Annotated in this window: 55 protein-coding genes and 4 tRNA genes (2 of these 59 cut by a window edge); 26 read left to right on the forward strand and 33 right to left on the reverse strand. The window is 65.4% G+C overall.

Annotation, left to right across the window (positions count from 1 at the left end; all coding sequences use genetic code 11):
- Positions 1-441, reverse strand: partial view of a nitrobindin family protein gene (locus AC6I21_RS11060; RefSeq protein WP_346921558.1) — the 5' portion only. 198 nt of this gene lie to the left of the window's left edge; only the first 441 of its 639 coding nucleotides appear in the window; the start codon lies at positions 439-441; its stop codon lies off the left edge, out of view.
- A gap of 261 nt (positions 442-702) precedes the next feature.
- Positions 703-1,452: a hypothetical protein gene (locus AC6I21_RS11065; RefSeq protein WP_497762389.1), complete on the reverse strand. Its 750-nt coding sequence runs from the start codon at positions 1,450-1,452 to the stop codon at positions 703-705.
- Positions 1,453-1,571: 119 nt separating this feature from the next.
- Here AC6I21_RS11065 and AC6I21_RS11070 point away from each other — a divergent pair, with 119 nt between their 5' ends.
- From AC6I21_RS11070 to asd, 9 genes are all read left to right on the forward strand, one after another.
- Positions 1,572-2,234 (forward strand): winged helix family transcriptional regulator, encoded by a 663-nt coding sequence (locus tag AC6I21_RS11070; protein ID WP_138926614.1) that lies wholly within the window; start codon positions 1,572-1,574, stop codon positions 2,232-2,234.
- Positions 2,235-2,322: 88 nt separating this feature from the next.
- On the forward strand, positions 2,323-3,273 hold the full coding sequence (mshD, locus tag AC6I21_RS11075; RefSeq protein WP_497762390.1) for a mycothiol synthase: 951 nt from the start codon (positions 2,323-2,325) through the stop codon (positions 3,271-3,273).
- 98 nt (positions 3,274-3,371) lie between these two features.
- Positions 3,372-5,591 (forward strand): RNA degradosome polyphosphate kinase, encoded by a 2,220-nt coding sequence (locus AC6I21_RS11080; protein WP_138177114.1) that lies wholly within the window; start codon positions 3,372-3,374, stop codon positions 5,589-5,591.
- A 41-nt stretch (positions 5,592-5,632) separates the two neighbouring features.
- Positions 5,633-6,598, forward strand: coding sequence for an NUDIX hydrolase (locus AC6I21_RS11085; protein ID WP_138177111.1), 966 nt, complete (start codon positions 5,633-5,635; stop codon positions 6,596-6,598).
- A gap of 128 nt (positions 6,599-6,726) precedes the next feature.
- A complete protein-coding gene (locus AC6I21_RS11090) occupies positions 6,727-7,056 on the forward strand; it encodes a GNAT family N-acetyltransferase (protein WP_054821456.1) in 330 nt (109 codons plus the stop codon).
- Between the two features lie 80 nt (positions 7,057-7,136).
- Positions 7,137-7,940, forward strand: coding sequence for a thymidylate synthase (locus AC6I21_RS11095; protein ID WP_497762391.1), 804 nt, complete (start codon positions 7,137-7,139; stop codon positions 7,938-7,940).
- Entirely contained in the window at positions 7,937-8,503 is a 567-nt protein-coding gene (locus AC6I21_RS11100) for a dihydrofolate reductase (protein WP_497762392.1), read from the forward strand. The genes AC6I21_RS11095 and AC6I21_RS11100 overlap by 4 nt, the downstream gene beginning before the upstream one ends.
- Positions 8,500-8,724, forward strand: a complete 225-nt coding sequence (locus AC6I21_RS11105; protein WP_054821454.1) for an NF038396 family protein — start codon at positions 8,500-8,502, stop codon at positions 8,722-8,724. Before AC6I21_RS11100 ends, AC6I21_RS11105 begins: the two co-directional genes overlap by 4 nt.
- 94 nt (positions 8,725-8,818) lie before the next feature.
- On the forward strand, positions 8,819-9,937 hold the full coding sequence (gene asd / locus AC6I21_RS11110) for an aspartate-semialdehyde dehydrogenase (RefSeq protein WP_138926618.1): 1,119 nt from the start codon (positions 8,819-8,821) through the stop codon (positions 9,935-9,937).
- Positions 9,938-10,070: 133 nt separating this feature from the next.
- Here asd and AC6I21_RS11115 read toward each other — a convergent pair whose 3' ends face one another.
- The 7 genes from AC6I21_RS11115 to AC6I21_RS11145 form a co-directional block, all read right to left on the reverse strand.
- Positions 10,071-10,637, reverse strand: a complete 567-nt coding sequence (locus AC6I21_RS11115; RefSeq protein WP_138926619.1) for a P-loop NTPase family protein — start codon at positions 10,635-10,637, stop codon at positions 10,071-10,073.
- 63 nt (positions 10,638-10,700) lie between these two features.
- Positions 10,701-11,780, reverse strand: a complete 1,080-nt coding sequence (locus AC6I21_RS11120; protein WP_138926620.1) for a UDP-N-acetylmuramate dehydrogenase — start codon at positions 11,778-11,780, stop codon at positions 10,701-10,703.
- Between the two features lie 8 nt (positions 11,781-11,788).
- Positions 11,789-12,994 (reverse strand): MFS transporter, encoded by a 1,206-nt coding sequence (locus AC6I21_RS11125; protein ID WP_246049539.1) that lies wholly within the window; start codon positions 12,992-12,994, stop codon positions 11,789-11,791.
- Positions 12,995-12,996: 2 nt separating this feature from the next.
- Positions 12,997-13,437, reverse strand: a complete 441-nt coding sequence (locus AC6I21_RS11130) for a MaoC family dehydratase (protein ID WP_138177092.1) — start codon at positions 13,435-13,437, stop codon at positions 12,997-12,999.
- A gap of 3 nt (positions 13,438-13,440) precedes the next feature.
- Positions 13,441-13,887: an FAS1-like dehydratase domain-containing protein gene (locus AC6I21_RS11135; RefSeq protein WP_138177089.1), complete on the reverse strand. Its 447-nt coding sequence runs from the start codon at positions 13,885-13,887 to the stop codon at positions 13,441-13,443.
- A 57-nt stretch (positions 13,888-13,944) separates the two neighbouring features.
- Positions 13,945-14,199, reverse strand: a complete 255-nt coding sequence (locus AC6I21_RS11140; RefSeq protein ID WP_138177086.1) for a hypothetical protein — start codon at positions 14,197-14,199, stop codon at positions 13,945-13,947.
- 84 nt (positions 14,200-14,283) lie between these two features.
- Positions 14,284-15,228 (reverse strand): DUF2797 domain-containing protein, encoded by a 945-nt coding sequence (locus AC6I21_RS11145; protein ID WP_497762393.1) that lies wholly within the window; start codon positions 15,226-15,228, stop codon positions 14,284-14,286.
- 347 nt (positions 15,229-15,575) lie between these two features.
- Between AC6I21_RS11145 and AC6I21_RS11150 the strand changes: the two genes are divergently transcribed.
- A complete protein-coding gene (locus AC6I21_RS11150) occupies positions 15,576-16,337 on the forward strand; it encodes a GTP pyrophosphokinase (protein ID WP_138177591.1) in 762 nt (253 codons plus the stop codon).
- Between the two features lie 119 nt (positions 16,338-16,456).
- On the opposite strand, the gene AC6I21_RS11155 is transcribed toward AC6I21_RS11150, so the two are convergent.
- A tRNA-Met gene (locus AC6I21_RS11155) sits at positions 16,457-16,530 on the reverse strand.
- Positions 16,531-16,577: 47 nt separating this feature from the next.
- Positions 16,578-16,649, reverse strand: a tRNA-Thr gene (locus tag AC6I21_RS11160).
- 503 nt (positions 16,650-17,152) lie between these two features.
- Here AC6I21_RS11160 and AC6I21_RS11165 point away from each other — a divergent pair.
- Positions 17,153-17,227: transfer RNA gene (locus tag AC6I21_RS11165), tRNA-Thr, on the forward strand.
- A gap of 411 nt (positions 17,228-17,638) precedes the next feature.
- Here the strand turns inward: AC6I21_RS11165 and AC6I21_RS11170 are convergent.
- On the reverse strand, positions 17,639-19,540 hold the full coding sequence (locus AC6I21_RS11170; RefSeq protein WP_497763421.1) for a DEAD/DEAH box helicase: 1,902 nt from the start codon (positions 19,538-19,540) through the stop codon (positions 17,639-17,641).
- A gap of 303 nt (positions 19,541-19,843) precedes the next feature.
- Here AC6I21_RS11170 and AC6I21_RS11175 point away from each other — a divergent pair, with 303 nt between their 5' ends.
- A complete protein-coding gene (locus AC6I21_RS11175; RefSeq protein WP_497762394.1) occupies positions 19,844-20,248 on the forward strand; it encodes a hypothetical protein in 405 nt (134 codons plus the stop codon).
- A gap of 108 nt (positions 20,249-20,356) precedes the next feature.
- Here the strand turns inward: AC6I21_RS11175 and AC6I21_RS11180 are convergent, their stop codons facing one another.
- Complete coding sequence (locus tag AC6I21_RS11180) at positions 20,357-21,514, reverse strand: cystathionine gamma-synthase (protein ID WP_138177076.1); 1,158 nt, start codon at positions 21,512-21,514, stop codon at positions 20,357-20,359.
- Positions 21,515-21,540: 26 nt separating this feature from the next.
- A complete protein-coding gene (locus AC6I21_RS11185; RefSeq protein ID WP_396277027.1) occupies positions 21,541-22,911 on the reverse strand; it encodes a pyridoxal-phosphate dependent enzyme in 1,371 nt (456 codons plus the stop codon).
- 156 nt (positions 22,912-23,067) lie between these two features.
- Between AC6I21_RS11185 and AC6I21_RS11190 the strand changes: the two genes are divergently transcribed.
- A complete protein-coding gene (locus tag AC6I21_RS11190; protein ID WP_497762395.1) occupies positions 23,068-24,021 on the forward strand; it encodes a DNA-3-methyladenine glycosylase family protein in 954 nt (317 codons plus the stop codon).
- Positions 24,022-24,027: 6 nt separating this feature from the next.
- Here AC6I21_RS11190 and AC6I21_RS11195 read toward each other — a convergent pair whose 3' ends face one another.
- A complete protein-coding gene (locus AC6I21_RS11195) occupies positions 24,028-24,408 on the reverse strand; it encodes a thioredoxin family protein (RefSeq protein WP_138177068.1) in 381 nt (126 codons plus the stop codon).
- Positions 24,409-24,525: 117 nt separating this feature from the next.
- Positions 24,526-24,607: transfer RNA gene (locus tag AC6I21_RS11200), tRNA-Tyr, on the reverse strand.
- A gap of 180 nt (positions 24,608-24,787) precedes the next feature.
- On the opposite strand from AC6I21_RS11200, the gene AC6I21_RS11205 reads away from it, so the two are divergent.
- On the forward strand, positions 24,788-25,276 hold the full coding sequence (locus AC6I21_RS11205; RefSeq protein ID WP_054821547.1) for a YajQ family cyclic di-GMP-binding protein: 489 nt from the start codon (positions 24,788-24,790) through the stop codon (positions 25,274-25,276).
- 89 nt (positions 25,277-25,365) lie between these two features.
- On the opposite strand, the gene htpX is transcribed toward AC6I21_RS11205, so the two are convergent.
- Positions 25,366-26,241 (reverse strand): zinc metalloprotease HtpX, encoded by an 876-nt coding sequence (gene htpX, locus AC6I21_RS11210; protein ID WP_054821548.1) that lies wholly within the window; start codon positions 26,239-26,241, stop codon positions 25,366-25,368.
- Positions 26,242-26,478: 237 nt separating this feature from the next.
- Positions 26,479-27,756, reverse strand: coding sequence for an MFS transporter (locus tag AC6I21_RS11215; protein WP_425459778.1), 1,278 nt, complete (start codon positions 27,754-27,756; stop codon positions 26,479-26,481).
- 112 nt (positions 27,757-27,868) lie between these two features.
- Here AC6I21_RS11215 and AC6I21_RS11220 point away from each other — a divergent pair, with 112 nt between their 5' ends.
- The 3 genes from AC6I21_RS11220 to AC6I21_RS11230 all read left to right on the forward strand — a co-directional run bounded on the left by AC6I21_RS11220 (position 27,869) and on the right by AC6I21_RS11230 (position 30,036).
- Positions 27,869-28,300, forward strand: coding sequence for a Fur family transcriptional regulator (locus tag AC6I21_RS11220; RefSeq protein ID WP_054821600.1), 432 nt, complete (start codon positions 27,869-27,871; stop codon positions 28,298-28,300).
- Between the two features lie 176 nt (positions 28,301-28,476).
- The gene (gene rarD, locus AC6I21_RS11225; protein WP_138926626.1) at positions 28,477-29,415 is read left to right on the forward strand and encodes an EamA family transporter RarD; all 939 of its coding nucleotides are present in this window, start codon (positions 28,477-28,479) and stop codon (positions 29,413-29,415) included.
- Positions 29,416-29,496: 81 nt separating this feature from the next.
- Entirely contained in the window at positions 29,497-30,036 is a 540-nt protein-coding gene (locus AC6I21_RS11230; protein ID WP_138926627.1) for a GNAT family N-acetyltransferase, read from the forward strand.
- Between the two features lie 133 nt (positions 30,037-30,169).
- Here the strand turns inward: AC6I21_RS11230 and gabT are convergent, their stop codons facing one another.
- From gabT to AC6I21_RS11245, 3 genes are all read right to left on the reverse strand, one after another.
- A complete protein-coding gene (gene gabT / locus AC6I21_RS11235; RefSeq protein WP_138177057.1) occupies positions 30,170-31,510 on the reverse strand; it encodes a 4-aminobutyrate--2-oxoglutarate transaminase in 1,341 nt (446 codons plus the stop codon).
- A 211-nt stretch (positions 31,511-31,721) separates the two neighbouring features.
- Positions 31,722-31,868 (reverse strand): methionine/alanine import family NSS transporter small subunit, encoded by a 147-nt coding sequence (locus AC6I21_RS11240; protein WP_138177054.1) that lies wholly within the window; start codon positions 31,866-31,868, stop codon positions 31,722-31,724.
- Between the two features lie 2 nt (positions 31,869-31,870).
- The gene (locus AC6I21_RS11245) at positions 31,871-33,469 is read right to left on the reverse strand and encodes a sodium-dependent transporter (protein ID WP_138177051.1); all 1,599 of its coding nucleotides are present in this window, start codon (positions 33,467-33,469) and stop codon (positions 31,871-31,873) included.
- A gap of 113 nt (positions 33,470-33,582) precedes the next feature.
- Between AC6I21_RS11245 and AC6I21_RS11250 the strand changes: the two genes are divergently transcribed.
- Genes AC6I21_RS11250 through AC6I21_RS11260 form a run of 3 tightly spaced genes read left to right on the forward strand, consistent with a single transcriptional unit; the run spans position 33,583 to position 35,992 of the window.
- Entirely contained in the window at positions 33,583-34,986 is a 1,404-nt protein-coding gene (locus AC6I21_RS11250; protein ID WP_138177048.1) for a PucR family transcriptional regulator, read from the forward strand.
- A 53-nt stretch (positions 34,987-35,039) separates the two neighbouring features.
- A complete protein-coding gene (locus AC6I21_RS11255; RefSeq protein ID WP_138177045.1) occupies positions 35,040-35,474 on the forward strand; it encodes a hypothetical protein in 435 nt (144 codons plus the stop codon).
- On the forward strand, positions 35,474-35,992 hold the full coding sequence (locus AC6I21_RS11260) for an HIT family protein (RefSeq protein ID WP_171021225.1): 519 nt from the start codon (positions 35,474-35,476) through the stop codon (positions 35,990-35,992). The genes AC6I21_RS11255 and AC6I21_RS11260 overlap by 1 nt, the downstream gene beginning before the upstream one ends.
- A gap of 188 nt (positions 35,993-36,180) precedes the next feature.
- Here the strand turns inward: AC6I21_RS11260 and AC6I21_RS11265 are convergent, their stop codons facing one another.
- Positions 36,181-36,441, reverse strand: coding sequence for a hypothetical protein (locus AC6I21_RS11265; RefSeq protein ID WP_138177042.1), 261 nt, complete (start codon positions 36,439-36,441; stop codon positions 36,181-36,183).
- A 517-nt stretch (positions 36,442-36,958) separates the two neighbouring features.
- On the reverse strand, positions 36,959-38,056 hold the full coding sequence (locus tag AC6I21_RS11270; protein ID WP_446754386.1) for a polyprenyl synthetase family protein: 1,098 nt from the start codon (positions 38,054-38,056) through the stop codon (positions 36,959-36,961).
- A 301-nt stretch (positions 38,057-38,357) separates the two neighbouring features.
- Between AC6I21_RS11270 and AC6I21_RS11275 the strand changes: the two genes are divergently transcribed.
- From AC6I21_RS11275 to AC6I21_RS11290, 4 genes are all read left to right on the forward strand, one after another.
- On the forward strand, positions 38,358-39,701 hold the full coding sequence (locus AC6I21_RS11275; RefSeq protein WP_360028172.1) for an isochorismate synthase: 1,344 nt from the start codon (positions 38,358-38,360) through the stop codon (positions 39,699-39,701).
- A 318-nt stretch (positions 39,702-40,019) separates the two neighbouring features.
- Positions 40,020-40,808, forward strand: coding sequence for an ABC transporter substrate-binding protein (locus AC6I21_RS11280; RefSeq protein WP_343831921.1), 789 nt, complete (start codon positions 40,020-40,022; stop codon positions 40,806-40,808).
- 112 nt (positions 40,809-40,920) lie between these two features.
- Positions 40,921-41,715 carry an amino acid ABC transporter permease gene (locus AC6I21_RS11285; protein ID WP_446754387.1) on the forward strand — a complete coding sequence of 265 codons (795 nt, stop codon included), beginning with the start codon at positions 40,921-40,923 and terminating at the stop codon, positions 41,713-41,715.
- An 11-nt stretch (positions 41,716-41,726) separates the two neighbouring features.
- A complete protein-coding gene (locus AC6I21_RS11290; RefSeq protein ID WP_138926633.1) occupies positions 41,727-42,509 on the forward strand; it encodes an amino acid ABC transporter ATP-binding protein in 783 nt (260 codons plus the stop codon).
- Positions 42,510-42,597: 88 nt separating this feature from the next.
- Here the strand turns inward: AC6I21_RS11290 and menD are convergent, their stop codons facing one another.
- The 3 genes from menD to AC6I21_RS11305 all read right to left on the reverse strand — a co-directional run bounded on the left by menD (position 42,598) and on the right by AC6I21_RS11305 (position 47,661).
- Complete coding sequence (gene menD, locus AC6I21_RS11295; RefSeq protein ID WP_497762396.1) at positions 42,598-44,349, reverse strand: 2-succinyl-5-enolpyruvyl-6-hydroxy-3-cyclohexene-1-carboxylic-acid synthase; 1,752 nt, start codon at positions 44,347-44,349, stop codon at positions 42,598-42,600.
- Between the two features lie 59 nt (positions 44,350-44,408).
- Positions 44,409-46,496: a PhoX family protein gene (locus AC6I21_RS11300; protein WP_497762397.1), complete on the reverse strand. Its 2,088-nt coding sequence runs from the start codon at positions 46,494-46,496 to the stop codon at positions 44,409-44,411.
- A gap of 145 nt (positions 46,497-46,641) precedes the next feature.
- Complete coding sequence (locus tag AC6I21_RS11305; RefSeq protein ID WP_497762398.1) at positions 46,642-47,661, reverse strand: o-succinylbenzoate synthase; 1,020 nt, start codon at positions 47,659-47,661, stop codon at positions 46,642-46,644.
- A gap of 99 nt (positions 47,662-47,760) precedes the next feature.
- On the opposite strand from AC6I21_RS11305, the gene AC6I21_RS11310 reads away from it, so the two are divergent.
- Positions 47,761-48,600: a phosphatase PAP2 family protein gene (locus AC6I21_RS11310; protein WP_446754391.1), complete on the forward strand. Its 840-nt coding sequence runs from the start codon at positions 47,761-47,763 to the stop codon at positions 48,598-48,600.
- Positions 48,601-48,604: 4 nt separating this feature from the next.
- On the opposite strand, the gene AC6I21_RS11315 is transcribed toward AC6I21_RS11310, so the two are convergent.
- From AC6I21_RS11315 to pdhA, 5 genes are all read right to left on the reverse strand, one after another.
- Positions 48,605-49,792 (reverse strand): MFS transporter, encoded by a 1,188-nt coding sequence (locus AC6I21_RS11315; protein WP_360028176.1) that lies wholly within the window; start codon positions 49,790-49,792, stop codon positions 48,605-48,607.
- Between the two features lie 57 nt (positions 49,793-49,849).
- Positions 49,850-50,872, reverse strand: coding sequence for a hypothetical protein (locus tag AC6I21_RS11320; RefSeq protein ID WP_497762399.1), 1,023 nt, complete (start codon positions 50,870-50,872; stop codon positions 49,850-49,852).
- 226 nt (positions 50,873-51,098) lie between these two features.
- On the reverse strand, positions 51,099-52,508 hold the full coding sequence (locus AC6I21_RS11325) for a dihydrolipoamide acetyltransferase family protein (protein ID WP_497763422.1): 1,410 nt from the start codon (positions 52,506-52,508) through the stop codon (positions 51,099-51,101).
- Between the two features lie 4 nt (positions 52,509-52,512).
- Positions 52,513-53,595 carry an alpha-ketoacid dehydrogenase subunit beta gene (locus AC6I21_RS11330; protein WP_138926639.1) on the reverse strand — a complete coding sequence of 361 codons (1,083 nt, stop codon included), beginning with the start codon at positions 53,593-53,595 and terminating at the stop codon, positions 52,513-52,515.
- Between the two features lies 1 nt (position 53,596).
- Positions 53,597-54,760, reverse strand: a complete 1,164-nt coding sequence (gene pdhA, locus AC6I21_RS11335; RefSeq protein ID WP_138177008.1) for a pyruvate dehydrogenase (acetyl-transferring) E1 component subunit alpha — start codon at positions 54,758-54,760, stop codon at positions 53,597-53,599.
- Positions 54,761-54,986: 226 nt separating this feature from the next.
- Between pdhA and AC6I21_RS11340 the strand changes: the two genes are divergently transcribed.
- Positions 54,987-55,439: an Lrp/AsnC family transcriptional regulator gene (locus AC6I21_RS11340; protein WP_171021222.1), complete on the forward strand. Its 453-nt coding sequence runs from the start codon at positions 54,987-54,989 to the stop codon at positions 55,437-55,439.
- 152 nt (positions 55,440-55,591) lie between these two features.
- On the opposite strand, the gene AC6I21_RS11345 is transcribed toward AC6I21_RS11340, so the two are convergent.
- Complete coding sequence (locus AC6I21_RS11345; protein ID WP_138177005.1) at positions 55,592-56,377, reverse strand: enoyl-CoA hydratase/isomerase family protein; 786 nt, start codon at positions 56,375-56,377, stop codon at positions 55,592-55,594.
- Positions 56,378-56,387: 10 nt separating this feature from the next.
- On the reverse strand, positions 56,388-56,485 hold the 3' end of the coding sequence (gene paaE, locus AC6I21_RS11350; RefSeq protein ID WP_138177002.1) for a 1,2-phenylacetyl-CoA epoxidase subunit PaaE. The gene runs 1,063 nt beyond the window's last position; only the last 98 of its 1,161 coding nucleotides appear in the window; its start codon lies off the right edge, out of view; the stop codon is at positions 56,388-56,390.

The following is a 56,485-nucleotide window of genomic DNA, read 5'->3' on the forward strand; positions in this document are numbered from 1 at the left end:
GGTCGCCAGCTGAATGCGCGGGCCGTTGATGACCCCGTAGTACAGTTCGCTGAGACCGCCCGGATGGTTGATGCTGGCCTGGATCTTGAAACCGTCTTCGGTGCGCAGCTTCTCGACATCGTCGGCCGAGCGCAGCACCGGGAACGGGTCGCCGGGAGTCATGCCCGGGCCAGGGTCGGCGGCTTCCTGCTTGCGGTCCAGGGACCAGAAGCCGGACTCGACGGCCAGGGGGCGCAGCCGGGTGCCTTCGGCATCGGTGAGCCAGGATTCGCTGCGGTACTCCAGGTAGGGCAGACCGGTGTCCCGGAAGGTCACCTGCTGCCAGAAGTGCTCGTCATCTGCTTCGCCTTCGCCCAGCTTGCCCGAGCCTTCCCAGACACCGATCAGCCAGGACAGCGGAACGAGTTCCGGGGTGAGATCCGTGGGAATTTCAATAGCCATAACGGCGCTCGCTTTCCGTGGATGTAAATGAAAGAGGCGCACACCCTGCGGTGTGCGCCTTTCCTACTTCTGCCCCTTGAAAAGGCGCTTGACAACCAGTCCGGCGAAACCGGCCATGCCCAGACCGGCAACGGTCAGCAGCGCCAGGTAGAAGATCTCTAGTGCAAGGTAATTTTCGTTCATGGCTCCATCCTAGCGCGCCGCGGGCGCAGGTTACTTAATCAACGAGAGGCGAATCACGTGCCCTCCGTCATTTCCGATTCAGACCTGCCCGAGCACCTGCATGGCGTACCAGCTCAGCGACCCGGTCAACAGCAGGATCAGCGTGGATACGGCGAGCATGTCCTCCACCCGCTTCACCGCCCGGCTGGCCAGGGTGATGGCCCGCAGGCAGCCCACCAGCACTCCGGCGAGCGCACCAATCAGCAGGCAGTGGTACCAGGCCAAATCCAGCGGCAGCGCGCTGCTCGCGGCGCCGAGGGCCGCACCGGTGAGCGGGGCCAAGAAGATGACGGCGCGGTCCGGCAGCCGGGTCATGGCGCAGGCCCCGGCACCGAGCAGGGCGATGACGCTGACCAGGATGATGCCAAAGCCGCTGGGTGAGGCCCCCAACGCGGAGAGTCCAGCTCCCTGGGACACCACGGCCAGGCCGCTGATTCCGCTGACGGTGTTCGACAGCCGGCCGCTGGCCTCGGTCCCCCTGAACACCTGGGACATGAACACCAGCGGGACTCCGACCGCGATGACCAGCATGCTGGCGCCCATCCCCACCGGGCCGAGCATTCCCACGGCGAAGAAGGTGGCCAGCAGCCCGGCCAACGCCAGGATGATGCGCAGCGGCCAAGGCTGGGTGCTGCGGGTAAGGGTGGGCCAGCTGTAGGCGAAAAGCAGCTGCAGCACGGCGGTGATCGCTCCCACCGAGAGACCCGGAGTGTCCAGGGTCGCCGCCACGAGCAATGCGGCCGCGGCGAGCAGCCCGCTAATCAGTACCTTGACTCTCAAACTGTCCATCCTGGATCGTTGGCAACGCGCACATGGGGCAACTCGCGTTTATGACGTTCGGTGTTCTTTATACTGTGACACGTAAAAGAGATTTTTTCGTCAAACCACCCGGCAGGAGGTTCCAGCACATGGCGCACCTGCTGCTCTTGGGTGAAGAACGCGAAAACGCCTGTGTGCTGCCCGCGTTGGAGCTGCTCAGCCATGATATCCGACAGCTGCCGGCCACCAGCGATTCCCTGCGCCACGCCGGGCCCGCACAGGCTGTCATCCTGGATGCCACCGGGGATCTGGCTGCGGCCCGGACCGCCTGTCAGCTCGTGGCCGCGACCCTCAACCTCCCCCTGCTGGTGGTGATCCTTGAAGGCGGGTTGACGGTGATGTCCAGCGAATGGCGCGCCGATGACTTTGTGTTGCCCACCGCCTCACCGGCCGAAATTGAGGCGCGCCTGCGCATGCTGCTCAGCCGCGGGCCGTCCGCCACCGGCCCGGTAGACGCCGAACCGGTGGCTGGGCTGCGCATTGACGAGCTGAGCTACACCGCCAAGATTGATCAGCGGGTCCTGGACCTGACGTACAAGGAATTTGAGCTGCTGAAGTATCTGGCCCAGTTCCCGGGGCGGGTGTTCACCCGTGAACAGCTGCTGCATGAGGTGTGGGGTTACGACTACTACGGGGGCACCCGTACGGTGGACGTGCACGTGCGCCGCCTGCGAGCGAAGCTGGGCACCGATCATGAACAGCTGATCGGTACCGTGCGCAACGTCGGCTACCGCTTCCACGCCGAGCAGTAGGACACCGCTTCACCTCCGGCCGGTTCACTGCTGGCACATCCCGGGTGATGTTGCGTTCTGGTGGCGGCACGGGACTAGTGTGGGGTTTATGAGTACCCAGCCCAAGCTCCCCCTCAGCGTTCTGTCCTTGCCCGGCGCCGCCGATGACCGGTTGCGCCGCCAGGTCATGGACTTGGCCCGCACCGCCCAAGGCAGTGATGGCAATCCCCCGTTCAGCGAGCAAACCTTCATTGACCTGGCTGCCCAGCAGGCGGACCGCAGCCTGCTGGGCGTGTACGCGTACGCGGCCGAGGACAGCACCGAGGAACTGCTGCTGGGTGCGGCCATTGCCGTGCGCGGGGCGGAAACCGAGCCGTGGACGGTGGAACTGGTGGTGCATCCCGATTACCGCCAACGCCAGGTGGCCGGCAACCTGCTGCAGCAGCTGGGCGGTTCCCTGGATCTGTCCCAGGCCCAGGGCTGGGCGCACGGCGCACACCCTGCCGCGCAGGTGCTGGCCGAACGCCACGGGCTGCAGCGGCAGCGGGAACTGAACAAGATGCGCCGCACCCAGCAGCAGCCGCTGCCGGTGGCACAGCTGCCCGAGAACCTGCAGCTTCGCACCTTCGTCCCCGGCCAGGATGAACAGGCCTGGCTGCAGGCCAACGCGGCAGCCTTCGCCGACCACCCGGAGCAGGGCTCGCTGACCCTGGCCGACCTGCAGGCGCGCATGGCCGAGGACTGGTTTGACCCCGAAGGATTCTTCCTGGCCGTGGACCAGGACGAAGCGGTGCTGGGGTTCCATTGGACGAAGCTGCCCCAGCCCGAACCCCGCACCGCCCGGGTGGGTGAGGTGTACGTGGTGGGGGTGACCCCCGGCGCGCAGGGTCTGGGCCTGGGCCGCAGTTTGACAGCCACCGGGGTCAACCATCTGCTGGCCCGCGGGGTGGAGGCGGTCATGCTCTATGTGGATGCGGAGAATACCGCAGCGGTGAAACTCTACGAGTCCTTGGGCTTCACGGTCTGGGATGTCGATGTGATGTACGGGCCTGCGCGGTAGGATTGGCGCTAGGCAATGCGGCGCCTGACAGGGCTTGTCCCCCGGTGGTGTCCGCCATTGCATGACCGGCACCCTGAGCCAGGAAGCGAGATCAGCTGATGACCAAACCCGTGCTCCCACCAACCAGCAAACTCAAGGATGTGCCCTCATCGGAGGCCACCGTGGACCGGATCGGCTTGCCGGACATTGCCCCGGCCGCCACGCTGCCCATAGGTGGTTTCTCCGCCGAGCGCTTCCTGGACCGAGAGATCAGCTGGTTGGACTTCAACGCCCGGGTGCTGGAACTGGCCGAGGATGAGGATCTGCCGCTGCTGGAGCGGGTGAACTTCCTGTCCATCTTCACCTCGAACCTCGATGAGTTCTTCATGGTGCGGGTGGCCGGGCTCAAGCGCCGCATCGCCACCGGTCTGGCGGTGCCGGCCGCCACCGGGATGAACCCGGTGGACCAGCTGGAACTGATCCTGGCCAACGCCTACAAGCTGCAGCTGCGCCACGCGAAGGTGTTCGCCGATTCGGTGCGCCCAAAGCTGCAGGAAGAGGGCATTGCCCTGGTCGGGTGGAAGGACTTGAGCCCGAAGGAACGCGACGAGCTTTCCCAGTGGTTCATCAAGCAGGTCTTCCCGGTGCTCACCCCGCTGGCGGTGGACCCCGCCCACCCGTTCCCCTACATTTCCGGGCTGTCGCTGAACATGGCCGTTGTGGTGCGCAACCCGCAAACCCAGAAGGACCTGTTCGCTCGCCTGAAGGTGCCGGACACCATCATGCGCCTGATTTCCGTGGACGGGCTGCGCGCGGCCCACTCCTCGCACAGCCAGGCCCGGTTCATTGCCCTGGAAGATGTCATTGCCGAGCACCTGGACCAGTTGTTCCCCGGCATGGACATTGTCGAGCACCACTTCTTCCGCATCACCCGCAATGAGGACCTGGAGGTGGAAGAGGACGACGCGGAGAACCTGCTCCAGGCCCTGGAGAAGGAGCTGCTGCGCCGCCGCTTCGGCCCGCCGGTGCGCCTGGAGGTCGCCGATGACATCAACCCGCAGATCCTGGAACTGCTGGTGCGCGAACTGGGCATCGAGGACGATGAGGTGTTCAAGCTGCCCACGCCGCTGGATTTGCGGGGGCTCGGCGTCATTGCCGGGCTGGACCGCACCGAACTGCACTACCCGAAGCATGTGGGGCACACCTCCAGCCTGCTGAACGTCTCGGAAACCTCCAAGGCGGCCAACGTCTTCGCCGCGGTGCGCCGCCGCGACATCCTGCTGCACCACCCCTATGACTCGTTCTCCACCTCCGTGCAGGCCTTTTTGGAGCAGGCGGCCGCGGACCCGAAGGTCATGGCCATCAAGCAGACGCTGTACCGCACCAGCGGGGACTCGCCGATCGTGGATGCGCTGATCGACGCGGCCGAGGCCGGCAAGCAGGTGCTGGCGCTGGTGGAGATCAAGGCCCGCTTCGATGAGCAGGCCAACATCACCTGGGCGCGGAAGCTGGAGCAGGCCGGGGTGCACGTGGTGTACGGCATCGTGGGGCTCAAGACCCACTCCAAGCTGTCCCTGGTGGTGCGCCGCGAGGGCGACAAGCTGCGGCGCTACTGCCACATCGGCACCGGCAACTACCACCCGCGCACCGCCCGCTACTACGAGGACCTGGGCTTGCTCACCTGCGATGACACCGTGGGCGAGGATGTCTCCAAACTGTTCAACCAGCTCTCGGGCTACGCCCCGCGCTCCACCTACCAGCGTCTGCTGGTCGCCCCGCGCTCGCTGCGCTGGGGGCTGGTGCAGCGCATTGAGCAGGAGATCGCCAACGCGCAGGCCGGCATCGACTCCCGGGTGGTGATCAAGGTCAACTCGATGGTCGACGAGACCATCATCGACGCCCTGTACCGGGCCAGCCAGGCCGGGGTGAAGGTCGATGTGATCGTGCGCGGGATCTGTGCGCTGCGTCCCGGGGTCCCGGGGCTGAGCGAGAACATCCGGGTGCGCTCGATCCTGGGCCGGTTCCTGGAGCACAGCCGCGTGTTCATGTTCGCCAACGACGGGGACCCGGTGGTCTACATCGGTTCGGCGGACATGATGCACCGCAATCTGGACCGCCGGGTGGAGGCGCTGGTGTCACTGGCCGAACCGGAGGACATCGCCAACCTGATCGCCATCCTGGACCGCTACCTGGATGAGCAGACCTCATCCTGGCACCTGCTGGCGGACGGGGACTGGGAGCGACACCACCGTGACGCGGACGGCCAGCCGCTGCTGGATGTGCAATCATGGCTGATCGAGACCCACTCGCGCCGGCGCAACCCGGGTCGCGGAAACTAGTGGCAGCCAATCAGATCAAAGGATCGACCAACACCGTGCTCATGATTCAACGGTCCTCGGATCCCGAGGAAATCCTGCTGGGAGAATTTGACGTCATCGCCGCCGGGGCCATCCCGTGGCGTGTGCTGAACGACGAACTGCAGGTCCTGATCATTCACCGGCCCCGCTACGACGACTGGTCCTGGCCCAAGGGCAAGCTCGATGACGGGGAATCCATCCCCGAATGCGCGGTGCGCGAGGTCGGGGAGGAAGTGGGCCTGCAGGTGCAGCTGGGCATCCCGCTGGAGGCCACCGCCTACACCGTGAACCAGAAGGCCAAGGTCGTCTACTACTGGGCGGCGGCCCTGGCCAACGGGGATGAGCCCACCGTGGACGGGGACGAGGCGGACGAGGCCCGCTGGGTGGGGGCCAAGCAGGCCAAGTCCATGCTGACCAACCCCAGCGACGCGGCCCCGCTCGATGACCTGATCGAGGCGCACCTGGCCGGACGGCTGGACACCCGGGCCTTCATGCTGGTCCGCCACGCCAAGGCCAAGCCGCGGGCGAACTGGACCCGCGAGGAGGGCCAACGCCCGCTGGCCGCCACCGGCCGGCGCCAGGCCCAGGCCCTGGCCCGGCTGCTGAACTGCTGGAAGCCCCAGCACGTGGCCACCAGCCCCTGGGTGCGCTGCGTGCAGTCCATCACCCCCTATGTGACCGAGCACCAGATCAAGCCGAAGCTGGTGAACTCCATGACGGAGCATGCCGCCCAGCGCAAACCGGAAAAGACGGTCAAGTCACTGACCAAGCTGCTGGACAAGGTCCGCTCCCAGGTGCTGTGCACCCACCGCCCGGTCCTGCCGCTGATCCTGCCGCTGCTCTCCGCACGCTCCTCCCAGGCGGTGCGCAAGCTGCTGCCCACGGCCGACCCCTACCTGCAGCCCGGGGGCATGATCGTGCTGCAGCAGCCGGTGGGGGCGCATGAACGCATTGTCTCCATTGAGATCCACGCCCCGTACTCGGATTAGCGGCACACCCTGACCCGCTTCCCGCCCTGGCCTGCACGCTGGCCCGCTGCGCGGCCTTGGACTGTGTTCGCGGCGCGTACTAGGCTAGGAGAAAAGTGGGATAACTCACCATGGGAAAGAGGAGTGCCATGTCATCACAGGATTCCGCGCAACCGCTTGCAAAGATCGTCCACCAGGGATTGCGCCTGGATCACGAGCCGGGCCGGGGACGCTATTCGCTGTGGCACGGTTCGACCTATGTGGGGTTCATCGGCTACCACCGCGACGGGGACGTGGTGACCTTGCAGCACACCATTGTCAATGAGGAATTCGGCCGCCGCGGCTACGCGCGGGCGCTGGTGACCCTGGTGCTGGATCAGCTGCGCCAGGAGGGGGCGAAGATCATCTCCGAGTGCACCTACGTGGATGACTACCTCAAGCGCTACCCGGAATACCAGGACATGCTCATCCGCCAGTAGACCGGGCGCGTGAGGATGTCAGCAAGGTCGCGCCGTCCCGCGCTGTACGCGACCTTGGCGCTGCGCCTAGACTTGATCGGGTGAGCATCCCAATCCCCTATGAAGATCTGCTGCGTGAAGTGCTGGAAAACGGCACCCACAAGGAAGACCGCACCGGCACCGGCACGCTGTCCGTCTTTGGGCGCCAGATCCGCTTCGACTTGTCCGAATCCTTCCCGCTGATCACCACCAAGCGGGTGCACTTCAAGTCCGTGGCCGCCGAGCTGCTGTGGTTCCTGCGCGGGGACTCGAACATTTCCTGGCTGCAGGAGCAGGGGGTGCGCATCTGGAACGAGTGGGCCGACCAGGACGGTGAACTCGGCCCCGTGTACGGGGTGCAGTGGCGCTCCTGGCCCACCCCGGACGGCGGGCACATCGACCAGATCAGCCAGGTTGTCCAGTCGCTGAGCCAGAACCCGGATTCGCGTCGGCACATCGTCTCGGCCTGGAATGTCGCCGAGATCTCCAACATGGCGCTGCCCCCGTGCCACATGTTCTTCCAGTTCTATGTGGCGGACGGAAAACTGTCCTGCCAGCTCTATCAGCGCAGCGCCGACATGTTCCTGGGGGTGCCGTTCAACATCGCCTCCTACTCGCTGCTGACCCTGATGCTGGCCCAGCAGCTGGGCCTGCAGCCCGGCGAATTCATCTGGACCGGCGGGGATGTGCACATCTACTCAAACCACCTGGACCAGGTGCGTGAGCAGCTGGGCCGGACCCCCTACCCGTACCCGCAGCTGCGCTTCGCACGCACCCCGGACTCGATCTTCGACTACACGCTGGAGGACTTCATCGTGGACAACTACCAGCACCACCCCACCATCAAGGGCAGCGTGGCCGTATGAGCCCGACCCACCGTAGCGGCACCGAACAGCGGATGGTCGGGGCCATCTGGGCGCAAACCACCGACGGGGTCATCGGGGATGCGGGCACCATGCCCTGGCAGGTTCCCGAGGACCTGGCCCACTTCAAGCGCATCACCGAAGGACACCCGGTGATCATGGGCCGGCGGACCTGGGAGTCCTTCCCGGAAAAGTTCCGTCCCCTGCCCGGGCGCACGAACATCGTGCTCACCTCCGATGCGCCAGCCCATGACAGGCTGCGCGCCGCCGGGGCACAGCCGGCCTCCAGCCTGGAGCAGGCCCTGGAACTGGCCGAGCGCGCGGCAGGCAGTGAGGAAATCTGGATCATCGGCGGCGGCAAGGTGTACGCCGAAACGCTGCACCTGATCGACACCGCCATCATCACCGTACTGGACCTGAACCTCGACGGGGACACCCGGGCCCCTGAGCTGGGGGCGCAGTTCACGTGCAGCCTCTGCGACCCGGCCGAGGGCTGGCACACCTCCAAGACCAACACCGGGTACCGTTTCGAATCCTGGCAACGAACGAAGGACTTGACCAAGTGAAAGAATCCCTGGCCGCGCTGAAGAAGAGCCCCGAGGGCCTGTTCATCATCGGCTACATGCTTTTCCCGCTGCTGGCCCTGGTGGTGGCCGTGCTCGGCTTCTTCCTGGTGCTGGGCGGGCACCGGATTTTCGGTGTGATCCTGCTGCTGGTGCCCACGCAGCTCTTCATTTTCGGGGCCTACTGGGCGATCACCAACCGCAAGCGGCTGATGGCCGAATAACCCGCTGATCCGCCGGCGCACCCCAGGGTGCGCCGGCGTTGTTATATCCGTAACGAATCGCGGCAGGCGAAGACAAAACCCCTACCATGGATTCATGACTTCTTCTGTTGGTTTTGTTGGTTACCGTGGCATGGTCGGCTCCGTGCTGATGCAGCGCATGGTTGAGGAGGGCGACTTCGCCAACCTGGATCCGGTGTTCTTTTCCACCTCGAACCCCGGCGGCAACGCACCGGATTTTGCGTCCGGCGCAGACAAGCTCCAGGACGCCTATGACATCCAGGCCCTGGCCAAGCTGCCGATTATCGTCACCGCCCAGGGCGGGGACTACACCAACACCGTTCATCCGCAACTGCGTGCCGCCGGCTGGGACGGGCTGTGGATCGACGCGGCCAGCGCACTGCGGATGAACGACGACTCGGTGATCGTGCTGGACCCGGTCAACCGCAATGTCATTGACGCTTCCCTGGCCGCGGGCACCAAGGACTTCGTGGGCGGCAACTGCACCGTCTCCTGCATGCTGATGGGCCTGGGCGGGTTGTTCCGCAACAACCTGGTCGAGTGGGGCACGGCCATGACCTACCAGGCGGCCTCCGGCGGCGGCGCCCGGCACATGCGCGAACTGCTCACCCAGTTCGGGGACATCAACTCCTCGGTTCACGCCGAGCTGGCCGACCCGGCCAGCGCCATCCTGGAAATCGACCGCCAGGTGCTGACCACCCAGCGTGAATCCCTGGATGCGGCACAGTTCGGCGTGCCGCTGGGCGGTTCGCTGATTCCCTGGATCGACGCGGACCTGGGCAACGGCCAGTCGCGCGAGGAGTGGAAGGCCGGGGTGGAGACGAACAAGATCCTGCAGACCTCCGGGGACAGCCACATCATCATGGACGGGTTGTGCGTGCGCATCGGCGCCATGCGCTCGCACTCGCAGGCCTTGACCCTGAAGCTGAAGGAAGACCTGTCCATCAGCGAAATCGAGAACCTGCTTGACGGGGACAACCAGTGGGCCAAGGTGGTTCCCAACCAGAAGGAGGCGACCATGAGCCAGCTGACTCCGGTCGCGGCCTCCGGCACCCTGGATATCCCGGTGGGCCGCATCCGCAAGCTGGAGATGGGCCCGAAGTACATTTCCGCGTTCACCGTGGGCGACCAGCTGCTGTGGGGTGCGGCCGAGCCGCTGCGCCGCATGCTGGCGATCGCGCAGGGCCGGCTGTAGCCACCACCCTGACTAACCGGCGGCGGCCACCGAATAATAGTCTTCGGCGGCCGCCGCCGCTTTATGCCGCCCGCCCCGATCTCTTGACCCGTGTACCGCTGTACGGATCCGGGCAGGGGCCGCGCGCCGCCGGTCAGCGCAGCCGGCGCTGTTCGCGCAGCTGCTGGACCCAGCGCTCGGTCTGCCGTGGATGCTGCAGGTGCACAACATGCAGCCCCGGGAAACGGGCCTCCAGGGTCGGAATGACCGGTTTGAGCTGGTTGCGGGTGTTCCAGCCCCAGCGGATGATGTGTTCCTTGTCGGTGAAGAAGGTGTGCAGCGCAGGCTCGTAGTTCCCGTTCCACAGCTCCTCACCCCGCCGCCGGCGCCGGACTGTGCGGGCAATCAGCCGGGCCATGGTGATTGGGGTGGGGTAGTCCAGCCAAAGCAGCGTGTCGGCCCGCGCCACGATCAGCGGGCGAACCTGCCGGTACTGCAGCTCGATGACCCACCGGGGACCGGCGATGAAGTCCTTGACGTCCTGGACGAAGGCGGGCCGTGGGGTCCACTGCGGGCCATGGTGCAGGCTGTCGATTTCCACCCGAGGATAGTTCAGCAGCCCGGCGAGCTGGTCACACAGCGTGGTCTTCCCGGCACCGCTGACCCCGGCCACGGTGAGGCGCTGCGGGTGCCAGGTAATGGGGTCGTTCACTGTGTGCACGCGACCAGCTCTCCTTAGTCGATGACCGCGTCGGGGCGCGGCCTGTGGCTGTCTGCCGGGAGGCTACAGGGCCACCTGTTCGTCCAGGCTCAGCCCGATCAGCAGCGGCTCGTTGACCAGTGTGATGCCGAACTTCTCCGCAACCCCGCGGCGGATGGTGCGCGCGATGGCCAGCACGTCCTGCGCACTGGCCTCCCCCCGGTTGGTGATGGCCAGCGTGTGCTTGGTGGACAGGGCGGCCCGGCCTCCGGCCACCAGGTAGCCCGAGGTGTGCTCCAGCCCGTAGCCCTTGGAAAAGCCGGCCTGGTCGATCAGCCATGCCGCCGAGAGCTTGACCTTGCCCGGCTCGGCCACCGGGTAGTGCGGGGCGTTCTGCGGCAGGTGCTGCAGCACTTGCTCGTCCACGATGGGGTTGGTGAAGAACGAACCGGTGGAATGCGAATCCAGGTCCGCCGGGTCGTAGACCATTCCCTTGCCGCGGCGCAGTTCCAGCACGGTGCGGCGCACCTCGGCGGCCGAGGCGCGCTCCCCCACCTCCACCTCCAGGCGGCGGGCCAGTTCGGCATAGCGCACCGGGGATGATTCGGCACGGTACGGCAGCAGGAAGCTGACCCGCAGGACCACGTAGCGTGGGGAGCCGTCCACGCTGGTGCGCTTGATCAGCGAATCGCGGTAGGCGAACTGCAGCTCCGCGTTGCTCAGCGTGATGATCTTGCCCTGTTCACGGTCAAAGACTCGCACGTTTTCCAGTGTCTGGGAGACATCCGCACCGTAGGCGCCCACGTTCTGCACCGGGGTGGCCCCGCTGCTGCCCGGGATTCCGGACAGGGCCTCAAGGCCGCTGAGCCCGGCATGCAGGCTGTGGGCCACCACCGCGTCCCAGTTTTCCCCGGCGGCTACGGTCAGCCGTGCGGTGTCGGTGGAGATTTCCTGGACATTGATGCCCTTGGTGGCGATCCGGATGACCGTGCCGGCAAAGCCTTCGTCGCTGATCACCAGGTTGGATCCGCCGGCGACCAGCAGCACCGGGATGCCTTGGGCGTCGGCTTCGGCCAGGGCCTGGACCAGGTCGGCTTCGTGGTGGGCCTCCACCAGTTTCCCGGCCGGGCCGCCCACGGCGGTGGTTGTCAGGTGCTTAAGCATTCAGCGTTTCACTTTCCCTGCATCGATTGTTCACTGTCGCCGGTGTCTTTAGGATATCCGGCGGCGTTGGAGGAGAGGACCAGGGCCAGCACAACCAGCAGTGAAATGCTGCTCAAGGCCGGCAATAGCCCGATCTGGTTGGCCAGCAGGCCCAGCAACGGCGGGCCACCGAGGAACGCGCCGTAGCCGATGGTGGACACCACTGATACCCGGGCCGCGGCATGCAGCGGGTCATCCGAGGCCGCGCTCATGGCCAGCGGGAAGGTCAACGCCACACCGATCCCCCACAATCCCAGGGCGGCGAACGCCACCGGCAGCGACTGGCCGGTGCTGAACAGCAGCAGCCCAATCAGCGCCAGCACCGCGCTGACGCGGATCATCACCACCCGCCCAAAGCGCAGGATCAGGTCCCCGCCCAGCAGCCGCATCGCGGTCATCGCCGTGACGAACACGGCGTAGCCCAGGGCCCCGGTGGATTCGGTGGTGCCGTACCCGTCGGCGAGCGCCAGGGCCACCCAGTCCCCCGCGGCCCCCTCGGCCAGGGCCATGCCCAGCACCAGCACGCCCAGCAGGATCGTCTGCGGTTCGCGCCAGGCCCGGCCCAGCGAACCCTGCCCGCTGCCGTGGGCCGCCCGGCTGTTGTCCGGCCCGAAGTACCGGGAACCGAGCAGCACGATCGCTCCGATCAGCACCCCCATCACGGCATAATGCGCCGCAATGGTGATCTGCAGTGCGGCGGCCGCCGCCCCGATGCCGGCGCCGAGCACCGTGCCGATCGAGAAGAAGCCGTGCAGCATGGACATCACCACCCGGCCCAGACTGCGTTCCATGGCCGCGCCCTGCACGTTGGAGGCCACGTTCCAACTGGCAATCCCCAGCCCCTGGGTGAACAGGAAGATCCCGGTCAACCAGGGCAGGTGCCAGAGCACCGCGCTGATGCCCACCAGGGCCAGGGAGGTTCCGGCCAGCACGGCGCACAGTCGCATCACGTTCGCCGCGCCCAGCCGGGAGACCAGGTGCCCGGAGAGGCTGACGGACAGGAAGGAGCCGGCGCTCAGGCACAGCAGCAGCAGTCCCACGCTGGCGTGGTCCAGTTGCAACTCATCACGCAGCGAGGGCAGCCGCGCCACCAGGGTGGCCAGCAGCAGGCCGCTGGCCAGGAACGCGGCCATCAGGGCGTTGCGCCAGGCCACGGCCTGCGGGGCGGGCTGCAAACTCAGAGCTGCACCACGGCCTGGGACTTGACCAGCACCTTGGTGCCGTCCACGCTGACCGTCAGGTCGATGCGTGCAGTGCGGGCCTCGGCGTCCAACGCCCCGACCTTGCCCTCCACCGTGATGGCGGTGCCGGGGTGCTCGGCCGGGTTCGTGCCGGCCGGGTCCTGCACCACGACCGGCTTGGTGAAGCGGGTTTGGTAGTCAATGACCGCACTGGGGTCCCCCACCCAGGCGCTGACCACGTCCACGGCCGCGCCCATGGTGAACATGCCGTGGGCAATCACGTTGGGAAGCTCCACCTCGGTGGCGAAGCGCTCATTCCAGTGAATCGGGTTGAAGTCGCCCGAGGCACCGGCGTAGCGCACCAGGTCGGCCCGGTTCACGTGCAGCGTCGTTGCCCCGATCAGCTGTCCCTTTTCCAAGGTGTCAAAATCAATCATGGTCTACTCCTCGCCCCGCACCAGCAGGGATGAAACGGTGGTGGCCACCTTCTGCCCGTCCACGGTGGAGATCTCGGCACGGGAGGTGATCATCGCACCGGCCCCCATGCTACGCACCTGGTCCACGTGCAGCTCGGCCACCAGCTCATCCCCGGCAATGATCGGCCGGTGGTGGGTGAAACGCTGGTCGGCGTGCACGACACGGGAGAAATCAATACCGGATTCCGGGTCGGTGATCAGGCGCGCGTCGGCCCGCTGCGCGATGATAATGGCGAAGGTCGGCGGGGCCACCAGGTCCCGGTGGCCCAGTTCCTTGGCCGCCTGCAGGTCGTAGTGGGCGCGGTGGCTGGCCTTGGTGGCCGCGGCGAACTCACGGATCTTTTCGCGGCCCACCTGATAGGGCTCATCGGGCGGGTAGACGCGTCCGACCAGGTCGGGGTTGATGCTCATCAAAGCTCCTTGATTGGCGTGGGAGATTTTGGGGTCCGGATTTCAGAACGGTGCGGACTATTTTTTCTTCTTCGGGCTTTGCAGGCCGTTGGCGATGCGCCAGGCCCGCACATCGCGTGAGCGGACGACCAGTGAACCGATGTGCAGGCACATGCCCACGGCCATCATCCCGATGGCAAAGAACAGCAGGGGCCGTGAGGGCAGGTTAATGCCGACAATGGCCAGGATGATGCCTCCGCCCATGAGTGCCAACGCGGAGAACACGAATTTCTTGTAGCGCGTTGAGGCCGATTCCCAGGGAGTGTTGGTCATGACTTCCAGTCTAGTTCAGAGCCCTTGGCGGGCCGGGATTGATGTGTGAGTATCGGGCCACGAACGCCGCAAGCGTCTGCCGGTTCAGAACAGACTGGCTTGTCCCCCGTGGTCAACGAAGTGCGCCTGGCGCAGCACCAGCGCGCGGGTTTTCAGCTCTGCCAGATCCAGCAGCACCAGTTCGGTATGCTCCCCGGTGTCGATCATCAGGGTTTGGCCCAGCACCCCGTGGATGCGCAACGAGATCCCCTCACCACCCGGGACGGCGGGGTCCTTGCGGTGAATGCTGCGGGCATCCCAGGCATTCACAACCTGCTGGGCGTACGTCGGCTGGTGCCAGAGTTCATCGAGCAGCGTGATCCCATAGCGGTCAAGGCCGCGCTGTGATTCCAGCATCCGGTGAACTGCCCGGGCCGCAGCACGGTTCAGTTCCTCGAGACTGGCCAGATTGTGGTCCCAGCTCTCCAGCCCACGGATCTTGGCCTTCTGCCGCACCTGTTGGCGGATTCCGCATTGCTCGGTGACCAGGTCTTCCAGGACCCGCACGGCGGCACCGTCCGGAGCGTGGGCGACATAGCGGGCAATCACCGCTCCCTGGGTGGCCAGCCGGGACCATTTGCTTTGCTCCGAGGCGGTGCCCACCTTGGTGGTTCCGTCCGCGAAGGAGGCGATGTAGAGCAAGTGCGGTTGCTCCAGGTAACGGCGCAGACCTTCGGGGGCCTGGCCGGTCTTGTGAAAATGGTGCATGAACTTGGTCTGGTCCAGCCTGCGGCAGGTCGCGCACTGGGTCCCGGAGGCAATGACCTTGCTTTGGGTACAGACATTGTGCCGGCGGGTTCCGTCGGAGTCCATCAGCACGTGGCCCAGGCACCAGCGTTGCACGCCAACTTCCAGGGCCATGGTGCGGCCGAGCTCCAGCGGTTCATTGATCCATTCGGTGCCCTTGCGTAGGCGCAGCACGGGCGCCGGATCATGCCGGGAAAAGCTGATCCCGTGGCACAGTCGGAGACTGTCGCGTTCCAGTGCCATTGCTTCCTTCCACACGTTTGGACCCACTCCACGGTAGGCGATGCGCCCTGCATCCTGCCAGCGGACAACCACCGAGCTGAGCGGAATCAGTGCAACCAGACCATACGGTCCCGGCCCGGTTGGGGGCCGGGAAGCACATTGGATCCCGCCGAGTTTCTAATAGGATTCCAAGACGCGGACTATAGTCTGCCAGACAGGACGTATGCTTCCTACGGGTCCACGAATACCGTGACACCAGCGACCCGCCCTTCTCACTCGTGAGGTGACTACCGATTAAGCCAGGAAAAGATATCGCCACGACGGAAACCTCCCAGGTTCCGTCCGGTCTGAACCCCACCCCGGGCCTGATGCTGGACTTCGCGCAGTCGCTGCGCCAGAAGCTGCCCCGGTTCATGATGGAGTACCGTTTCGGCGTCGATGAGATGTTGACCAAGGTGTCGATTCTGCGTGAGGAATTCATCCACCTGCACCAGTACAACCCGATTGAGCACGTGACGTCCCGGGTCAAAAGCCCTGAGGGGATCTTGGAGAAGGTGGTCCGCCGCGGTTGCGCGCCGACCCTGGAGGAGATTCGCCGCAACATCACCGATATTGCGGGCATCAGGATCACCTGCAGTTTCCTGAAGGACACCTATCACGTGCTGGATATGATCACCTCGCAGCACGATGTGCGGGTCTTGGCGATCAAGGACTACATCAAGAACCCGAAGCCGAATGGCTACAAGAGCCTGCACGCGATTGTCGAGCTGCCGGTCTACCTCTCCGAGGGGCCGGTTCCGGTCATCGTTGAGGTGCAGATCCGCACCATTGCCCAGGATTTCTGGGCCAGCCTTGAACACAAGATCTTCTACAAGTACGAGGGAGAGGTTCCCGAGCACCTGCTCGATAACCTGACCGCCGCCGCCAACGCGGCCGAACACCTCGACCGCCACATGGAACACCTCTATGACGAGGTGCACGGAGAGGCAGCCGGTCCGGCGGCCGGCACCCCCGACCCCTCGGCAGACCAGCGGTTGTGGGAGCAACTGTGGCAGCTCGCCCAGCAAAATGACCTGATCCAGGGAACCACCCGGGATCTGCGCACGGATGCTGGAGACGCCGCGGGCTAACCGGCGAACACCTTGATGACGGGCCGGGCAAAGAATATTGGCGCGGCCCGTCACCGATGTAGATCCCAAAGCCCCGGATACGCAAAATGCCCCGGCAATCCGGGGCATTTTCCTTGGGGTAGCGGTGGCGGGACTCGATCCCGCGACCTCACGATTATGAGTCGTGCGCTCTAACCAGCTGAGCTACACCGCCACAAGTGAGAAGTCATCCAGTAGAAGCCAAGAAGACTTCCCACTCAGAGCCCCCTGCCGGAATCGATCCGGCGACCTCGTTCTTACCAAGAACGCGCTCTACCACTGAGCTAAGGGGGCAACGAGTAAATACTCTACACGGATTCGGCCTCAAATAAAAATTCACCGCCGGCACCCAGACAAGTCCGGATCCATCCACAAAAGGCCAAGTCAAAGATGGGTTAGGAAGCAGCTATTCAAGGCCGGAAAGTGCAGATGGCACAACAACCAGTACAGTGACGCTACTCACGACTCGGCTGACGTCGGCGGTGGAAACGCCGCAGCCCCCACTCGTTGCCTAGCGAAACTCTCCGCGCATTCACCCTGCCCCTTTTGGGAAGTAAACAGTCCCACCGGATCTCACCAGCGCGGCTCGCGTCGCGAAAGGGCTCTACTCCGGGACGGGCCCGCACCTTGTCATCTACGGCCCTGAATCGGCCGCGACCGCAGGCCCTGCTTCCATCACCGAGGGGCCGCTGGAAGGGCCCCTAAATCCCGACAATGAGTAGGGGAATCGTGATCCATCGCACTTCGGGCGACGAATTTTGAAATGCCTCGCAGAATGTGTAAAGTATTTACCTGTTGCCCCCTTAGCTCAGTGGTAGAGCGCGTTCTTGGTAAGAACGAGGTCGCCGGATCGATTCCGGCAGGGGGCTCCAGTCAAGAGGATGGTTCGTATTCACGAACCATCCTCTTTTGCATTTCCCCACGGACCTGCAGTCCCGCAATTTCCCAACCGTGTTCGCCCCACCGATGCCGCGGACGGCACTGCCCCGCTTCCAGGACGCCGCACCGGGCCCCTGCATGCCCTGCAGCATCCCGGCCAATCATCCGCGTTGCCGTTGCTCCGGCACCCCGTCAAAAGCCCTGCAAAGACCCGTGGAAGGCCTTTCAGGAGTGGGCAGCCGGCAGGATCCACGCCTTCCGCGGCTGGCGGTTCACGCGCGTTGCAGGACACCGCCCGCCGGTGCGCGGTTCGCTGGGGACCAGCGGCTCCGGTTAAACGCGAAGGCCGGTTCCGCACCCTCGACAGAGGTGTGGAACCGGCCTTCTTGGAGCCTCAGTGAGTATTAGTACTCGCGGCGACCACCACGGGCGGCGCTGTCGTTGAAACGGCCCTTGCTGCGCCCGCCGAAGCGCTTCTCGCCACCGCGACGCTCGTCGCGGCCGCCGTCACGGAAACCACCATTGCGCTTGCGGTCCTTGAAGCTGCCGCGGTCCGAACGGAAACCACCACGACGGTCGTCATCGCGGTCGCGACGGCCACGGGGGCCCCGATCCAGTTCCAGATTGATCGGCTCGCCGCCGATGCGGGTCTTGGACAGGGCACGCCACTGGTCCTTGGACAGTTCGGCCGGCAGCTCAACCAGGGTGTGGTCCGCGCGGATGTCAATGCCACCAATCTGCGAGGAGTTGAATCCACCCTCGTTGGCCAGGGCACCGACAATGGACCCGGGCTGCACGCGGTTGCGGCGTCCCACTGCCAGGCGGTACATGGCGTTGCCCTCGGCAGCGCCCTTGCGCTGCGGACGCTGGCCCGGCTCACGGCCTTCCCGGTTCATGCGTGCCTGCTTGGACGGCGGGATCACCGGTTCCTCCATCAGCAGCGGGCGTCCACCCTGGGCCATCAGCGCCAGCGCGGCGGCGATTTCCAGGTGATCCAGCTCTTCATGCTCGGTGGCGAACTTCTCCACGATCTCGCGGAAGGCGCTCAGGTCCTGACCAACGATGGTCTGGTCGATCCGGTCGGTGAACTTCTGGATGCGGCGGTTGTTCACCGATTCCACGGTGGGCAGCTGCATCATGGACACCGGCTGGCGGGTGGCCTTCTCGATGGCGCGCAGCAGGTACTTCTCGCGTGGGGTCATGAACAGGATCGCGTCCCCCGAGCGGCCGGCACGGCCGGTGCGGCCAATGCGGTGCACGTAGGACTCGGTGTCATGCGGGATGTCGTAGTTGATCACGTGGCTGATGCGCTCCACGTCCAGGCCGCGGGCGGCCACGTCGGTGGCCACCAGGATGTCAATCTTGCCCGCGCGCAGGTTCTCCACGGTGCGCTCACGCTGCTGCTGCGGGATGTCACCGTTGATGGCGGCGGCGGTGAAGCCGCGGGCCTTGAGCTTGTCGGCCAGGTCCTCGGTGGCCATCTTGGTGCGCACGAAGGTGATAACTCCGTCGAAGTCCTCGGATTCCAGGATCCGGGTCATCGCGTCCAGCTTGTGCGCCCCCATCACCTGCAGGTAGCGCTGGGTGATGTTGGTGCCGGTGGTCTGCTTGGACTTGACCGACACTTCCTCGGGGTTGCGCAGGTACTCGGAGGCGATCCGGCGGATGGCACGCGGCATGGTGGCGGAGAACAGGGCCACCTGCTTGTCTTCCGGGGTGGCTTCCAGGATCTTGTCGACCTCTTCTGCGAAGCCCATGCGCAGCATTTCGTCGGCCTCGTCCAGCACCATGTACTGCAGGTTCGACAGGTCCAGCGAACCCTTGTTGATGTGGTCGATGACGCGGCCCGGGGTGCCGACCACGACCTGGGCGCCACGGCGCAGGCCAGCCAGCTGCGGGCCGTAGGGGGCACCGCCGTACACGGGCAGCACGGTGAAGTCATCCAGGTGCTTGGCGTAGGAGGTGAAGGCCTCGGCAACCTGCAGGGCCAGTTCACGGGTCGGTGCCAGCACCAGGATCTGCGGGGTGCGGGACGGCCCGTTCAGGTCAGCGACCTCGGCCATGCGCGAAAGCGCGGGCAGCGCGAACGCGGCGGTCTTGCCGGTACCGGTCTGGGCCAGGCCCACGACATCGCGGCCCTCAAGCAGCAGCGGGATGGTGGCGGCCTGAATCGGAGAGGGCTTTTCGTAGCCCAGGTCGACCACGGAAGCCAGCACGCGGGCGTCCAGGCCCAGCTCGCTGAACAGCACGGTCGGCTCGTCGCTGCCGTTTTCGTTGGTGAAGTTCTCGGTGGAGTTGACGGACATGTCAGTAGACACGAACAGATACCTCATTCGTTAGGGGAAGGCCTACGCGTCCCCAAAAAAACGACGAATAGGCTACACAGTCAAAAACAACTCACGCTCATCAAGCGTTCCCCTATGACATAAATATCCGCACACACTTTGCGGATTCACAACACGAGAAAGGCTCCGGCCTCAAAAATTGGGCAAGATGCGAGGGATGCCCGATGTTCGCGAACAATCCATTCTATCGGCATCGGCCGCGCAAAGACAGGGTCGAGGTGGTGTGAGATCAGGCACCGCGCCCCCTGCACTAAGCTGGCTGGTGTGAAAAGCAACGGTTCCAAGCCCGCGTCCGCCGCGGCGCAGATGCCTTCCGCCCTGCGCATTGCCCGGCTGTGCTGGGTGCTGACCGCCGCGCTGTTCCTGGGTTTTGCCGCGAGCGTGTTCGTCACCGCCGCGCGCTCGACCGAACCGTCCACCGGTCCGTGGCTGCTGGCCAGCATCCTGGGCGCCGCCGGGGTGCTGGTGCTGTGGTTGGCCCTGCGGCTGTGGCGTTCGGACCGGGTGGCCCGCACCCAGCTGACCTGGCTGGGGCTGATTGCCGCGCTGCCGATGCTGCTGCGCTTTGGACGCTATTCCCTGCTCGCGGCAATGGTGCTGCTGGCGGTGGCCCTAATGTGGACCCCGGCCGGGATCAGGTACTTCCGCGCCCTCTCCCCCCGAACTTGACGGCGCTAAGCATCCGCCCGTCATTCCCCGCTTAAACCTCCCGTCCCCGCACAGCTTGACGCTGCGCGGGGACGGGTGTGTGATTCGGGCGCTGCCCGCCGTGGCCGGTTACAGCTTGGCGAAGGCCTGCTCCAGGTCGTTGATCAAGTCCTCGGCGTCCTCGATGCCCACCGACAGGCGGACCAGGTTCTCCGGGACCTCCAGCTCGGTGCCCTTCACCGAGGCGTGGGTCATCTCCGAGGGGTAGTTCATCAGCGACTCGATCCCGCCCAGGGATTCGGCCAGCTGGAACAGCCGGGTGCTCTCGGCCACCGTGCGGGCGGCCTGAGCGCCCCCGGCGAACTGCACCGAGACCATGCCACCGAAGTCGCGCATCTGCTTCTTGGCAATGTCATGTCCCGGATGGTCCTCGAAGCCCGGGTAGAGCACGCGCTCGACTTCCCTGCGTCCGCGCAGCCAGGCCGCAACCTGGGCGGCGTTCTCCGAGTGCGCGCGCATGCGCACGCCCAGGGTCTTCAACCCGCGGGTGGTCAGGTAGGCGTCCAGCGGTCCGGAGACCGCGCCCACGGCGAACTGGATGAACCCGATCTTCTCGGCCAGTTCATCGTCGTTGACGATCACCGCACCGCCAACCACATCCGAGTGCCCACCGATGTACTTGGTGGTCGAGTGCACCACGATGTCCGCGCCCAGCGCCAACGGCTGCTGCAGGAATGGGCTGGCGAAGGTGTTGTCCACCACCAGCAGTGCGCCGTGGGCGTGGGTGACCTCGGCGACCGCCTGAATGTCCACGATCTTCATCATCGGGTTCGATGGGGTTTCCAGCCACACCATCTTGGCCTGGTGCTGGTCGATGGCGGCCGCCAGGGCCTGAGGGTCGCTCATGTCCAGGGCGGTGTTGGACACGCCCCAGGGGCCCAGCACCCGGTCGATCAGCCGGTAGGAGCCGCCGTACGCGTCGTTGCCCAGCACAATGTGGTCCCCCGGGCGCAGCAGCGCACGAATCAGAGAATCCTCGCCGGCCAGCCCGGAGCTGAACGAAAACGCGTGCCGGCCTCCCTCGGCGGCGGCCAGCTGCTCCTGCAGGGCGTCGCGGGTGGGGTTGGTGCCGCGCCCGTAGTCGTAGCCGCCGCGCAGCTTGCCGATGGCTTCGGGGGCGTAGGTGGTGGAGAAGTGGATCGGCGGGACCACTGCACCGGTGCGCGGCTCAAACTCTTGGCCGGCGTGGACAAAGCGGGTGTTGAAACCCTGGGCATTCTGGCTCATCGATACCATCCTTTGCGTCGGGAAGTTTAGTTGATCAGGTGGTCAAGCAGTTCGTCATGGGTCAGCGGACACAACACCTCGCCGTCGCGGGTGACCAGCACCGCGCGGTGCTGCTGCAGCAGCGCCTGGGCATGCTCCAGGCTCTGCCCGGCGCCCAGCAGGGGCAGAGCCTCGGTCTGCAGGTCCCCTACCGGGGTGCGTGCCGGGGTTCCGGCCAACAGGGCTTCGGCCACCAGTTCGGCACTCAGCACCCCGCGCACCTCGCCAATGCGGGCCGGCAGGGTGCCGGTGGCGACCACCAGGGCCGAGGCGGGGCTGGCCTTCAGCGCGGCCGCGGCCTGGGCCAGCGTGGTCTGCGGGGACAACACCTGCAGACCGGTGGGGTCAATGTCCTTGATGACCTGCTCCACCAGGGCGGGTTCGCCCGATTCGGAGCTGAATCCCTGGGCCTGCATCCAGGTGTCGTTGAAAATCTTGGCCAGGTAGCCGCGTCCGCCATCCGGGGCGATCACCACGACCACGTCGTCCTCGCCCAAGTCCTGGGCCACGCGCAGCGCCGCGGCCACGGCCATCCCGGAGGAGCCGCCCAGCAGCAGGCCTTCCTCACGGGCCAGGCGCCGGGTCATCTCGAAGGCCTGGGCGTCGGTGACCGCCTCGACGCGGTCGGGCACCTGCGGGTCGTAGTTGCCCGGCCACATGTCCTCCCCCACGCCTTCCACGAAGTAGGGCCGTCCGGTGCCGCCGGAGTAGACCGATCCGTCGGGGTCCGCGGCGATGACCTGTACCGGCCCGCTGGCCCGGTCGGCGGAAACCTGTTTCAGGTAGCGTCCGGTGCCGGTGATGGTTCCACCGGTGCCGGCACCGATCACCACGTGGGTGAGCTTGCCGTCGGTGTCATTCCAGATTTCCGGTCCGGTGGTCTCAAAGTGGCTCTCCGGGGCGCCGGGGTTGGAGAACTGGTCGGGCTTGTAGGCGCCGTCAATTTCGCGCACCAGCCGGTCCGAGACCCCGTAATAGGAATCGGGCGAATCGGGGGCGACCGCGGTGGCGGTCACCACGACCTCGGCACCGTAGGCACGCAACACGTCCCGTTTTTCCTCGCCCACCTTGTCCGGTGTGACGAAAATGGTGTCATAGCCCTTCAGCTGCCCCACCATCGCCAGCCCCACACCGGTGTTGCCGCTGGTCGGCTCCACAATGGTGCCTCCGGGACGCAGGGCCCCGCTCTGCTCGGCACGCTCCACCATCTTCAGGGCGATGCGGTCCTTGATGGACCCGCCGGGGTTAAGATATTCGAGCTTGACCAATACAGTGGCCTTGATGCCGTCAGTCACCCGGTTGAGTTTGACCAGGGGCGTGTTTCCGATCAGATCCAAGACTGTGGACGCATACTTCATGTCAAGCACTTTACCGCCGCAGGTCATCTAAGTCGCCGCGCTGCGTAGCTTTGCGTCATTGAATTGACAGGCATCGTCCACCCGGGGACGCAAAGGGAGAGCATTGCAGAATTCAGGGAGGGAACCGAAAGCTTGTCGCAGCAACCATTACCGAAAGTGGCGCAGCAGCACTGGCTGAGCCCCGAGCCGGTTGACCTGCGCTCCACCCTGTCCATCCTGCGCCGGGGCATTGGGGATCCAACGATCCGCTTGGAGCAATCCCAGGCCTGGCTGGTGTTCGCCACCATCGACGGGGATGCGACGCTGCGCATTGAGCTGGAGGCCGACCGGCGTTCGGCGAGCTTCAGCGCCTGGGGCCCGGGCGCGCAATGGGCGCTCGCCCAAGGGCCGGCGCTGCTGGGGGCCGAGGATGATTGGAGCGGCTTTGACGAGAAGGCGTTCGCCGTATCGCTACCCGATGTGGTGCGCCGCAGCCGCAGCGAACACCCGGCGGTGCGCCTGCCGCGCACCGGAAGGATTTTTGATCATGCCGCCGGGGCAATCCTGGAACAGCGGGTAACCGGGATCGAGGCGAACTACGCCTGGCGGTGGCTGATCAGGCACTATGGGCGCCCGGCCCCCGGGCCCGCACCGTCGGGGATGCGGCTGTTTCCGCTGCCCGAGGCCGTGGCCGGGATCCCGCGCTGGCATTGGCAGCAGGCACGGGTGGAACACAGCCGTGCCGCCACGATGATCCGCCTGGCCCACGTGGCCCGGCGCCTGGAGCGCTGGGCGGCACTGGGACTGAATGACTCGATGCCGGGCACCACCGGGTCCGGCACGCTGGAGGCGGCGCTGCTCTCCATCAGCGGGATCGGGCCCTGGACGGTGGCCGAGACCCTGCAGCGCTCGCACGGCTCACCGGACCACATTTCGGTTGGCGACTACCACCTGGCGGATTTCGTGGGCCAGGTGCTGGTCGGCCACAGGGTGGATGACCAGCGGATGCTGCAGCTGCTCGAACCGTACACCGGACACCGGCAACGAGTTGTCCGGTTACTGCAGCTCTCCGGGCAGCGCAAACAGGGCTTTGGGCCACGCTACGCGCCGTTGGATCACCGCAACCGCTAGCAGCAGCTAGTTGGTTTCTTCCTGCTGGGCGGCTTCCTCGGCGATCTGGGCGTGCACCTCGGACATGTCGATGCCCTTCACCGCGGTCACCAGGTCCTCAAGCTGGGCACCGTTCAGGGCGCCGGGCTGGGAGAAGACCAGAACCTTTTCGCGGAAGGCCATCAAGGTCGGAATCGAGGAAATGTTTGCGGCCCGGGCCAGTCCCTGCTCGGCTTCGGTGTCCACCTTGGCGAACACCACTTCCGGGAACTTCTCGGAAATCTGTTCATACACCGGGCCGAACTGCTTACACGGTCCGCACCACTCTGCCCAGAAATCCACCAGGACGATGTCATTGCCTTCGATCAGCTGCGCGAACTCTGTTTCAGTTACATCTACTGTTGCCATGGTTCAACGGTAACCGACTTCGGGCGTTGGCGCTTAGTTTGGCGGGGAAAACAGCCCGCCTCCCCTGCCCGGAAACCAAAAAATCCTCCAGATCTTGTGGATCTGGAGGATCATTTGTGGCAGATACTGGATTCGAACCAGTGAAGGCATAGCCAGCTGATTTACAGTCAGCCCCCTTTGGCCGCTCGGGTAATCTGCCCGGTTGTTCTGGTGGGAACGAGAAATAACTCTACCGGAACTTTTTGCAGATGAAAAATCGAAAGCTGCCCATTTGCTGTAATGCTCATCACCTCCGGTAAACGCCTGAGCAAACCGGTAGGCTATGAGTCAGATTTGAGCCAAACACTCACCAGTCCAACAAACCACAAGGAGAAGATTCGTGGCCAGCGATTCATCATTTGATGTTGTCAGCAAGGTGGACAGCCAGGAAGTGTCCAACGCACTGAACCAGGCAAGCAAGGAAATCTCGCAGCGCTACGACTTCAAGGGCGTCGGCGCGGAAATCGACTTCAGCGGCGAAAAGATCCTGATGAAGGCGAACTCCGAGGAGCGGGTCAAGGCAGTGCTGGACGTGTTCCAGTCCAAGCTGGTCAAGCGCAACATCTCGCTGAAGTCCCTGGATGCCGGGGAGCCTTTCGCTTCGGGCAAGGAATACCGGATCGAGGCCAGCATCAAGGAGGGCATCGCCCAGGATGTGGCGAAGAAGATCAACAAGCTGATCCGTGACGAAGCACCCAAGGGCGTGAAGTCCATCATCCAGGGCGATGAGCTGCGCGTGTCCTCCAAGTCCCGCGATGACCTGCAGGCCACCATGGCACTGCTGCGCGACTTCGAGGATGTGGACCTGCAGTTCGTCAACCTGCGCTAGCCCCGCGTGCCGGCGGCAGCATGAAAGCCGGTGTCCCATGACGTTTAACGCGCCATGGGACACCGGCTTTTGCGTGTGCTGCCTAAAAATTAGTTGCCGCGGGCCATGGCCTCCAGGCGTGCCACGCGCTCATCCATTGACGGGTGGGTGGAGAACATGCGCTTGAGCCGGGAGCCGAACGGGTTGGCGATCATCAGGTGGGAGCTGTTGACGACCTTCTGGTCTTCCTGCGCCAGCGGGGCCTGGTCGATGCCCTGCTCCAGCCGACGCAGGGCACTGGCCAGCGCCAGTGGGTCGTTGGTCAGGCGGGCGCCATCTTCGTCAGCATCGAATTCTCGGGTGCGCGAGACGGCCATCTGGATCACCGAGGCGGCCAGCGGCGCCAGCAGCGACAGGGCCAGGATGGCCAAGGGGTTCACGTTGCGGTTCTCGTTGTTCCCGCCCCCGGCGCCGAAGAACATCAGGAACTGGGCGATCGAGGTGATCACCCCGGCGATTGCCGCCGCCACCGAGGAGGTGAGGATGTCCCGGTTGTACACGTGCATCAGCTCGTGCCCCAGCACCCCGCGCAGCTCGCGTTCGTTCAGGATGCGCAGGATCCCCTCGGTGCAGCACACCGCCGCGTTTTCCGGGTTGCGTCCGGTGGCGAAAGCGTTGGGTGACTGCGTGGGTGAGACGTACAGCCGCGGCATGGGCTGCTGGGCTGCCATGGACAGCTCGCGCACAATCCGGTACATCTCCGGCTGCTCCTGTTCACTGACCGGGTAGGCGTGCATGGAACGCAGCGCGATCTTGTCACTGTTCCAGTAGCCGTAGGCGGTGGTGCCCAGGCCAATGAGCGCGAAAATCCAGATGAAGGAGCTGTTCCGGGTTCCTGAGGCGATCAGGGAGCCCAGGGCCAGCAGCAGGGCAAACATACCGCCGAGCAGCAGGGCGGTTTTCAGGCCATTGTTATGTTGATGCACGGTGGGTTATCGCTCCCGTATCGTACTGAGCCGAACTTCTTGGCAGTGTGCGTGGTCAAAAGGCGTGGGCAAGATGTGTGGGCCAGGACCTCCGTCTTGGAGGACCGAGCCCCTGATCTTGCTCATCATCCTTTAGTTTATGCAACGATTGCCCCGCCCCATAGGTTCCCTCTCGAGCCTATCGTCCAGCTCACAGCGTGCTGCGCGCGCCACGGCAGGTCTCGGCCGTCCACCGAGCTAGGGTTCGGGGTGGCGGGAATCGTAGCGCAGGAAGCCGCGGCGCCAGCGCACCAGCAGCACGGCCACCAGCACACAGCACAACCCCCCAACCACCAGGGTCAGCCCCTCACCCAGGAAGCCCGCGGCGCCTCCGGAGAGCATCTCCCCGACCCGCGGCCCACCGGCGACCACCACGATGAACACTCCCTGCAGCCGGCCCCGCATCTGATCCGGGGCCGCGACCTGCAAGATGGTGGTGCGGAAGACCGAGGAAATGGAATCCGCGATCCCGGCCAGCAGCATGAAGAACATCGCCGGAAGCAGCCACCCGCTGGCCGCCTCGGGCCCGGAGGGCTGCCCGGCGGCCAGCACCACGATCACGCCCAGCGCGCTGATCGCCACACCCCAGATGCACACGCTGATGAACACGGCCACACCCTGGCGGTTGATCCGGCTGTAGGTGCCGGAGAACAGCCCGGCCAGCAGGGCACCACAGGCCGCGGAGGCCAGGAGGATGCCCACCGTGGTCTCTCCCCCGCCGATCATCACCGCGCCGATGGCCGGCAGCAGCGCCCTGGGCGCCGCCAGGATCATGGCCGCCATGTCGATCAGGAAGGTCATGCTGATATTCGGCTGGGTCTTCAGGTAGCGCAGCCCGTCGATGACCGATGAAAGACCCCGTCTGGCGACCTGTTCGGCCGCCGGCAGGGCCGGCAGGCGGAAGACCGACCACACGGCCGCGGTGAACGTGATGGCGTCAAGGGAATACGTCCACTGGTACCCGAACTGGGCCACCAGCAGCCCGCCCAGCAGCGGGCCGACCATCTGCGCCACCCCGAAGGTGACCATGTTCAGCGAATTGGCCGCCGGCAGCAGGTCGCGGCGGACAATGGAGGGAATGATGGCCCCACGGGTGGGCTGGTTGATGCCCGCGGCCGCCGAATGCAGGGCCATCAACCCGTAGAGGACCCACACGCTGCCCACCTGCAGCCACGCCTGCAGCGCCAGCGCGCCGGTGATGACCCACAACGCCAGGCCCGAGTACAGCGCCACCTTGCGCCGGTCGTGCGTGTCGGCGATGGCCCCGCCGTAGAGCCCGGTGATGATCAGCGGCACCAGGGTGAACGCGCCCAGCAAGCCAACATGGAAGCTGGACTGGGTCAGCGCATAGACTTCCAGGCTGACCGCGATCAGGGTCATTTGGGTTCCCACGGCGGAGAGCGAGTTGCCGATCCACAACCGGCGGTAGGCCGGGCTTTGCCGCAGCGGGGCGACATCCATCAAAAAACTGGGCACCCCAAGATCCTACGCATCCTTGCCCCCTCACCGGCTCCCGGGATGGTGGCCCGCCGTCATGTGACGAGATCACCGGTTGACAGATCCCAAGCACCTGCGTGCAATGGTGGGTATGGATTACGCCAAACTGCTGCACGATAACGACCTGAAGGCCACCGGTGCACGTTTGGCGTTGCTTAGGCAGCTGGCCACCGAACCGCACCAGAGCGCCGAGGCCCTGGCCCGCGCCCTGTCCGAGGGTCAGGTCGCACTCAGCTCGCAGGCGGTCTACAACGCGGTCAACGACCTGACCGATCACGGGATCCTGCGCCGGTTCACGGTGCCCGGCACGGCGGCCCGTTATGAGATTGACCCGCACGACAACCACCACCATGCCGTGTGCGTTACGTGCGGGCGGGTGGAGAATGTTCCCTGCGCCCACGGCTCCGCCCCCTGCTTCCACCCCGGTGGGGCCACCAGCTTCAGCATCGACATCGCCGACGTGCTGTTCTACGGGCAGTGCAAGGAAGGCTGTGCGCTGGGCGATCAAGTGGTGGCAGGTTAGGCGCCATCCGGCCCACGGGCGGATGAACCACGGTTTGTGTAGGGCGCATGACCGAACCGATGACGAAACCGGGGCGGTGGAGCAGTAACCTTTAATGGCGCCCGTTGCCCCTTGGCAGCTTCCAATGTGGCGTCGCACCCCTTTCCCGGTCCACCACAGATTGGCAACCACAGACTATGACTGACACCGCTGGTGCCTCCCCGCGCTCCCCACGCAGCATTGGCATTTTGCAAGGCACCAGCGCATACCTGGTCTGGGGACTGCTGCCGCTGTACTTCCTGTTGCTGCCCGAGATCTCCGCGTTTGAATTCGTGGCGCTGCGGGTGGTGTTTTCCCTGGTCTTCTGTTTCCTGCTGCTGGCGGTGACCCGGCAGCTGCGGGACCTGGGGACCTTGCTGCGCGACCGGAAGACCACGGCCCGCCTGGTCCTTGCCAGCGTGCTCATCGCGGTGAACTGGACGCTTTACGCCTTCGCGGTGCTTTCCGGGCACGTGCTGGAGGCCTCGCTGGGCTACTTCATCAACCCCTTGGTCGCCATCGCGCTGGGCGTCTTTGTCCTGAAGGAACGCCTCTCGACCCTGCAGTGGGTGGCCATTGGGTTCGCCGTGGCGGCAGTGGTGGTGCTCACCGCCGGCCTGGGCCGGGTCCCGTGGATCTCCCTGGGCCTGGCCTTCTCCTTCGGACTTTACGGGCTGGTCAAGAACCAGGTGGGCAAGAAGGGCACGGCCCTGGCCACGCTCAGTGTGGAAACCATTGCCCTGACCCCGGTGGCGCTGGTCTTCATTGGGGTGCTGACCTATCAGGGCACCTCGGCGCTGTTCGCCGACGGCGTCCCAGGGTTCTGGCTGCTGGCCACCAGCGGGATCATTACCGCGGTGCCGCTGATCCTGTTTGGCGGTGCGGCCCGCCGGCTGCCGCTGAGCACCCTGGGTTCCCTGCAGTTCCTGGCTCCCATCGGCCAGTTCATCCTGGGCCTGCTGGTGTTCCATGAGGTCATGCCCCTCGAGCGCTGGGTGGGCTTCATCCTGGTCTGGATTGCGGTGATCCTGATCGTGGTTGACATGTTCCGTGCCCCGCGCACCGGTTCCCTGCCCGAGCCCAAGACCGTGAGCTGAGCGCGCCGACCCGTGCTGCGTTCCCCGCCTCTGGCCGGGCAGGGGGCTTGCCCTGCCCGTGGTGTTCGCTAGGGTGATTTCATGTCCACCCTTCAACAACTGAGCCTGTGCCCGCCCCAACGGCAGGATGTGCCGGAACTGCACCGCATCTTTGCCGACCCCCGGGTGTGGAGCCATGCGCCGGCCAAACGCCATGCCAACGTGGAGAAGACCATGGCCATGGTGGAGGCCTGGCGGGGCTGCTGGCGGCGTGAGGGGTTGGGCCCCTGGGTGATTCGGGCCGCCGGTTCCCGGCAGATCATTGGCTATGGCGGATGTTCGCTTACCCGCAAGTCCTTCTGGAACCTGGGGTACCGGTTCGCGGTGTCCGCCCAGGGGCAGGGCTTCGCCACGCAGGTGGCGCGCCAGGCCGTGGGCCAGGCGAACCGGCACCGCCCCGAGGCCCCGGTGGTCGCCTCCCTGCTGGAACACAATGCGGCCTCGGCACGGGTTGCCCAGAAACTGGGATTCACCCTGGCCTACCGCGGTCCCGACCGGGGCAACCCGGATGCACAGGCCATCCGGCTCATCTATGCGGACCGGGCACTGGAGGGCCACCAGCTGGAGCTGATGGTGGGCTGAGCTCCCGCCCCGCCCCAGCCGGCTGGCTGCAGGGGGGCAAAAACGACGCCGGGGTGCCAGAACCAATGGTCCTGGCACCCCGGCGTCGTGCTCACCGGATCCCCGAGCTTGAAAACAGGGTCCCGGTGAAGAACTAGGCGTGCTGGCGGATGGCCGCTTCCAGCACGTCGAAGCCGTCGGTGAGCAGTTCGTCGCTGATCACCAGCGGCGGCAGCAGGCGAATGACGTTGCCGTAGGTGCCGCAGGTCAGGATCAGCACACCGTCCTCCAGGCACTGGGCGGCGACCTTCTTGGTCAGCTCCGCGTCCGGCTCCTTGCCGCCGGGCTTGACGAATTCGATGGCCACCATGGCCCCGCGGCCGCGCACGTCACCCACGGCCGGGACGTCCTTCTGCAGCGCGGTGAAGCGCTCGAAGAACTGGGATTCGATTTCGCGGGCACGGCCGGGCAGGTCCTGCTCGTCCATGAACTTGATGCTCTCCAGGGCCGCGGCCACGGCGACCGGGTTGCCGCCGTAGGTGCCGCCCAGTCCACCGCCGTGCACGGAGTCCAGCAGTTCGGCGCGGCCCACCACACCGGACAGCGGCATGCCCCCGGCGATGCCCTTGGCCACGGTCACCAGGTCTGGTTCGATGCCCTCGATATCGGAGGCGAACCAGGCGCCGGAGCGGGCGAAGCCGGCCTGGACTTCGTCGGCGATGAACACGATGCCGTTTTCCTTGGCCCATTCGGCGACCCGCGGCAGGAAGCCGGTGGCCGGGACGATGAAGCCGCCCTCACCCTGGATTGGTTCAATGATGATCGCGGCGATCTGGTCCCCGCCGATCTGCTTTTCCATGGCCAGGATGGCGCGCTCGGCGGCTTCCTTGCCGGAGATGTTCGGGTTTTCCTCACGGTACGGGTAGCTCATCGGCATCCGGTAGATTTCCGGGGCCAGCGGGCCGAAGCCGCGCTTGTAGGGGGCGGCCTTGGCGGTGAGGCCCATGGTCAGGTTGGTGCGTCCATGGTAGGCGTGGTCGAAGGCCACCACGGCCTGGCGCCCGGTGGCCACACGGGCCACCTTGATGGCGTTCTCCACGGCCTCGGCGCCGGAGTTGAAGAACACGGCCCGCTTTTCGAACTCCCCCGGGGTGATGGCCACCAGCTTTTCGGCCAGTTCAATGTAGTTCTCGTACGGGGCCACCATGAAGCAGGTGTGGGTGAAGCGCGCGGCCTGCTCGGCCACCGCCTTGGCCACCGCCTGGTTGGAGGCACCCACGGTGGTCACTGCGATGCCCGACCCGAGGTCGATGAGCTGGTTGCCATCAACGTCAACGATGATGCCGCCGTCAACATCGGCGGCGTAGACCGGAAGAGTGGAGGCAACACCGGCGGCCACGGACTTCTGGCGGCGGGCGGTCAGCTCCTGGGACTTCGGACCTGGGAATGCACCGTTTACCTTGCGCTTCTGTTCGATACGGTATGAGACGTCCACAGCAAGCTCCTTTCCTCAAATGGGGGCCGGGCCTGGATCCTGCCGGCCCTAAGTCTGTCGTACTCATAGCAGGATATGACGCGGTTTCGGCGCGGCCAACCGCCGTGGCACAGGCGCGCGAAGCAGTATTTGTGCAGCTGCACAGACAAGGGCGCGGCAGTGGAGAATCGCTTCCCCACCGCCGCGCCCCGAGGTGTTCTGGCAGCCCCGGCTACAGCTGGGTCGGTGCCTCGATCAGGTCATCTTCCGGATCATCGGGTACATCCGGGTGACGTGACAGGTTGATCAGTGCCAGCACCAGCCCACCCCAGATGGTGAGCATGGCGATGATCATGAAGACAATGGCAATTCCAGTCATGGCTAGTACCTCTTCACAGTGGTGTCGGGCAGTTCCTCATCGAGGACCTTGGCCTTGTGCTGTTCGAATTCCGGGTCGTTGAGCTTCGAGCCACGACTCCAGGGAATCAGCGAGAGCAGCACCGCGAAGACGATCAGCGCTCCGGCCATGCCCCAGCCAAAGATCCCGTTGAACCACGCCGGGTAGCCGGAGTACTGTTCGCCGATCTTGCTCTGCAGCTCGTTGAGCAGCATGTAACCCAGCGCTGCCGGGCCAACGCCGCCGACCAGGACCATCCACCCGGTGCCCAGCTTGATGGAGCTGTGGCGGTTCAGGTGCTTGGCCAGCTTCGGCAGGGCCCCCAGTCCGGCGCCGACCACGATCACGGTGACCAGGGCGCAGGCCAGGATGCCGAACTGGTTGACGAAGGCATCGAGCGTATCCAGCAGGTACAGCGAGGTGGTGGTGGAGAACAGGGCCAGGGAGATCAGCCCGATCGGCACGGTGACGATCAGGGTCGCCGCCTTGCGGTTCCATCCCAGCTTGTCCTGGAACGCCGCGACAATCACCTCAAGGATTGAGATCAATGAGGTCAGGCCAGCGAAGACCAGCGAGCCGAAGAACAGCACGCCCAGCAGGGCCCCGAGCGGAGCCTGCGAGACGATGGTCGGGAACGCGATGAACGCCAGCCCGATGCCGCCGCTGACCACGTCGCCGACTGCGGCCCCGGTGTTGTGGGCCATGAAGCCCAGGGCGGCGAACACGCCGATGCCGGCCAGGATCTCAAAGCCCGAGTTGGCGAAGGCCACCACGTAGCCCGAGCCGGTCAGGTCGGTCTTGCGGCGCAGGTAGGAGGAGTAGGTGACCATGATGCCAAAGGCCACCGACAGGGAGAAGAAGATGTGGCCGAACGCCGCCGCCCACACCGCCGGGTTCATCAAGGCCTCCCAGTTCGGGGTGAAGAACGCGTTCAACCCGTCCATGGCGCCGGGCAGGAAGACCGACTGAACCACCAGCAGCACGAACATCACGATCAGCAGCGGCATGAAGACCACGTTCGCACGGGCAATGCCCTTGTTCACACCGGCCACCATGATGATGATGGTCACCGCCCATACGGCCAGGATCGGGAAGAAGACGCGGGAAACAATGTCGAAGGATACCCCGACGTTATCGGCCACGTTCAGGAACTCGCCCATGAAGAAGCCTTCGGCGTCATCGCCCCACGCCTTGCTCAGCGAGAACCAGGCGTACATGGCCGCCCAGCCGATGATCGCGGCGTAGTAGATGGCAATGATGAAGCAGATCAGCACCTGCCACCAGCCCAGCACTTCGGCCTTGCGGTTCAGGCGGCGGTAGGCCAGCGGGGCGGAGCCGCGGAAGCGGTGACCGACCGAGTAGTCAAGGAACAGCAACGGGATGCCGGCACACAGGATCGCCACCAGGTAGGGGATCAAAAATGCGCCGCCACCGTTTTCGTAGGCAACGTAGGGGAAACGCCAGATGTTTCCCAGACCGACAGCGGAGCCGATGGCGGACAGGATGAACAACTTGCGCGAGGAGAAGACCTCGCGTTGTCCTGTCGCCTTGCGGGCGCCTCGTACTGAAGATGGAGTGTTCATGTGATTAACCTAACCTAGAACAACTAGCATATGTGTGAAATGGCTGTTTTAGTTCCTTGTCAAGGGGTTTTCCCCATCGCGGCTGCGCACAATTCAGAGCCTAAACTTTAAGCATGGCAATCACCCTTGGAGCCCTGCTTGAGCATGACGAGCTTGATTTGCGCCCGCTCAATGACTTTTCGAAAACCCGCGAGACATCGATCACGTGGGCCGCGATCACCGAGCTGCTGGACCCTTCGGAGTTCCTCACCGGCGAGGAGATCGTGCTGACCACCGGGGTGCGCCAGAAGACCACCGCAAGCCAGCGCGAGTTCGTGCGCCTGCTGGCCGAGAACGGGGTGATTGCCCTGGGGTACGGGACGGGGCTGGGGCACAAGAACGTGCCGCACAGCATCCTGAAGGCGGCCGCCGAGGTCAACCTGCCGGTCTTCGAGGTCCCGTACCAGACCCCCTTCGCGGCAATCACCAAGCTGATTGCCGAGGAACTGAACCGCTTCCACCTGCAGCAGCTGCAGCAGCTGCTGAACTCCCACCAGCGGCTGACCCGCACGCTGCTCTCCTCCAGCCTGGACAGCATGCTCGGCGAGCTGGCGAACATGCTGGGCACCGACGTGGCGGTCTCCCTGTACGGCACCCAAATCTACGGTCCGGACTTCCGCACGGGCACCTGGCACCAGCTGCCGATCGCCACCGGAATGCGCGACCAGGGGGCGTTGTACCTGGCCGAACCCTATGAGCACGATGCGCTGGTGGAGTACGCCCAGTCCCTGATTGGCCTGGAGCTGGCCAACAAGGCGCGGCTGCTTGAATCCCACCGGTTGGGCAACGGGCAGATCCTGGCCGATCTGGTGGCCGGCACGCTGGATGGCAGCGAGGCCGCCGACCGGCTGCGGGCGCTGGGCCTGGACCGGCAGCGCAACCACGTGGCCATCCTTATCCAGGCCGTCTCCGCGGCGTCGGTGCTGCCGAGCCTGCCGTTGCCCCCGCTGCTAGAGCAACAGGTCACCTCGATGATCGATGACCGTTTGGCGATGCTGCTCCCCCAGGAGCTGGCCGCGCAGGCGGTAACGCTGATCAGCGAGTACCTGGAGAAGGCCGGGATTCAGGCGTCCATTGGCTACGGCGGCAGCTATCCGGGGGCGCGCGGGGTGCGGTGGAGCTACTTTGAGGCACTGGAGGCGTTGCGCCACGGGGAACGGGTTAATGCCCCGGCCAAGCTGTCGCTGACCTCCCTGCTGCTCACCGCCAAGGACGTGCCCATCCACGATCTGGCTGCCGAGGCGCTGGGGCCGCTGCAGAAATTCGACCGGACCAACCGCGGCGAACTGGTGACCACGCTGCGCGAGTACTTCAAGCTGGACGGTTCGGTCGGCGCCGTGGCCGAGTCGCTGGGATTGCACCGCAACACGGTGCGCTACCGGCTGCAGCAGATCACCGAGCTCTCCGGCTACGACCCGACGGTCACCGGCGACCGGGTGCAGCTGTGGATCGCATTAATCGCCCTGGAACTGGCCTGAGCGAGCGCCGCCCCGGTTCCCTGCCGGGGGCCGTGAGTCGATAGGATATTGACATGGCTGACATGTTCATTGAGAAGTTCCGTTCCCTGGTTCCCAAGTATCTGGATGACGCCTGGAGCCAGAGTGACGGGTTGAGCGCTGCGGAACTGGGTGGGGCACTGGAGGAGTCACGGGTGCAGATCCCCCAGGTGCTGGAGGAGTTCTACCGTTCGCTGGGTAACTGCGAGGACTTCATGGAGGCCTACCACTACTTCTTCGACCCTGAGGAGCTGGAGGTGGAGGACGGCTACCTCTTGTTCCTGGAGGACGAGGAGGAAAAATTCGTCTGGGGCTTCAAGGTCAACCAGCTCGACGTGCCCGATCCGATTGTTTACCGCCGCAACAACGCGCGCGGCAACTGGACCAGTGAGGAAGGAACGTTCAGCGAGTTCACGCTGGACATGTTCACCTGGGTGTTCGAGGAGCTCAGCGCGGAATTGGAGAATTAGTGCTGCACCATTCCCACGCCCCGGCCGGGTACCAGTGCCCGTTTTGCGAGCTGCTCAATGACCTGCCGTTCAGCGAGGGGAACCTATGCGCTCCCACCGACATGATCTACCAGACGCGTCACGCGGCGGCGATCATGGCCTGTGACGGGTTCGGCAAATACGGCGGACACGTGATGATCATCCCCACCGCCCACCTTGAATCCCTCTATGACCTTGATGATGAGGTCGGCGCGGCGATTATGCGTGAGACCCGGCGGATTGCCCTGGCCATGAAACTGGCCTGGGCTCCGGAGGGAACCAGCACCCGGCAGCACAATGAGCCCGCTGGCAACCAGCACGTGTGGCACTATCACCAGCACGTCTTTGCCCGTTATTCAGATGACATGCTCTATCGCCAGCTGCGCCACCGGGTGCCGGTGGCGGACCGGGCCGAAAAGGCCGAGCAGCTGCGTGCCGCGGTGTTCTCCGAGCGCCACCCCTTCGCCCTGACCGAGGCGGAGTTGCGGCGGGTTCCCTAGTCCTGGTCTGCACGTAGGACGAGCACCTGACGACCTTTCGGGCACCTTTTTGGCTCGCGCAGCACACGAGCGGCAGCGAATGGCTGCGTCGCCGGCGTTCGAAGGTGCAATGATCGAGCTGTCGCTCTTGCAGCCTAAACCTTAGTCTCACCCGAACCTTCAGCAGACTCGGAGTTCTTCTGCGAGTGTCAGTTGAAGTAAAGAATCGACTGATACTGCGGCCTGTAACCGATGTACTGCTCCCCCTTGCAATACCGCTGAATACTGACCGTGTAGCCCTTATTTCGCAGGTGCTTCGCCCGAGCATTGGTTTCCGCTTGGCAAACCTGCAAGTTGTTGTACCACCGAGTTTGGGTGTCCGCTTGGGCGGCAGGAGCCAGGGCCACCATCCCGGCGGTCAGGCAGAGCGCCGTCGCGCCAGTGGTTAACATCTTCTTGATTTTCAACACCGCTCGATCTCCTTACGCACATCATTTCGCTTTTAGTACACACTAATTACTTTCTGCACTTCGTCAACCCTTTGCAAGCTATTAACACACTAGGTATTTAACTGCCTAGGTAGGTTCTGTGACCTGCTTGTATTTAGCCAAGCGTCAAGACCCGCAGAGAACAGCAACAGCAATCCGGGGAAGGGTAGCTGAGGGAAGGGATATATAATCCGAAGGCATCGCGAATCTTTTTGTCCTACTTTGATCTTCGCGTCATCCGTTGAACGCATTGCACCGATCACGATCCCTGGGTGAGTGAACCAGGGACCGCAACTTGTTTTTCTGCAGCCCCTCGATATCGGTTCTGCAAAGGAACCGAGCTCACAGCAGCTGCATCAGGAAAACCGACATAGACGGCGTTATCACTTACCTATGGCACATCACTGCGGCATGACAAAGGATCGGCCGGCCCCCGCATGGGAGCTGGCCGATCCTTTTTGAAGTCTGTTGGTCTGCACCCTCAAGGGCGCTTCAACGCTCAGGCCTCGCGGGTGACCACGGCGTCAGCGAAGGCGATCAACGCGTGCTTCACGGTGCCTTCGGGCAGCGGTTCCAGAACCTTGATGGCATCATCAGCCCACTGGCGGGCCACTTCCCAGGCCTGGCGGGTTGCCGGGTGCGCTCCGACGGCCGCAACGGCCTGGGCCAGCGACTCGTCACTGCTCAAATCACCGTCAACAAGCTCCAGGGCCGCGATTGCATCGTGGTCCCCGTGTGCCGCGGCTTCACGCAGCTTCAGCACCGGCAGGGTGGGAACTTCTTCGCGCAGGTCGGTCCCCGGAGTCTTACCCGAGTTGCCGCTGGTGGCGACCAGGTCGATCACGTCGTCGGCCACCTGGAAGGCCACGCCTACCTTTTCGCCGTATTCGCGCAGGATCGCCACATATTCCGGGCGCTGGCCGAAACGGGCACCAAAGGCGCCGGAGGTTGCCAGCAGGGAGGCGGTCTTGTCGCTGATGACCTGCAGGTGGTGGGCGATCGGGTCGTCCCCCTCGCGCGGGCCAATCCATTCGTGCAGCTGTCCCAGGCAGAGGCGCTCAAAGGTGCGTGACTGCCAGGTGACCGCTTCCGGGCCCAGCTCGGCACCGAGCACCGACGCACGGGCAAAGATCAGGTCACCGGCCAGAATGGCAACTGAGTTGCCCCACACCTCGTGGGCGGTCGGGGCGCCGCGGCGCATCGGGGCCGAATCCATGACGTCATCGTGGTAAAGCGTGGCCAGGTGGGTCAGTTCCACCACGGCGGCCGCCTTAATGACATCGTCGTCGATTCCCTCGCCCAGCAGCGCGGTCAGCAGCACCAGCAGCGGGCGCACCCGCTTGCCGCCGGCTTCCACGAGGTGTCGGGAGGAGGCGTCGATCAGCGGATCGGAGTTGGCGATTGCGTCGCGCAGCAGCTTCTCGACCTTGGCCAGCCCGGTGGAGACGGCCGGGCCGAACTCCGGGTCCTCGGCAATCGGGGCGAAACCTGCTGGAAGATTGATGGTCGCGGCCAGTGCCGCGGTTTCCGGATTCAGCTCTATCGAGTTCGGAACCTCATGCCCGGCTGCGGTCCAGTTGCTTTTCGAATCAGTCACTGTTTTACGGCTTACTTATCTTTCAACGGGTTTGGTTATCGTCCCAGGAGGACTCCTCGGCAGCGCACCGCTTCCGAAACTTCTATCACTCTAGCCGATGTGGCCCTCCTCTTTCTCTTTGCGGTGCTGTTATCTTCGCCGTGGGCCAGAGGCCACAAGGCACAGCGGTACACGGCACACCCTTACCGCCCCCACCTCGTGGGCAGGACAACTCCGGCGCACGGGCGCACTGGGCCGGAGCGTGACTGCGGCCACCAGCACAGCCTCACCGCGCGCTTTCGGCGGTAGGCTTAGCCGTATCATGTCTGCCGATTTGCCTGTCGCCTCCCCTGCCTTCGTGCAGCAGGAGCTGCCTGTTCTTGCCAGTGTGACCTTTAGTTTCGACCACACCGACCCGTCCTTTGTGCTCGACGCATTGCGTCACCGAGCCCTGGTGTGGACCCGGCAGGGTGACGGCCTGGTGGGCCTGGGGGCGGTGGCCCGTCTGCATACCCAGGGGGCTGAACGCTTCGCCGACGCACGGCAGTGGTTTACCGACCTCGTGCAGCGCGCCACCGTGATCGATCCAATCAACCAGCCCGGCAGCGGGCCGGTGGCCTTCGGCGCGTTCGCATTCTCGTATACCAGCAACTACCGTTCCCGGCTGGTGATCCCGGAGGTGGTCCTGGGCAAGGACGGAGCGCTTTCGTGGATCACCATCACCAGCGACACCCTGGACACCGAGCAGCTCACCTACGATTACGCCCTGGCCCGGTGCCAGGAGCTGCTGGACGAGGCGGCCTACACCGGCGCCCCGCACGGCACGATCAGCCTGCAGCCCGGAGACCTGACCGCAGGCTCCTACCTGAAGGCGGTCACCCAGGCGCTGAAGGTGTTGGAGGGTGACGAGATTTCCAAGCTCGTGCTTTCCCGGGACGTGATTGCCCACAGCAGCGGCGGCATCGATTTGGCGCAGGTTGTCCGGGAGCTGGTTGGCGGCTATGACAACTGCTGGACCTACTCGGTGGACGGGCTGGTGGGTGCCACCCCGGAAATGCTGGTGCGCGTCACCAACGGCACCGCCGAAGCGCGGGTCCTGGCCGGCACACTGGACCGGGCCACGGCTCCGGTCGGGGAAGCAGGCTACCCACAGCGAGTCCTGCTGAGTGACCCGAAGCAGCGTGTGGAGCACCAGTTGGCCATCGACTCGCTGACCCTGGCGCTGGATCCGATTTCCCACGGCATGCAGGCCCCCGAGGAACCGTTCATCCTGGAATTGCCCAATGTCTGGCACCTGGCAAGTGATGTCAGCGCCGAGCTGCGCCCCGGCTCTGATGGCCGGTTCCCCACCGCACTTGATATCGCCGAGATTTTCCATCCCACCGCTGCGGTGTGCGGCACCCCAACGAAGCTCGCCGGGAAGGTGCTGCGCGAACTGGAGGGGCTGGACCGCGGACCCTATGCGGGACCGGTGGGCTGGATCGATTCGCGCGGCGACGGCGAATTTGGCATTGCCCTGCGCGGAGGCGTGCTGGAAGACGAAAGCAATATGCGCCTGTACGCCGGTTGCGGGATCGTCACCGGCTCGGATCCGGAATCAGAACTGGCCGAATCATGGGCCAAAATGCGGCCCATGCTGCAGGCCCTGCACGCCGAGCGCCAGTAAAATCCGTGCCCCGGCTATCAAGCGGCCGGAGATGCGGCCCGGTCGTGGTGGCTGCGCACCTCACCCACCTCCGAGGTCGGGACCGCGCTAAAACAACATTCACAGCCAAACTTTGAATCTTGACCTTTTGGCAGTTTCCCGCTCACAAGTCCTAGTGCCCAACACTTCACCACGGCTGGGGAGGGATTAGGTGGGCAATGAGCAAGTAATGCTTATTCCCACGTGACACGGTGTGATGCGAATCTCAGGTGGGCCGCGTCATGGTTATGATTATCAGGACGCCTGTAACTCGCATCACCTGAAAGTAGGTCCCGTTCCATGCGCACCTTCAAGAAGAACGTACTATCCACTCTCGCCATCGGATCAGCAGCGCTCATCGCCCTGACCGGCTGTGGCGGCTCCGACAACGGCAGCTCGGACACCGAGGGCAGTGGATTCACTCCCCGCACCGCTGGACAGTTGACCGTCTGCTCCGATGTTCCCTACGAACCGTTCGAGTTCAAAAAGGACGGCGAGATCGTTGGCCTGGACATTGATATCGCCAACGAGATCGCTTCCGACATGGATTTGAAACTGAGCGTCATCACCGCAGGTTTCGACTCGATCGAGTCCGGCCTCTTCAAGACTCAGTGCGATATCGCGATGTCGTCGATTTCGATCACCGATGCGCGCAAGGCCAACATGGACTTCTCGGAACCTTACCTGGACGATGACCTGATGCTGGTCGCCCGTAAGGGGTCCGGGATCACCGATGTTGAATCCGCCAAGGGCAAGCGTGTCGCCGTTCAGCAGGCCACCACCGGTGAGAAATACGGCAAGGAACAAGGACTGGAAACCATCGGCTATGAAGACTCCGGTCTTCAGCTCCAGGCCTTGACCTCGAACAAGGCGGATGCGGCGCTGGGAAACCAGTCCGTATTGCGCTATGCGATCGCGGACAAGCCGGACTTTGAAGTCGTTCAAGAGATTCAGACCGGTGAAAAGCTTGGTGTTGCGGTGCCGAAGGACAGCGCCGAGCTGCTGGACAAGGTGAATTCCACTCTGGACCGGCTGAAGAGCTCGGGTGACCTGGACAAGATGACCGACAAGTGGTTGGGGCAGAAGTAAGAATCTTCTAAAGCGGTCTTCGCGAGGAGACCGCTTCCCACACTTCAATGATTTCGCGCGGCGCTTCAATCACAAGTTGGAGCGCCGCGCCCGACAACCATGAGGTTCTTCCATGGCTATGACCACAAGTCAACGGGCTCGTATCAGCAAGATCATTCAAATAGCGGTCTTCGTCGTTGTTCTCGCAGTACTTATCCTTGCTGCCGACTGGCCACAAATCCGAAGCTCGTTCTTCGCTTTCGAGAAGATTGGATCGATGTTCCCCGATCTCATCCTTGTCGGGCTGAAAAACACAATCTTCTACACAGTTATTTCTTTTGCTTTCGGTCTAGTGCTGGGTTTGCTGTTGGCGCTCATGAAAATGGCGTCTTTTGCTCCCTACCGCTGGTTCGCCACCGGTTTCATCGAGTTCTTCCGCGGCGTTCCGGCAATCCTCGTGCTTCTCGCATTCGGCTTCGGCGTTCCTGTCGCCTTTCCGGAATCAAACTGGCCGCAACCGGTAAACATCATGGTCGCGCTGGGTTTGGTGTCGGCCGCATACATTGCCGAAACGTTGCGTGCAGGCCTGCAAGCCGTTCCCAAGGGACAAACTGAAGCAGCAAGGTCGTTGGGGATGCCAGCTTGGCGAGCCATGGTGACCATCGTCATTCCCCAGGCTTTTCGAATCGTGCTGCCGCCGCTGACCAATGAAGTCATTCTTCTGACCAAGGACTCCTCCCTGGCGTTTATTTTGGGCATGAGCTTGACTCAATACGAGATTACAAAATTTGGTCGCGAGGGAATTACCGCCTTGGGAGCGGGCATTACTCCGCTAATCGTGGCAGGCGCCTTCTATCTGGTCATCACCATTCCATTGAGCCTGATCGCGCGTCGTTTTGAGGGTTCCTCCGCCCGGCAAAAGCGCTAGGAGAAAGCATCATGAGTACATCTACGACAGAACAAAAGTTTGAAGCAGCGGGCGCGAACATCACCGGTTTGCGCAAGTCTTATGGCAACAATGAAGTGCTCAAAGGGATCGACTTGAACCTCGAACCGGGAGAGGTGGTCTGCCTGATCGGCCCCTCCGGTTCGGGTAAGTCGACTCTCCTGCGCTGCGTCAACCTACTGGAAAAGCCGAACGGCGGCACCATTCATGTCGGCGGTTTCGAGGCTACGGATCCTGATGTGGATCTGGACAGGATGCGCCGACATGTCGGCATGGTTTTCCAGCAGTTCAACCTCTTCCCCCACCTGACCGTGTTGGAGAACTGCACCGTTGCCCAGATCAAGGTCGCAAAACGGCCCAAGAGCGAGGCAAAGAGGATTGCTCAAACCAATCTTGACCGGGTGGGACTAGGTGATTTTGGCAGCCGCTATCCGGATCAGTTGTCAGGCGGGCAACAGCAACGCGTCGCCATTGCCCGCGCGCTGTCCATGGAACCGCGGCTGATGCTCTTCGATGAGCCCACAAGCGCACTGGACCCCGAAACAGTGGGCGAGGTCTTGGCGATTATGAAGTCACTGGCCAAGGGTGGCATGACCATGCTGGTGGTCACCCACGAAATGACGTTTGCCAAGGAAGTGGCGGACCGCGTGGTGTTCATGGACGACGGGGTGGTAGTTGAGGAGGGCAAGGCAGCCGACGTGATCGGCAACCCGCAGCAGCCGCGCACCCAGGACTTCCTGCGCCGGGTGCTGGATCCCACCCACGTGGATATCTAGGCCGGAACCCAGCAGCCCAAGCAGAAATAGGACACCGCGCACCCCTTGGGTGCGCGGTGTCTTTGTGCCATGGCCTGAGCAGGCTGGGCTACCGTTCGGGCCAGGGCAGCGCACCGACGGCTTCAGCCCACTGCACGGACTGGGCGCGGACCTGCTCGCGCGGGGCGCGTACTTCGATCAGCCGCACCCCGGCCCGTTGGGGTGCCGCCAACAGTTCCTCCAGCTCGCCGGAATTTTGCGGGCAGTAGTACTTCCATCCGTAGGCCTGGGCGAGGGCGTCGAGTCGGGCCGTGTGCGGGGTGGCGAACAGGCGTTCCACCGCCTGCCCGTACCGCCCCGATTCGTGGACCGCCCCGTGTTCCAGCGTGGAGAAGATCGCCCCGCCGGCATCGTTGTACACCACCACGTCCAGGGTGGGTCGCGGTTCATCGGGGGCCAGCAGCAGGGCCGAGGCCTCGTGCAGGAAGGTGATGTCCCCCAGCACGGCACGGGTCGGCTGGCCGCTGGCGATGGCCAGGCCCAAGGCGGTGGAGATGCTCCCGTCAATGCCGGCCAGACCCCGGTTGGCGTACACCCGGGCTCCGGGCCGGTCATCCCCGGCAGCGGCCAGGTCAAAGTCGCGCACGATGTTGGAGGAGCCGATGAACAACGGCCCCTGCCGGTGGCGCCACAACAGCTGGGCCAGCTGGTAGCCGTTGACATGCTTCGACGGCTGCAGGTCCCTTACTATGCCCTGTGCCTGCGCGTCCAGGCTCCGCCAGGCGTCCAGCCACCCCTTCGGGGCGGTGCCGGCGAACTCGATGAGCTGGGCGGGGTCTGCGACGAGCCGTTCGCGGCGCCGGCCCGGGGCGTACCAGGACACCGCCCGGGGCTGGTACAGGGCGCTGGGAATGTTGTGATTCGCCAGCAGGCGGGCCACCGGGCGGCTGAGCGTGGGGCGGCCAAAGAGCACCACCCGCTCGATCCGTTCCCCGGCCACGGCCAGCAGCAGCCGGTAATGGGTGATCAGCTGGGCCGAGAACCGTGCGTTCGAGGACGGTTCGGCCAACAGCGGCAGCCCCAGGGCCTGGGCGAAGGCCTGGGCTTCGGGGCCGGCGTCATGCCCGGCCAACACCACGGTGCGTCGTGCCGGCAGGGCGCCGGGCACCACCCAGCGCGGCAGGTCGGGCTGCTCCCCTGCCCAGCGCCCGGGCTGAATCTGCTGGGCCCACTGCTGTGCGCCTAAATCACTGTCCCGGGGCGGGGTGAGCGGGTCGCGGAACTGCAGGTTCAGCTGGACCGGTCCCGGCGCGCTCTTGCTTGTCCCGGCGAGCGCCCGCAGGGCTTGGTCTACCGCTGGTGTGGGCGAGGTTCCGGCCGGGACGTTCAGGTTCGCACGCACGTGCACGCCGAACAGTCCACGCTGGTCAGTGGTTTGGCTGGCGCCGGTGCCCTGCAGCTCCTCGGGACGGTCGGCGGAGAGGACCAGCAGCGCGGTGCCGGTGTGGTTGGCTTCCATGATGGCCGGCAGCAGTTGGCCCACGGCCGTGCCGGAGGTCATGGCAATCGCCACCGGGGCCCCGGAGGCCTGGGCCATGCCGAGTGCCAGGAAACCGGCGGAGCGTTCGTCGATGCGTACGTGGATGCGCAGTTTGCCGCTGGTCTCGGCCTCCGCTGCGGCGTAGGCCAGCGGGGCGCTGCGGGAACCCGGTGAGAGCACCAGGTCACGGATTCCCGCGCCGATCAGCGTGCGGAACACGTCCCGGGCGGTATCGATGGCGGTATTCGGCAGGGATTCACGGTGGTGCAGGTCCCTGGGTGACTCGTTGGCGGTGTGCGCCGTGCTTCGTTCAGCTCCCACCTGCCCCAGTCTAGTGGTTGCCCCGCCGGTCCCTGCCGCCTACCGCCTCCCGTTGCCCACTACTTGCCCGGTCCCCGGCCCTGGCCCTTGATGGCCTTGGTGCGCCGGTACACCTGCACGACGGTGGGTCGCGGGCCACGCATCTGGCCCTTCTTGGCCTTGCGACCGTCACTGACGTAGTCCGGGAACAGGGACTGGGGTTCGTTGTAGCTGCCGCCCTCCCCCGGGTGCTGGACCGAAACGAACACCGATTGATCGCTGTCGCGGATCAGCGGGCCGCAGGTCTCGGCGCCGGTCGGTACGGCCAGGAACTGTTCAACCCGCCCGCGTTGTTCACCATCCAGGGTGACCTTGTGCAGGGCATCGGAGTAACCGATGGTGCTTGGCGCCCCGTCGGTGGAGATCCACAGGTTGCCCTGGGAGTCGAAGGCCAGGTTGTCCGGGCAGGAGATTGGGGAGACCTTGTCGGCCGGGTACCCGGAGAAGTAGGTGGAGGAATTGAACTTGGGATCCCCGGCCACCAGCAGGATGTTCCAGTTGAACTCGTTGGCGGCCGCGTCGGTGGGGTTCTCGGTGATCTCCAGTACGTGCCCGTCCCGGTTGCGCAGGCGCGGGCTGACCTCGGTGGCCCCCTCGGTGCCATGGTTGCCGCGTTCGGAGTTGTTGGTCAGGGCCACGTAGACCTTGCCGGTGACGGGGCTGGGTTCCACGTCCTCCGGGCGGTCCAGCTTGGTGGCGCCGAGCTTGTCAGCGGCCAGCCGGGTGTAGACCAGGACCTCGTCCAGGGCCATGCCCGGTACCTGGGAGGCCCCGTTGAGCACCAGCGGGACCCACGTCCCGGTGCCGTCAAAGGCTCCGTCGGTGGGCAGCGTTCCGGTGCCGTCGATTTCACGGGCCGGGGAATTGCCGCTGAAGGTGGCCACGTACAGATCCCCGTGGGACAGCAGCGTCATGTTGTGGGCGCGGTCCCCCTTGCGGTAGGTGTCGCGCGAGACGAACTTGTACAGGTATTCAAAGCGCGAGTCATCACCCGAGTAGGCGATGACCTTGCCGTTCTGTGCGATCCGCACGTTGGCACCCTCGTGCTTGAACCGGCCCAGGCTGGTCTGCTTCACCGGGACCGAGTCCGGGTTTTGCGGATCAATTTCCACCACCCACCCGAAGCGGTTGGCCTCGTTCTCATAGCCGGGGTGGTGCAGCCCGAAGCGCGGTTCGCTCTCTTCCCAGCCGCGGCCGGTGGCCTTGGCCTTGATCCCGTACCGGGCTTCCTGCGCGGTGCCCCGGCCCCGGAAGTACTGGTCGAAGTTTTCCTCCCCGCTCAACACGGTTCCCCACGGGGTGGTGCCCCCGGCGCAGTTGTTCAGCGTTCCCAGCACCCGGGTTCCGGTATCGTCCTCACGAGTGCGCAGCAGCGGGCTGCCGGCGGCCGGGCCGGTCATGCGGAACTCGGTGTGCATGGTGATGCGCCGGTTGCGTTCGCCGCCCACGATGTAGTTCCAACGCCGGTCGTTCTTCTTGCGCTGCACTTCCACCACTGACATGCCGTGCGCGGCCAGCGCGACCCGACGGGCCTCGTCCTTGTTCGCCTCAAACCAAGCGGGCGGGAACATCATTTCCTCGTTCGTGTATTCGTGGTTGGCCACCAGCACCCCGCGATGTGATGAGTACTTGTCCACGATGATGTCCAGGTAGTCGCAGTTGTAGCCGAACTGTGCGGCCTGCGCCTTCGCCGAGGGTTTGGCCGGGTCCAGGGCCTGCTTGCGGGAGAACAACGGGTCACCCCAGCGGATGATCGGGTGCCAGTCATAGCCCTCAGGCACGCTCATGCCGTCCACCGAGCGGGACACCGGGGCGATGGCGGTGAAGGGCAGCGACCCGCGGGTTCCCTGGGCCGCCTGGGCGGCGCTGGCGGCCGGGGCGGAGAGCAGGGAGGGGCCCAGCACCACGGCCGCCGCGCCCACGGCGCCGAGCCCGAGCATGCTGCGCCGCGAGAGGGCAGCATCGGCGATGTCCTTGAAGTACTCGTTGTCCGAGGTGTTGGCTTGCGGCGCGGCGCACGCGTCACCGCACTTGTAATGGCAGGTGGCCGCCGAACGGTTGCCGCGGGTGTGACCTTGCATGGGAAGCAGCCGGCGCGAGGTTTGCATCAGGGATCACTTTCTGTGGTGGTGCTGCACGCCGCGAGCCCGGTGCCTGGGCTGGGGTGTGAAGCGGTGGCTCATCGTGCGCTGGGAAGGGCGCAAGAAGAGCGTGCCACCCGTGGGTGATCGCCGGGGAACCGGAAGGTTAACCTCAGGCCAACGGACGCTGTGCCAGGTCCTGCCCGGCCAGGATGGCGTAGCAGCTTTCCAGGCGCTGCATCCAGCGCTGCCGGCCTTCGGGTTCCACGCTGTAGTGGCGCAGCTTCTGCCGGCTGACGCCGGGGCGGCGCACCTGCAGGTAGCCGGCTTCGGCCAGCAGCGGCTGCTCGGTGACGTCATCTTTGTACAGGGTGCCGGTGGACAGCCCGCAGGCGTACTTCAGCTCCGGCAGGCTGGCGGCCAGTGCGGCGCCCTGGCCCAGCCCCACCGAGGTGTCCAGGGCGCTGGAGACGACCGCGTCCAGCCCGGCCTCGGCCACGATCTGCAGGGCCTGGCGGATGCCGCCCAGTGGCTGGGCCTTGATGACCATCAAGTCCGCCGCGCCCTTGCGGGAAACCTCCAACGGGTCGGTGTGCTTGCGCACCGATTCGTCGGCGGCGATCTTCAGGTCAATGTGCCGTGCGGCCAGGTCCGCGCGCAGCCGGGCCAGGTCATCGATGCCCGGTACCGGCTGTTCGGCGTATTCCAGGTCGTATTCGCTTAGCCGGGCCAGGGCGGCGACGGCCTGCTGGGCGGTCCATCCGGCGTTGGCGTCCACGCGCAGCGCCGCCTGCGGGTAGAGGCGCCGGGTTTCGGCGACCCGGGCAATGTCGTCCTGCAGGATTTGGCCGCGTTCGGCGACCTTGATCTTGATGGTGTGCGGCGCATCGTACTGTTCCAGCACCCGGCCGACCTGTTCGGTGCTCACCGCCGGAAGGGTGGCGTTGACCGGGATGCGCTGCACCGTGGTCTCCGGGTAGGGCTGGTAGGCGGATTCGATGGCGGCGGCCAGCCAGCGGCTGGCTTCGGCCGGTTCGTACTCCAAGAAGGGGGAGAACTCTCCCCAGCCGGCCGGTCCCTGCAGCAGCAGGGCCTCACGTTCGACCACTGCCCGGAACTTCACGCGCAGCGGCAGGCGCACCACAAACGAGTTGGCTTTGAGTTCATCGAGGCTGGGCAGTTGGTTCTCCATGCCTACCAGCCTAGGACAATGTGTTCGGTATCGCGTATCGGGCGGGCTGTGGGGCGACTTGATGTGTGACAATCTGGAAACATGCGAGATTCCAGGCGAGTGAAAGGGCCGCGCCATCTGAAGTGGTGGTGGGCGCTGCCGCTGCTGGGCGTGGTGGGCTGCGTGGAGTACCTGTTCTTCGTTCGGCTGCGTCCGGGCCAGTGGGCCGATGAGGCCGCGTTCCTGGCCTGGGTGAACTGGTGGCCGCGCACCGGACTGGATTCGCCGGTGCGGGCGTTCTTGGATCTGCTGCCGGCCATGTGCGCGGTGATTGCGGTGCTGTTCCTGATCTATCGGGTGATCCGGGACCGCAGTTTCGTGCGGGCGGCGGTGGCCAGCCTGGCGGCGGTGGCGGCCGTGGGCAGCACCCAGCTGCTCAAGCATTTTGTCCTGGAGCGCCCGGATTTCAATTTCGGCACCGCCATGAACTCCTTCCCGTCCGGGCACACCACCACCGCCGCGGCGGCCATGGGGCTGATGTATGTGATCTCCCCTCCCCGACTGCGCCCGGTCGTGGGGCCCTTCGCCTGGGGCTTTGCCACGATCACCGGGCTGGCGACACTGATTTCCGGCTGGCACCGACCCTCGGACATCGCCGCCGGGTTCGTGATGGCCGGGTGGTGGATGGTCATTGGCTGCGCCATCCTGCAGGCCCGCCAGCCGCTGGCGGCAAAGGTGAAGAGCACCGCCTGGTCACGGCGGGCCGGGCTGCTCGCCCTGCTGGCCTGGGCGGCGGTCATCGCCCTGTCCTGGCTGCTGCCCCACCCGCACATCAAGCAGATCCCGGACCCGCTGCTGGTGCTCTATGCGGGGCTGGGGATCGCGCACATCGTGGCCAGCGCCCTGCTGAGCGGGCTGTGCCTGCGTTCGGTGGTGCTCGGCCCGGCGCGCCGGCGCTGATGGCCTAGCCGGCGCGGCGGGTGCGGGGAATGAAATAGCCAAAGATTCCGGCCCCCAGCACCGAGATCCCGCCCAGCGCCCACACCCCGGCGCCCAGGGTGCCCACCGCGACCAGGCCCGAGAGCAGCACCGGGCCGGCCATGGCCCCGGCATCGGACATCAGGCGCCACAGGCCCAGGAACTTTGCCCGGCCGACCGGCGGTGAATAATCCGCCCCGAGGGTCATCACAATCCCCGAGCCGATCCCGTTGCCGAACCCCAGCAGCATGGATACCGCCAACATGGCGCCCACGGTGTGGGTCAGCGGCAGCAGGAACAGAGCCAACGCCATGGTGGCCATGCACGGCACCGCCACCCAGGCCCGGCCCCGCTTGTCCATGACCTTGCCCGCCGGGTAGAAGATGAGCATGTCAATCGCCCCGGACAGGCCGTAAATCAGGGAAATGGTGGCCGCGTCCAGGCCAATGTTCTCGCCCCACAGCGGCAGCACCACCTGCCGGGTGGCGCGGACCGCGGAAATGCACACCACCCCCAGCCCCAACCCCAGCAGGATCCGCCACTGGGCCTTGGCAATGGACAGCATCGAGGTGCCGTTCGGGGTGTTGCCGGCGGCCGGCTCGGCACGGGTGGCCAGTTCGGGGATCCACAGGCACACGACCATGGCGGTGAGCATGGCCAGCAGGCCCACCCAGTACGCCCCGGTCAGCCCCAGCCATTTCATGGCCAGGGTCGCGGCGAAGGGCCCGATGAACACGCCGATGCGCATCACCCCGCCGAGCATGGACATGGCCCGGGCCCTGAATTCCATAGGCACCGCCTCGGCCAGGTAGCTTTGCCGGGCCAGGTTGAACACGGCCCCGGCCATCCCCAGCATGCCCACCCCCAGGGCAAAAAGCCCCAGGTTGCTGGGGACAATGCCCAGCACCATGCCCAGGCTCGCCCAGGCTGCGGCCAGCACCATGGAAATGCGCTCCCCGTAGCGGGTGGTCAACACGGCGGCGGGCACGTTGGCCAGCAGAGAGCCAACCCCAACCAGCGTGACAATCAGTGCGGCGGTGGCGGTATCCGCCCCGCGACCGAGCGCCGCCAGTGAAATGATCGGGGCCACGGCCCCCACCCCCACCCCGTAGAGCAGGGAGGGTGAGTAGACCTTCAGCGCAAGGGGACGCAGGCTGAAGGGTTGTTCGCTCATGCTCCAATCCTACGCACCAGCCCCGCCACCACCGGCGGGGGTGGGCGCCTTGACAGGCTAATCGCGCGGTTCGGCCTGGTGCATGCGGGCCAGCAACTGGTCGCGAACGGCCTCGGAGTCCTCCATGGTCACGGCAAAGCGCTTGTCCCCGGTGGTGTGCACCACCAGCCCGTCCATGGCGCGGAACACGATGGCCGAGCCGCCGGGGAAGAACCGCCAGCCCCAGCCGCCCCACTGCCCCGGGGTGATCCATTCACTGTCCACGCTCTGGATCTGCCCCAGCGGGATCCGGCGCATCGTGAAGCCCAGAATCCCGGAGGTCACCAGCAGCCCCTTCTCATCCACCTGCACGGTTATGCGGCACACCCCCAACAGCAGCGCCAGGGCGAACAACAGCAGCACGGGTCCGGTCAGCAGGCCGAGCACCCCACCGTTCTCCGCCGACCCGTCGAGCACAAAGAACATGACCACGGTGAACACCAGCAGACCCGCGCTCAGGACCCACAGCCACACCGGCGCGTTCACGCTGCGCTGCAGGGGCTGCTGCGCCACGGGCAGCGCCTGGGGAAGTTCCCGTCCCTGCCCCTGGGCGATCCGTTCATCGCGTTCCTGCTTCATCCCCCGGTTCGCCTGCTGGTACACGCCGCTGATCCAGGCCGGCACCAGGCCGAGCAGCGAACCGGCGATCAGCAGCAGGATCCAGGCGCCCAACTGCGCCTGCGCCGGGTCCCCTGCCAGCACGGTCGGCAGCACGCAGCCGATGAACATGGTTCCGCTCGTCCAGGCCGCCAGGCCGCCCAGGAACAGCATCAGCAGCTGGGCCGTGGGACGCTTGGCCCCCATCCCGGCCAGGCCCAGCAGCGCCCCGGCCGCGGCAATCCCCAGGCACACTCCGTAGAACGGGCCAAAGCTGCTGAAGCCATCCGGGTAGTCCAGCCCCGACCAGTGGGTGGCCACCACCTCCGGGGCCTGCGCGCCCAGCAGCATCCGGGTGACCAGCACCGCCACCGCCGGCACGAGCAGCAGCAGTGAACTCACCGCCCGGTGCTTGACGGTAACCGGTCCTGTGGGCTGCTTCATGGCTCTTCCTCGGGCTCGTGGGTTCAGCGCCGCGGCATCCGCTGCCGCCGCTGTTTGCATGGACCAGCACCAAAATAGTTGCAGGTCACATCGTTCTTTGCTTTTGATCCTCTCCCGCGCGGCCCCGGTGGGGCAAATCCCGAGCCGAAAGAGTCCTCCGGGGTTAAAAGCACGGCGCCCGGCTCGAAAGCCGGGCGCCGAGCTCCACGCCGGGTGGCGGTGGCCGCTACAGTGAAATGACCGCGTGCTGCGGGTTGGTCATCGCATCGGCGACGAAGCGCAGGAAGCCTGCCGCGGTGCCGCCATCACACACGCGGTGGTCGAAGCTGAGCGTCAGCTCGCAGATCGAACGTACCTTGACCTTGCCCTTGACCACCCAGGGACGTTCCACGACCCGGCCGATGCCCAGGATCGCGGCCTCCGGGTAGTTGATGATCGCCGCGGAGCCATCCACGTTGAACACCCCGTAGTTGTTGATGGTGAAGGTGCTGCCGGACAGGTCCGACACCCCGGCCTTGCCTTCGCGGGCCAGCGAAGCCAGGCGGGCGAACTCGGCCGAGAGCTGCTGTGCGTTCAGCTGGTGCGCGCCGCGCACGTTGGGGACCACCAGGCCCCGCTCGGTTTGCGCGGCGAAGCCCAGGTTCACCCCGTCGAAGCGGGTCTGGGTCAGCTGCCCGTCGGCCCCCACCTCGATGCGGCTGTTCAGTTCCGGGAACTGCTTCAGGCCCAGCACCGCGAAGCGGGAGATGATGGCCAGCATGCTCGGGGCGCTGCCGGCACTTTCCTTGACCTTGGCGCGCAGCTTCAGCAGCTTGGTGACATCCACATCCACCCAGACGGTCGCCTCGGGAATCTCCCGGCGCGAGGTGCTCATCGCGTTGGCGATGGTGCGCCGCACGCCGGAGAGCACCGTGGATTCGGCCACCGGCAGGCCGGTGCGTGAATCGGTCTGCCCGGCGCCGGCCGGGGCACTGGCCGCCGCGGCCGGGGCCGGGGTGGCTGCCGGGGCCGGGGTGCTGGCCGCAGCCGGGGCGCCGGAGTCGATGCGGGACTGGATGTCGCTGCGCAGCACCATCCCGTTCTGGCCGGTGCCCTGCACGGTGGCGATGTCGATCCCGTGATCGCGCGCCAGCTTGCGCACGATCGGGTTGATCACCAGCGGGGCCTGCTCGTTGGCCGGTCCGGGGGTGGTGACCACGCTGCCGGCGCGCGGGCGGCGCCGGCGGCTGCCGGTGGACTTGGCCGCGCCGGTGCCGTAGCCGATCAGCACGTTGCCGCTGCCCTCGTCCTCGGCCTGCGGGGCCGTGGTTCCGGCACGCTCCTCCTCACGGTAGGACAGCGCCCCCTCGGCCGGCTCGGAGTCCGCGGGCGAACCGGAGTCCTGGCCGCCGGCTTCCCCGGCCTCGGTGGCCACGGAGATGAACGGCTCGTCAACCAGCATCATCTGCCCGGCTTCCCCGTGCAGCTGGTGCACCACGCCCTCGAACGGACAGGGGATCTCCACCAGCGACTTGGCGGTCTCCACCTCGGCGATGGGCTGGTCCACGGCCACGGTGTCCCCCGCGGCGACCATCCAGCGCACCAGTTCGGCCTCGGTCAGGCCCTCCCCCAGGTCGGGGAGCAGGAATGTCTTGATCACGTTAGGCCTCCCATTGCAGTTGGTCGACGGCGTCGAGGATGCGCTCGGCGCTGGGCAGGTGGTGCTTTTCCAGGGTCGGGGCCGGGTACGGGATGTCGAACCCGGTCACCCGCAGCACCGGGGCCGCCAGCGAGTGGAAGCAGCGCTCCTGGATCCTGGCGGTGATTTCACTGGCCACGGACACGAAGCCCTGGGCTTCGCCGATCACCACGGCCCGTCCGGTCTTGCGTACCGAGGCGGCCACGGTCTCATCATCGAACGGCACAATGGTGCGCACGTCGATGACTTCCAGGTTCCGGCCCTCCTCGGCGGCGATCTTGGCCGCCTCCAGGGCGGTGGACACGCTCGGGCCGTAGGCCACCAGGGTGGCGTCGGTGCCCGGGCGGGCGATGCGGGCGGTGCCCTCGGTCTTCGCCGCGCGCTGCGCCTCGTACTGCCGGGCCAGGTCCTCCAGGTCCACCTGGTCCTTGGTCCAGTACAGCTTCTTCGGCTCAAAGAACACCACCGGGTCCGGGGAGTCGATGGCCTCGCGCAGCATCAGGTAGGCGTCCTGCACGGTGGAGGGGGTGAAGACCTTCAGCCCCGGGGTGTGGGCGTAGTAGGCCTCGGAGGAGTCGCAGTGGTGCTCCACCCCGCCCACGCCGCCGGCGTAGGGGATGCGGATGACCATCGGCAGCGGCAGGCGGCCCTGGGTGCGGTTGCGCATCTTGGCCACGTGCGAGGCGATCTGTTCGAAGGCCGGGTAGGCGAATGCGTCGAACTGCATCTCAATCACCGGGCGCATCTCATTCATGGCCATGCCCACGGCCATGCCCACGATGCCCGATTCGGCCAGCGGGGTGTCAAAGCAGCGGTGGGAACCAAACCGGGCGGTCAGCCCGTCGGTGATGCGGAAGACCCCGCCAAGCACTCCGACGTCCTCGCCGAAGATGACCACCGACTCATCCGCGCTCAGCGCGTCGGCCAGGGCGGTGTTCAGGGCCTTGCCGAAGGTCACCGGCTGGTTGGCCGCGGCCTTGGCTGCGGCGGCGTGTGCGGTTTCGGCGCTGACGTTGCCGTTCTCGGCTGATGCGGTTGCAGTCACCTTATGCCTCCTCGCGGGCTAGTTCGTCGGCCAGCAGTGCGGACTGTTCCTTCAGCTGGGCGGTGGGGGTCGAATACACGTGGTTGAACAGCTCCAGCGGGTCGGTGTCCGCGTCCTGGTTCATCCCGTCGCGCAGGGTCTTGGCCACGGTTTCGGCGTGGTCGGTGATCCGCTGCGTGGCCTCGGACTCCAGCAGCCCGGAGTCGGCCAGGTAGGCTTCCATGCGCTTGACCGGATCCTTGGCCACCCATTCGGCCACCTCCGCGTCCTCGCGGTAGCGCTTGTCGTCATCGGCGTTGGTGTGCGCCTGCATGCGGTAGGTGTGCGCCTCGATCATCAGCGGGCCGGAGCCCTCGCGGGCCAGGCGCACGGCGCGGCCCATGACGGCCATCAGCGCGATCAGGTCGTTGCCGTCCACGCGTTCGCCGGCCATGCCGTAGCCCACGGCCTTGTGGGCCAGCGACGGGGCAACCGACTGCTGGGAAAGCGGCACGGAGATGGCGTACTTGTTGTTCTGCACGAAGAAGATCACCGGCAGGTTGAACACGGCGGCGAAGTTCAGGGCCTCGTGGAAGTCGCCTTCACTGGTCGCACCGTCGCCGCACATGGCCACCACCACGGTGTTCTCCCCGCGCAGCTTTGCGGCGTGGGCAACACCCACCGCGTGCAGCAACTGGGTGGTCAGCGGGGTGGACATCGGGGCCACCTGGTACTGCTTCGGGTCGTAGCCGCAGTGCCATTCGCCGCGGAAGCTGGTCATGACCTCCATCGGGGCCACGCCCTTGGTCATCACCGCCACCGAGTCCCGATAGGTCGGGAAAAGCCAGTCGCCATCCTGCAGGCACAGCGCGGCAGCGACCTGGCAGGCCTCCTGCCCGTGGCTGGAGGGGTAGACGGCCATGCGGCCCTGGCGGACCAGGGCCGAGTTCTGGTCGTTGACCCGTCGCCCGACCACCAGCGCCTCGTAGGCGCGCAGCAGTTCGGCGGGGCTGGGCAGCGGGTACTCGTGCCCCGGCTCCGCGCCCTGCTCCTCGGTGGAGCGCAGCGAGCCATCCGGGTTCAGCAGATTGATCATGTGCCGTGCCGGCAGCATGTAGTCCTCGGGGGAAATGCCGAATTTGCGGCTGACTTCAGTGATGAGGTCTTCGCGGGGTTCGGTGCTCATGGCAACCCACCTTTCCTGACCGGGTGCGTGACCCACGACAGAGGGTCGTGTGAAATCACTCACCAATACATTCTTTGTTCACAATTATGGGTAACGATGACTATTCGTCGCCAGTCCGGCGGCTGATCCCAGAAAGTTGCGGGAATATTCCCTATACTCGTAGACGAATAGTTCATTCATCAGGGCTTTGACGAGAACTCGTCCGCCCGCAGTTTCAGGAGCTTTGGTGAGCAAGGAAACCGAGATCAAACTCGATGACGTGGATCATGCGATCCTGGCCGAATTGACCCGGGACGGACGCCAGTCGGTGACCACCGTGGCACAGCGGGTGCACGTCTCGCGGGCCCACGCCTATTCACGCATTGCCCGCCTGCAGGACGCCGGGGTGATCACCCGGTACACGGCGGTCATCGACCCGGTCAAGGCGGGCCTGAAGGCCAGCGCCTATGTCACCCTGAAGCTGCGCCAGCATTCGTGGCGGGAGCTGCGGGACCATCTGGCCTCCATCCCGGAGGTGCACCACGTGGGCCTGGTGGGCGGGAACTTCGATGTGATCCTGCTGGTGCGGGCCAAGGACAACCTGGACCTGCGCCGGGTGGTCTTTGAACGCCTCCAATCCCTGCCCACCGTGCTTGACACCCAGACGCTGCTGATTTTCGAGGACGCCGACACCCGGTAGGGGGTATCCCGCAGCCCCCTGGGCCGGCCGCTGTTCCGGCGCATTGCCCCTCCGGCTGGGCGCAGTGCCGGTCAACGCAGGCAGCCTCCGGGAAAAGACGGTGTCTTTTCCCGGAGGCTGCGTGCGGTCGGTGGCGGTGTTCGCCAGTGCTGTTAGCCGCGGCCGGTGAACCGCGGCGCGCGCTTTTCCTGGAAGGCCTTGAAGCCCTCGCCGTAGTCGGCGGTGTCACACAGGGCCGCCTGGGCCTTGTTCTCGGCGCGCATGGACGCCCACAGCCCCACCCGCTCGTCACGGATCTGGGCGACCAGTTCTTTGGAGGCCACGAACGCCTGGGTGGCGCCGTTGGCGACCCGGGCCACGATCTGCCCGGTCTGCTCCAGCAGCTGCTCCGCGGCGAAGGCCCGGGAGAACAGCCCGGAGCGCACCGCCTCGGTGCCGGAAATCAGTTCGGCGGTATAGATCAGATCCAGGGTCCGGTGGGCGCCGAGCCGTTCGGTGAACAACCAGTGACCGCCCGAATCCAGGGTGGCGCCCAGATTGGCGAACGGGGAGCCGATCTTCGCGTTCTCGGCCACGTAGACCACGTCGGTGGCTACGGCCAGGCCCAGCCCGACGCCCAGGCAGGCGCCGTGCACCGCGGCGAACGTCGGGGCGGGAAACGCCGACATCTTCTGCAGCAGCGGCTGCACCTTGCCGTCGAGGTAGCCCATGACGTCATCGTCTGCCGGGTTCACCCCGGAGATGTCCCGTCCGGCACAGAACCCGCGGCCCTCTCCGCGCAGCAGCAGGGCGCGCACCTGACCGGACTGCACCTGGGCGGCCGCCTGGTCATAGGCCTCGGACAGTTCGGCCAGGGCCGCCTCGTCCAGCGCGTTCATCTTCTGCGGTGCGTTCAGCACCACGGTGGCCACCGAATCGGCAATGTTCAGTTCGATCATCGGGCGGCTCCTAGGCGTCGAAGTCGACGGTGACTTTGTCACTGGTCGGATGGGACTGGCAGGTCAGCACGTAGCCGGCCTCGATCTCGTCCGGCTCCAGCGCGTAGT

It is taken from the genome of Glutamicibacter sp. St.4D3 (assembly GCF_059728615.1).

What these genes read in the sequence shown, in the direction of transcription:
- AC6I21_RS11065 (WP_497762389.1), bottom strand. Translation starts at nt 1,452, where the DNA reads ATGGACAGTTTGAGAGTCAAGGTACTGATTAGCGGGCTGCTCGCCGCG.
- AC6I21_RS11070 (WP_138926614.1), top strand. Translation starts at nt 1,572, where the DNA reads ATGGCGCACCTGCTGCTCTTGGGTGAAGAACGCGAAAACGCCTGTGTG.
- mshD (WP_497762390.1), top strand. Translation starts at nt 2,323, where the DNA reads ATGAGTACCCAGCCCAAGCTCCCCCTCAGCGTTCTGTCCTTGCCCGGC.
- AC6I21_RS11080 (WP_138177114.1), top strand. Translation starts at nt 3,372, where the DNA reads ATGACCAAACCCGTGCTCCCACCAACCAGCAAACTCAAGGATGTGCCC.
- AC6I21_RS11085 (WP_138177111.1), top strand. Translation starts at nt 5,633, where the DNA reads ATGATTCAACGGTCCTCGGATCCCGAGGAAATCCTGCTGGGAGAATTT.
- AC6I21_RS11090 (WP_054821456.1), top strand. Translation starts at nt 6,727, where the DNA reads ATGTCATCACAGGATTCCGCGCAACCGCTTGCAAAGATCGTCCACCAG.
- AC6I21_RS11100 (WP_497762392.1), top strand. Translation starts at nt 7,937, where the DNA reads ATGAGCCCGACCCACCGTAGCGGCACCGAACAGCGGATGGTCGGGGCC.
- asd (WP_138926618.1), top strand. Translation starts at nt 8,819, where the DNA reads ATGACTTCTTCTGTTGGTTTTGTTGGTTACCGTGGCATGGTCGGCTCC.
- AC6I21_RS11120 (WP_138926620.1), bottom strand. Translation starts at nt 11,780, where the DNA reads ATGCTTAAGCACCTGACAACCACCGCCGTGGGCGGCCCGGCCGGGAAA.
- AC6I21_RS11130 (WP_138177092.1), bottom strand. Translation starts at nt 13,437, where the DNA reads ATGATTGATTTTGACACCTTGGAAAAGGGACAGCTGATCGGGGCAACG.
- AC6I21_RS11135 (WP_138177089.1), bottom strand. Translation starts at nt 13,887, where the DNA reads ATGAGCATCAACCCCGACCTGGTCGGACGCGTCTACCCGCCCGATGAG.
- AC6I21_RS11140 (WP_138177086.1), bottom strand. Translation starts at nt 14,199, where the DNA reads ATGACCAACACTCCCTGGGAATCGGCCTCAACGCGCTACAAGAAATTC.
- AC6I21_RS11145 (WP_497762393.1), bottom strand. Translation starts at nt 15,228, where the DNA reads ATGGCACTGGAACGCGACAGTCTCCGACTGTGCCACGGGATCAGCTTT.
- AC6I21_RS11150 (WP_138177591.1), top strand. Translation starts at nt 15,576, where the DNA reads ATGCTGGACTTCGCGCAGTCGCTGCGCCAGAAGCTGCCCCGGTTCATG.
- AC6I21_RS11170 (WP_497763421.1), bottom strand. Translation starts at nt 19,540, where the DNA reads ATGTCCGTCAACTCCACCGAGAACTTCACCAACGAAAACGGCAGCGAC.
- AC6I21_RS11180 (WP_138177076.1), bottom strand. Translation starts at nt 21,514, where the DNA reads ATGAGCCAGAATGCCCAGGGTTTCAACACCCGCTTTGTCCACGCCGGC.
- AC6I21_RS11185 (WP_396277027.1), bottom strand. Translation starts at nt 22,911, where the DNA reads ATGAAGTATGCGTCCACAGTCTTGGATCTGATCGGAAACACGCCCCTG.
- AC6I21_RS11195 (WP_138177068.1), bottom strand. Translation starts at nt 24,408, where the DNA reads ATGGCAACAGTAGATGTAACTGAAACAGAGTTCGCGCAGCTGATCGAA.
- AC6I21_RS11220 (WP_054821600.1), top strand. Translation starts at nt 27,869, where the DNA reads ATGGATTACGCCAAACTGCTGCACGATAACGACCTGAAGGCCACCGGT.
- rarD (WP_138926626.1), top strand. Translation starts at nt 28,477, where the DNA reads ATGACTGACACCGCTGGTGCCTCCCCGCGCTCCCCACGCAGCATTGGC.
- AC6I21_RS11230 (WP_138926627.1), top strand. Translation starts at nt 29,497, where the DNA reads ATGTCCACCCTTCAACAACTGAGCCTGTGCCCGCCCCAACGGCAGGAT.
- AC6I21_RS11240 (WP_138177054.1), bottom strand. Translation starts at nt 31,868, where the DNA reads ATGACTGGAATTGCCATTGTCTTCATGATCATCGCCATGCTCACCATC.
- AC6I21_RS11245 (WP_138177051.1), bottom strand. Translation starts at nt 33,469, where the DNA reads ATGAACACTCCATCTTCAGTACGAGGCGCCCGCAAGGCGACAGGACAA.
- AC6I21_RS11250 (WP_138177048.1), top strand. Translation starts at nt 33,583, where the DNA reads ATGGCAATCACCCTTGGAGCCCTGCTTGAGCATGACGAGCTTGATTTG.
- AC6I21_RS11255 (WP_138177045.1), top strand. Translation starts at nt 35,040, where the DNA reads ATGGCTGACATGTTCATTGAGAAGTTCCGTTCCCTGGTTCCCAAGTAT.
- AC6I21_RS11275 (WP_360028172.1), top strand. Translation starts at nt 38,358, where the DNA reads ATGTCTGCCGATTTGCCTGTCGCCTCCCCTGCCTTCGTGCAGCAGGAG.
- AC6I21_RS11280 (WP_343831921.1), top strand. Translation starts at nt 40,020, where the DNA reads ATGCGCACCTTCAAGAAGAACGTACTATCCACTCTCGCCATCGGATCA.
- AC6I21_RS11285 (WP_446754387.1), top strand. Translation starts at nt 40,921, where the DNA reads ATGGCTATGACCACAAGTCAACGGGCTCGTATCAGCAAGATCATTCAA.
- AC6I21_RS11290 (WP_138926633.1), top strand. Translation starts at nt 41,727, where the DNA reads ATGAGTACATCTACGACAGAACAAAAGTTTGAAGCAGCGGGCGCGAAC.
- AC6I21_RS11300 (WP_497762397.1), bottom strand. Translation starts at nt 46,496, where the DNA reads ATGCAAACCTCGCGCCGGCTGCTTCCCATGCAAGGTCACACCCGCGGC.
- AC6I21_RS11305 (WP_497762398.1), bottom strand. Translation starts at nt 47,661, where the DNA reads ATGGAGAACCAACTGCCCAGCCTCGATGAACTCAAAGCCAACTCGTTT.
- AC6I21_RS11315 (WP_360028176.1), bottom strand. Translation starts at nt 49,792, where the DNA reads ATGAGCGAACAACCCTTCAGCCTGCGTCCCCTTGCGCTGAAGGTCTAC.
- AC6I21_RS11320 (WP_497762399.1), bottom strand. Translation starts at nt 50,872, where the DNA reads ATGAAGCAGCCCACAGGACCGGTTACCGTCAAGCACCGGGCGGTGAGT.
- pdhA (WP_138177008.1), bottom strand. Translation starts at nt 54,760, where the DNA reads ATGAGCACCGAACCCCGCGAAGACCTCATCACTGAAGTCAGCCGCAAA.
- AC6I21_RS11345 (WP_138177005.1), bottom strand. Translation starts at nt 56,377, where the DNA reads ATGATCGAACTGAACATTGCCGATTCGGTGGCCACCGTGGTGCTGAAC.